This window comes from Falseniella ignava CCUG 37419 (genome assembly GCF_000301055.1).
Lineage (GTDB): Bacteria > Bacillota > Bacilli > Lactobacillales > Aerococcaceae > Falseniella > Falseniella ignava.
The window spans coordinates 616,464-663,238 of sequence record NZ_JH932300.1 but is presented as its reverse complement, the minus strand read 5'-3'; the positions used below and the strand labels follow the sequence as shown (position 1 = coordinate 663,238).

Genomic DNA, 46,775 nt, shown 5'->3' with positions numbered 1-46,775 from the left:
GGAAGAAGTAACTTCGGAAGAAACGACTCAAGAGAGTGAAACAACTACTGAAGAAACTACGGAAGAAGTAACTTCGGAAGAAACGACTCAAGAGACCGAAACAACTACCGAAGAAGTAACTTCGGAAGAAACGACTCCAGAGAGTGAAACAACGACCGAAGAAGTAACTTCGGAAGAAACGACTCAAAATTCAGAAATAACAGAGGAAGTCGATGAGAAAGAACAGGATGATCACACTGTGGACGTATCGCCAAGAAATATTGATGAATTAATTGGATTGATTAAGGAATTAACTTATAAGTTAGCTCATTTAGATCAGTATCGTTATCCAAACGCATTGTCGATTGAATCGATTCACCAACAAATCGAAGTAGCTAAACGGGCACTTAATGAAAAAACGAATGAGGAATCTATTAACAATCTGATTGAAAAACTTAAGGCATACAATCGTGAATTTACGCTTAAATCAGGTGCAGCTATTCCATCTGCACAAAAGAGCAGTGTAGAAAGTGATAAATCACAATCAAATAATCTACCACCGCAATATGGTCATTCAACAATTTCAATATCAGATTTAGCAATGTACAATTTATGGTATTTATTAATACTGACTATAGAGTTAGTCACTGATTATTTAATCCCATAATATTTTGCTTAAACATCCGATGCAAATCGGATGTTTTTTTATATTAATCAAAAATCGTACCTATTGAAAAATTTAATAAGAATATATTTTTCAATAAATCCTAATTAATACTTAAAATAATATCAAAATTAAGTGCCATTCTTATCTTAATTAGTATTACTGATTTTAATTTATCGTTTAAATTAAATTAATTTTACTAAAAGACCTTACACATCAGAATACTAACTAGATATTGTGAAATATAAAAAAGTTTGATAACCCCTATATATTGTGTATAATTGTATGTGCACACACAACATATTGATTTTGTGTTATCAGTACTGTGTGAATCATATAGGAGGTCTATCATGGAATTAATTCATCAACCACATACAGCTCAAAAAATTACAAAACGCGATGGACGTCGCGTTAAATTCTACCCGCATTTTATTTATCAATCCATTATAAAAGCGATGGGAGCAAATATTAATAAAGAAGTCGCTAATATCATTGCTCAAAATGCTTTAAATCAAGTCAATGAGTTAAAAACGACTAAGGCAATTCACCAATTTGTCATTGATTCACTCAAGCACTACAAGCAATATCAAGCTGCCTTAAATTATGAAAACTATCATACAAAACAATTTAAAGACCGAGAAGATCAACTAGATATTAAGAAAAAAATTACTCAACTCACTTCAGGTAATCGAAAAATGTTAAATGAAAATGCCAATAAAGATAGCCGTGTTTTTAATACGATGCGCGATTTAACGGCTGGAACGAGCGCTAAAGCAATTGGACTCAATCTTCTACCTGAAGAAGTTGCGAATGCACATTTAAAAGGGGATATCCATTTTCACGATTTAGATTATTCACCTTACAGTCCCATGACAAATTGTTGTTTAATCGATGTTAAATATATGATGGATCATGGCTTCCAGATCGGAAATGCAGAAGTGGATTCTCCAAAATCAATTAATACCGCTGCCGCCCAAATTGCACAAATTATTGCAAACGTTGCTTCAAGTCAATTTGGTGGTTGTACCATTGACCGAATTGATGAAATTCTGGCACCGTATGCAGAACTGAATTTCAAAAAGCACCTTAAAACTGCTCAGGAATGGTTCCCAGAATCTGATATTATCGAAGAATACGCAAAATCACGTACGCAAAAAGATATTTATGATGCGATGCAAAGCTTGGAATACGAAATTAACACATTATATACCTCAAATGGCCAAACGCCTTTTACGACCGTTGGTTTTGGTTTGGGAACAAATTGGTATGAGCGTGAAATTCAAAAAGCGATTTTAAATATTCGAATTCAAGGACTTGGTAAGGAAAAACGAACTGCAATTTTCCCTAAATTGGTCTTTACATTGAGAAGAGGGACGAATCTTCAACCCAATGATGTTAACTATGATATTAAACAACTTGCAATCGAATGTGCTACCAAACGGATGTATCCTGACGTATTAATGTATGACAAAATTGTCGAACTAACCGGGTCGTTTAAAGCACCGATGGGATGCCGTTCATTTTTACAAGGTTGGTACAATGAAGCCGGGGAAGAGGTCAATGCTGGTCGAATGAACCTTGGGGTCGTCACCTTAAATGTTCCGCGTATTGCGTTGGAATCCAATCAATCTCCAAAAATATTTTGGCAACTGATGGACGAGCGTCTCCAGGTGATTAAAAAAGCACTATTATATCGCATTGAACGTACGAAAGAAGCCGTTCCACCCAATGCGCCGATCTTATATCAACATGGAGCTTTTGGACATCATTTGTCTGAAAATGACGAAGTAGATACTGTCTTTAAAAATCGTAGGGCTACAATCTCAATCGGTTATATTGGACTTTATGAAGCTACAGCGTACTATTTTGGACGAAACTGGGAAAATAATCCGACAGCCAAAGCATTTTCTTTAGAAATTGTCAAAAAACTAAAAGAAGCTGCTGATGAATGGGCAGATGAATATGGTTATCACTTTAGTGTCTATTCAACTCCGGCAGAATCTTTAACAGATCGCTTCTGTCATTTGGATCAAGAAAAATTTGGCTTAATTGAAGATATTACGGATAAAGATTACTACACCAATTCATTCCACTATGATGTTCGTAAATCTCCAACCCCATTTGAAAAAATTGAGTTTGAAAAAGATTATCCAAAATATTGTTCAGGTGGGTTTATTCATTATTGTGAATACCCGAATATGGTACAAAATCCTAAAGCCCTTGAAACCGTCTGGGACTTTGCATATGACCGGATTGGCTATTTAGGAACGAATACACCGATTGATCATTGTTACGAATGTGATTTTGATGGCGACTTCGAGCCGACAGAACGTGGCTTTAAATGTCCACAATGTGGCAATACTAATCCCGATACCTGTGATGTTGTGAAACGAACTTGTGGTTATTTAGGAAATCCTAATATCCGTCCAATGATTCATGGACGCCACGAGGAGATTGCTTCACGTAAAAAACACATGGGCGCTTCAAAGTAAAGAGGGGTATTATGCAAAAACAGCAACCTTTGTTTAAAAATCCAGCTCCGAAAGAGTGGAAAGCCAGTGAGTTATCGCGAAATAAAATTGCGGATTATAAAGCTTTTAATTTTGTCGACGGAGAGGGTGTTCGCAACTCCATTTATGTCAGCGGCTGTCCATTCAACTGTCGAGGGTGTTATAACCGAATTGTCCAAAATTTTAATTATGGTGTACCCTATACTGAAGAACTCGAACAACAAATTATCGATGACTTAAAACATGATTATGTTCAGGGGTTAACGCTTTTAGGTGGCGAACCATTTCTCAATACAACGGTATTAATTCCGTTGGTAAGGCGCGTCCGTGAAATTTACGGTAATACGAAAGATATTTGGTCATGGAGTGGTTATTATTATGAAGAATTGCTCCAAGATACTGAAGATAAGATTGAGTTATTGCACTTAATTGACGTCCTAGTTGATGGACGTTTTGACATTACAAAGAAAGATTTAACGCTGCAATTTAGAGGCAGTAGTAATCAGCGGATCATAGATGTGCCTCAATCGCTTGAAACAGGCAGCATGGTACTTTGGAAATCAGGTCAATACAGATGAGATGATAATAGTAAGGCAGCAATCAAACGATTTGCTGCCTTTTTTAAGTATTCTGAGAAGCATACAAATAATGATAAATTTTTTGTATTAGATGATCTATTTCATTTAACGGGATCGATGAATAATTTATAAATAATATCTGATCATTTTCAATGTTAGAATTCATTGTAAAATGACTTAATAAATTCAATTTAATGTGAGCTGATTGGATTTTTGATAGGAAACAAGTCGAATCAAACACAACAGATGGCTTCAAAAGAAGATGTAATCCTGCTTGCCCCCCTATAATGATGGCATTAGGATCGACATTTTTTATCGATTCGATTAACTGATTCCGTTTCTTTCGATAAAATCTTCGTGAACGATTCAAGTGTTGGATTAGATCACCTTGTTGTATAAATTCAGCTAAAACAAATTGACTTAACGTATTAACATCCATTGTATGATATACTTTAAAATTTTGATATAACAGTGCAAGAGAATCAGGTAAAACCATATAACTAATTCGTAAGCTTGGAGCGATATTACGAGAGAAACTGCCTAAATAAATGACTCTTTCATGTCGATCTAAATGTTTAAGACTTGCGATTGGCTGACCACTATACTTAAACTCACTGTCATAATCATCTTCGATAATATAGCGATTATTTGATTGAATCGCCCAATTGAGTAGCTCTAATCTGCGATCGACAGGCATAATAATACCAGTTGGGTACTGATGATTCGGTGTGACAAATGTAAGTCGTGACTTAGATTTTTGAAGTTGATCGATAATCAACCCAGAATCGTCAAGTCCAATGGGGCAAACGGTCAAAGAATGATGCTGAATCACTGGCATAATCCCCTGAAATCCCGGATTTTCCATTGCAATCCTATCCCCAGGGGATAAATTAAGTATTTCAAAGAGACGCGTCATTAAATAATTAGTACTCGGACCAATAATAATTTGATCAGGATGACAGGGCACGCCACGTGATTGACTTAAATAGGCTTGAATTCCATTTCTTAAACTAGGTAAACCACGATAATCTGTCATTGACAAGATAGGAAGATTGTCTGGCGATAAAACTTGTTGATAAAGCCGCCCAATTTTTTGATATGGAAATAATGCTGGATCCGGAACTGATTTTGTTAAATCATATTTATGTTTCGATATTATTTCTGATTCTGAAATTGGAATGTCACAATCAATTAGAGGGTATTGATTAGTAATATTGGCTACAAAATAACCTTTTCGTTCAATCGAATAGATGTATCCCTCATCTAATAATTGATTATAGGCACCCAGTACAGTATTTTGACTAATCCCATTTTGCATTGCTAATTGACGCTTACTAACCAACTTATCGTTATATTTCAATTCCCCTCGATGTATTTTATCTTTGATATCTTGATAAACTTGTAAATAAAGGGGGGTGTCAATCATTTGATTTAAATTTAGTTCCAATGAAACCTCCTACAACCATCTGGTACCATCCAAATACTATTTTTTGATACTATTAATAGTATCAGTTGTTCGGTAAAATATGAAGTACATTTCGATTGGAAATGAATAGAAAATATTAGGTGATGAATGATGAAGACAGAAATGATTATGGTAGTGAATGATTGGCCTGGATTAGGTAAAGCTGCTGCTTCAATTAATGTACCCATTTTGAATGCCGCACAATACGAAGTGGCACTTTTACCTACATTATTATTATCTACGCATACAGGATTTGAAGGATTTGTTATCAAATCACTGGGGGATTCCTTTATGGAATTTGCGAAGCATTGGCAAACACAACCAGTCAAATATCCAGCGATATTAACTGGCTATTTTGAAAATGCCGCTCAAATCGAACAATTTGTCACTTATCTCGAAATAATCCGATTAGACCAAGCTCAAGATGCCATCGTTGTAACCGATCCGATTATGGCAGAAGGGGGACAACTTTACCCAGGATTTACAGAAGACATTATTACTGGAATGCGCCATTTATTAAGTCAGTCTGATATCATTCTTCCGAATATTACGGAGGCCTATCTATTAGCTGATTTACCTTATCAACCGAGACCGACCCATGATGAATTATGCCAACTTACTGAAAAGTTGCATCAACTCGGTCCAGATAATGTTATTATCACAGGCGTTCACCATAATGAACAAATTGGTTTCTTTTTAAGTCAAAAAGACCATGAACCTGTCTACATTATGCACCAATATTATGAAACAGAATATTGCGGCACCGGAGATACCGCTATTAGCTTGCTAACGGTGTTTCACTTAGCCGGTGATTCTTTGGAGAATTCACTCAAAAAATCAAGTATCTTACTTGAAGAAGCCATGAATGTATCATATCAGCAAGGACGATCAAGAAATATGGGAATTAACTTCGAGAAAATTCTTCCTAAAATCGCTACAATGATGACAAAGAATATTTAAATCAAAACAGCACTCAGAAAAATTCGAGTGCTGTTTTTTTATGCTTGAGTACGGTGTAGTCTTTCTCGACGAAGAAAATATAGCGAAATTATTAAAGTAATCAATTCTGAAATGGTTAGGCAAAGCCAAATAATACTTGACCCGAATAGATTTGGGAAGGTAAAGACAACCAACGCAACCACAATGTAGCCACGCATCAATGAAATAATCAATTCATCTCGAGGACGTTGAACTGCCGTTAAATAACCACCAATACCAATATTAAAACCTAAAATTAAAAACGAACTGCTAAACAGGCGCATGGCTCTAACCGCTAACTCAATAAAATCTGCTTCCATATGATTTAAAAAGATGGATAAAACTACATTCGGGAAGAGTTGAATCAATAATACCATCATAGAGCTACTTACAAGAATCGTATACAAAACGTATTTTCTGAGTCGTTTGACATGTGTCATGTTCTTAGCGCCAAAATTATAACTCAATAAAGGCTGACTACTTTGAACAATCGATAGCATCGTATTTACGATTAAATTCATCAAGTATACAATCACAGAGAAAACAGCAAGTCCGTTAACGCCATAATGATTTGCGATGACTTGATTAAAAACCAAAATAGTAAATCCAGTAGACATTTCTGTGAGCGCTGCAGGGAAGCCAAAGCGAATCATATCACGTAGATCAATCCGACGCATCTTAAATTTAGCAAATTTTAAATTTGCACGATCAGACAGAAAATGAAGGGTATACCCAATACACGGAAGAACTTGCGATATCCCGGTCGCAATTGCGGCGCCACGCACACCCAAGTGGAAAATATAAATGAATACGTAGTCTAAAATAATATTGGTTAGAGCCGATACAACCATAAATATAATCGCTAAATGCGGATGGCGATCTGCTTTCACCATAATTTCAAACATATAGGTCATACAGAAGAACGGACTAAACAAAATAATGGTCCCTAAATAAGCTAGCACATATTCATGGATTTCAGGTTCAGATCCAAGCAGCAGAGCGAGTGAATTTAAGTTAAGATAAGCAACCAAGGAGATGACAACGGATACTCCTAGAGCAAGTGATAGTCCCATGGTAAAGTACTGATTCCCTCGTTGAATCCTTCCTCTACCTAGAGAATAAGTAATTAAATTAGAAGTTCCAATTGCTAAGAGTATCGCGCTCGCAAAAGAGAGCGTTACAAAAGGCATTGAGACATTTACTGCTGATAAAGCGAGGGGGCCAACACCTTGACCTACAAAAATACCATCAACCATCGTATAAGTTGAGTATAAAATCATTGAGCCAATCGTTGGCACTAAGTATTTTAGATATGTTTTAAATAATTTCTTTGTTTCCAATGAATAAAAGCCTCCAAAAATGATATAATACCACTATAAAGGTTGGAGTCGGTCCAAGGTCAAGGAGAATTATGAACCTACACTATACAATCGGTGAAATTGCTAAATTATATAATATTACGACCGATACATTGCGTCATTATGAGAAGGAAGGACTATTAATCCCTGAGCGGGCATTAAATGGTTATCGTATCTATACGTTATTTGATATTTGGAAACTCAATGTGATTACAACAATGAAACGTTTAGATATCTCTTTAAAAGAAATCAAACAATTTCTAGAAGAGCGATCGGTTGAAAAAGAAAAAGCCATTTTGAATCAAGAATTGCAATTTATTGAGGAGCAGATTAACTCCTTGGAAAAGCAGCGACATTACATCAATCATCGAATCTTCGCTTTAGAAGATGCCCAAACAAATGATTTAATTAATCAAGTCCGATTCATCGATTATTCCGAGCGGAAAATTATTCATCTAGAAGAAAAGATTGAAACGGATAACGAAGTCGATTTAGCCTTTCATCAATTAATGCAACAATCAAAAGAAACGATTCAAATATATAACCGCGATTTCGCTGTCTTACTTCCAATTGAGAAAATTCATCAGAGAAAATACAATGAATATAGTGATGCCATACTCATTGTAGGGGAGGGCCAGCCATACGACCGAACCCTTCCTTCTGGAACTTATGCAACATTGCGTTACCAAGGTTCATATCAAAATGCTGAAAAAGCTTATAATCAGCTACTGTCGCGAATAAAGTCGCTCGGATATTACCCAGGGCCATATGCAATTGAACGATACTTAATCGATATTAATCAAACGTCAAATATTGATGAATATGTGACAGAACTGCAGGTGATCGTTGAATAAAAAAGTATAATTTTAGTTATCGTATTATCTTTATCAGTCTAGGAATCAATATTGATTAAAAAATTATTATCTGATTTGACTTTTTTTATTATTATTAATTATGGGAGGAAATAATTATGAAATATTGTCCAAATTGTGGTACTGAAGTTAAAGAAGAGGATTTATTTTGTCCAACGTGTGGTACTAAACTAGAGAAAAACTCACACAGCACGTCGCTCACTAAATTCAAAATTGGAAATCGGACATTAAATCTACCTAAATATACTATTCCAGTAGGAATCTTATTATTATTCGTCTTAATATATTTCAGCTTTTTCAGAAGTAGTCCACTGAGTGGCTACTGGGTGAATGAACGTCCAGAAGACCAATTTTATTTATTTAATGGTCAAGAAGTCAAAAAAACACATGCTGATTATTCTGAATACTTAAACGTTGCATCCAACAACCAAGCAGAGTTTGTTTTTGAATACGATTTTGTATCCGATCATAAAATAAATTTCAAACTGATAAAGCAAGGTAATCACTATCAAATTGACCCTAAATCCGTCACATTTGATTTAAATTTTGAGGATTATGTTGAAGACAACTGGCTATATCTGTCAAAAGACGAGATTACAGATATTCTTAAAGGGAATATTCCAAATTCATTTTATGAGGAAGACCAAGCTTTAATTAAAGCTATCACACCTTATATTGAACGCTCAAACGGAAGTTATCGACTCAAAATGACCGTATCACAAGCAATGGGTGTTTTTCACGAGTTACCAACTGCCTCACAGGAACTCTTAGAATATTATTATGATTTTTCACTCGATGAGCTAGATAAAGAAATCAATGATTTCCTAAATGGATTTATTTTCAAATTGGAGAATAAGCAATTTCTTTTAATCGAACACACTAAACCATCCGCATTGAGTTTTGTCGATTTAGATGATGATTTTTATCTAAAGCTTTATCGAATTGACTAATAAACGAAAGGTGAAATGAATGACGATAACTTCATTATTTAACGCCAAACAATTAAGTTATACTGCACCCGATGGCTACCAAATTATAGAATCTGCTAATTTCGATATTCAGCAGGGGGAATCAGTCTTAATCACCGGTCCCTCTGGGAGTGGTAAATCCACTTTATTAAAATTATTAGCCTTAATGATTTCTCCTACGTCAGGTACACTAACCTATCAAGGTAAAAACATTGAATCTTATAATCCAATCGAATATCGTAAAGAAGTTTCATATTTCTTCCAAAACCCACTGCTTTTTGATCAAACCGTCGAAGAAAACTTATCTTTCCCATATGAGATTCGGCATCAAACCTTTGACAAAGCCCATGCAATCGATTGGCTTCGAAAAGTCCATCTTGATGCATCCTACTTAACAAAACATATTGAAGAACTATCAGGGGGAGAACGCCAGCGAATTGCTTTTATTCGCAATTTATTAATTCTACCTCAGGTGTTATTACTCGATGAAGTCACATCTTCATTGGATAAATCAAATCGTGAAATTATTGCAAATGTCATTAAAGATTTAAAATCTGAATGCGAAATTACCGTACTGATGGTATCACACTTAGATGAAGATTTAACTCATTTTGACCAAGTACTTCAAGTAGAAGATAAGAAAGTAGGGCGGAGCGATGAATTCAAATAATTTATCCATTTACTCATTACTTTTAACATCATTGCTCTTGTTAGTTCCAGTCGTAATATCTTATAAGGAGCACTTAGATGTTGAAAAAGAAGTCTTAGTAGCAGGAATTCGAGCTGCGATACAGCTATTTATTATCGGATATGTTTTACAATTTATTTTTAATGTTAATAATCACTTATTAACAACTTTAATGATTATTTTTATGATTTTTAATGCCTCAATGAATGCGAAACGTCGTTCAAAAGGAATTAATAATGCTTTTTTCATCTCCTTTGTCTCTATCGGCGCAGGGGCAATCATTACACTGGGAATCCTCATTCTCACCGGCGCAATCCAATGGACACCACGAGAAGTGATTCCAATTATGGGCATGTTATCTTCCAATGCTATGACTGGAATGAGCTTAACCTTTAACTCATTGCACAGCAAATTCACTGATCAACGACAAAAAGTACTCGAGAAATTGGCACTTGGAGCTACAATCCATCAAGCTTCAAAAACCGTCGTTAGAGAGAGCATTAAGACAGGGCTAATACCGAATATCGACTCAACCAAAATGGTAGGTCTTGTATCGTTACCGGGAATGATGACTGGGATGATTATGGCAGGCGCAGAACCAACGCAAGCCATTCGTTACCAATTGGTTGTAATGTTTATGATCTTATCTTCAATCAGTTGCTCGACCATTATCGGAGCTTACTTAGCCTATCCTAAATTCTTCAACCACCGCGCACAGTTGCTAGTAGAGGAGAAGCGTGGAAGTTAAAAAAATATATTATTTTTAAATAATTTTTTGTCCTTCTGATCTTATTTTATATTTTTAGAAAATATGTCTTAAAATTATTTACTGAATATAATTGTGTTATAATGTTTTTCCCAGTAACAACCATGATTTCTGTATGACATAAATTATGGTATAAATCAAGCAATGAATAAAGGAATTTATATTTTTGTGTTGATATATATTTAATTATTTTTGATAATCAACAATCTGATAAAGTCCATATAATTGTGTAAAAGTTAAAAGGCCATGTAACAGCCCTTTTACGGTACAATGTTTTTAACCACTAAAAACATACCCAGGAGGACGTTACATGACCCAAGTACATTTTACACTGAACAACGAAGAGGTTCAAAGTATTATTGAACATTCCGTTAAAGATGATGTGTCTAAAAATATTTTGACCACTGTTTTCAACCAATTGATGGAAAATCAACGAACAGAATATATTCAAGCCGATGACTATGAACGTTCAGAAAGTCGTCAGAGTCAAAGAAATGGCTATTATGAGCGAGACTTTACAACTCGTGTGGGCACACTCGAATTAAAAGTGCCTAGAACACGTGATGGTGAATTTTCACCGACGGTGTTTGAGCGTTATCAGCGAAATGAAAAGGCACTGCTCGCTTCAATGCTTGAGATGTATGTTTCAGGCGTTTCGACACGTAAAGTTTCAAAGATTGTTGAAAAGCTCTGTGGAAAATCGGTATCGAAATCTTTTGTTTCTAGCCTGACTGAACAGTTAGACCCGATGGTCAACGAATGGCAGAACCGTTCGCTCTCAGGTACGAATTATCCTTATCTGATGACTGATGTTCTCTACATAAAAGTCCGTGAGGACCATCGAGTGCTTTCTAAAAGCTGCCATATTGCGATCGGGATAACAGAAGGGGGTGATCGTGAAATCATTGGCTTCATGATCCAAAATGAAGAAAGTGATGACACATGGTCCATCTTCTTTGACTACTTAAAAGAACGCGGTCTACAGGGGACAGAACTCATCATTTCTGATGCCCATAATGGCCTAGTGTCTGCGATTCGTAAGTCCTTTACCAACGCAAGTTGGCAGAGATGTCAGGTCCATTTTTTAAGAAATATCTTCAGTTCCATTCCAAAAAAGAATTCAAAACCGTTTAGAGAAGCAGTAAAAGCGATCTTTAAGTTTACGGATATTGAACTCGCTCGAACAGCTAAGAATGCCTTAGTCGGTGAATATATTGACCAGTCCAAATATACAAAAGCATGCGAAACATTGGATAATGGCTTCGAAGATGCCTTTCAATACACGGTCATCGGAAATGGCCACAATCGGCTAAAAAGCACCAACCTTCTTGAACGACTGAACCAGGAAGTCCGCAGAAGAGAAAAGATTATTCGTATCTTTCCCAACCGAGCGTCCGCCAATCGATTAATTGGAGCTGTCCTTATGGACCTTCATGATGAATGGCTCAGTTCTACAAGAAAATATATTAAGTTTGATCAATGAGTGACCGGTAAAACATTGTATAGTATTTTACACAGGATTGTGGACTTGACTAACAATTCAGTGCAAAATATCTTTAAAGTTGTTATAGTATAAAAATTCAAATCGAATTTTTTCTAAATATAAACTCTGAAGAATATGCTATTAAACTTACGAATAGATAAGATAAGGTGGTATAGGTGATATGAAAGCAACCCGCAAACTTCGCATTGAACAAGCTGCAGATGCAATTATAAATTTTATAAAAGTAAATGAATTAGCTATAGGAGAGCGTTTGCCAAATGAAAATGAGCTTGCAGAGTATGCTAAAGTTAGCCGCAGTACATTGAGAGAAGCTGTTCGTATGTTGGTTTCAATCAATGTCCTTGAGGTTAGACATGGTTCTGGCACCTATGTTGGACCAGGCCCAAATGAAACTGAAGATATTTTAAATTTTGGAAAAATTAAAAAGCCGTTAAAGCTTGTTCAAGATTTATTTGAAATAAGATATTTAGTGGAGCCCACCATGACTGCAAAAGCAGCAAGATATATTACAAAAGAACAAGTTCACGAATTAGAGGATTTAGCGAAAAAAATTGAGAACTCTATAGTAAATGAGACTTTGGATCATTTAGATTATGATATACAATTTCACCAAGTGATCGCCAAAGCTTCTCAAAGTATAGCTTTCTATAATTTATTCCCTATAATATATGAATCTATTGTTCAGTATAATAAAAAATATTCATCTGCAACCATAAAGGAAGAGACCATTATATCGCATCGTGAAATATTAGATGCTCTAAAAAAAGGTGATGAGATTGCTGCATTCGATGCTGCTTTAATTCATATTATAAATAACCGACGCACAATTTTAGATTAAATTTAAGCTCTTGAAATACATAGGATGACTTATGTGTTAAATCACTTTTTTTATTTTTCTATGTAATTATAACAATAAAACACGTATTTCCTTGACATAAATTCTAAATAAAGCTAGAATAAACCCAAAGTCATCAGATGACTTTGGGTTTATTTAAATTCTACTACATATTATATTTAGGAGGAGCGGTTATGAGCGAGTTATTAAGTACTTTGCAAAAAAATTATATTTTTGCTGTAGTCCGTGGTAAAAATGAGGTTGATGCAGAAAAGATTTGTATCGCTGCTGTTAAAGGTGGTATCAAAAACCTAGAAGTAACCTATACGACACCAAATGCTACATTAGTAATTTCGAATTTAGTAGAAAAATATAGTGATAATGATGAAGTCATTGTGGGTGCAGGTACAGTTATGAATCTATCAATGGCGAAAGAAGCCTATGAGGCTGGGGCAAGATTTTTGGTTAGTCCTCATTTTGATCCAATAATTGCAGAGTTTGCGCACGAAAAAAATGTCTACTACATGCCAGGCTGTGCTACTGCAACCGAGATTGTAAACGCTATGAAAGCAAGATGTAAAATTATTAAAATTTTTCCAGGCGGAATACTTGGACCAAATTTCATTAGCGATATCCACGGTCCAATTCCTGATGCAAATTTAATGCCGTCTGGTGGAGTATCAATTGACAACATTGAAAAATGGATGTCAAAAGGAGCGATAGCTGTAGGTATCGGAAGTGCATTAACTAAAAATCTAGATGAAATGGGTTACGAAAGTATTACTGAGACAGCGAAAATTTTTAGTGATAAAGTTAAAAATTTTAATGCATAGGGGGAATATAGATGTCTTTCATGAATGATTCTTTTTTACTTGAAAGTCCATCAGCAAAAAAGTTATATCAATTAATAGAGGATTTACCAATTTTTGATTTTCACTGCCATCTGGATGCTAAAGTTATTTATGAAGATAAACCATTTAATAATATTGTGGATTTATGGTTAGATGGTGACCATTATAAATGGCGTTTGATGCGAGCAAATGGAATACCAGAAAGTAAAATTACAGGGAACGCTGATAATGAAATAAAATTTGAAGCATGGGCAAGAACTATTGGTACAGCTTTTGGAAATCCGTTGTTTCATTTTAGTCATTTAGAATTAAAAAATATTTTTGGTGTTGTAGAACATTTGAATGAGAATAATTGGAAAGAAATATATGATCATTTAAATGATTATATCAATGAAAAAAAACTTAGTCCACGACAGTTGATTAAGGAGTCCAATGTAGATTTCATTGGAACAACCGATTCACCATTAGATAGTTTAGAGTGGCATAAAAAACTGAATGAAGATAAGACATTTAATACAACAGTAGCACCAACTTTCAGACCAGACTCTGCTTTTGTTCATCATTCAGATTTTAATCATTTTGTGAATGCTTTAAGTGAACTCGAAGAGATTGAAATTAAATCTTATCATGATTTTGTTAATGGATTAGAAAAACGTGTTAAATATTTTGCAGACTGTGGTTGTAAGGCATCTGATATAAGTTTAGATTCAATAAGTTTTTGTCCCACAAACAAAGATGTTCTTGATTTAATATTACGCAAAAAACTTCAAAATAAAAAACTTACTACATTAGAAATATCACAATGGCAGACAGAAATTCTTAAATCATTATGTGGACTATACAAAAAATATGGTTTTGTTGCTCAAATTCACTTTGGAGCACAAAGAAATAATAGTTCAATTTACTATGAACAAGTTGGAGTCGATAGTGGATTTGATTCAATCGGTGATCAAACTGATCTTGCTCATGGATTGAACTGTTTTATTAACTACCTCCAAAAAGAAGATAAACTTCCGAAAATGATTTGGTATAACTTAAATCCTAACTACAACACAATTGTTGCTAACACACTAACTAACTTCCAAGCGAATGAGAAAAAACAACGGAGTATATTACAATTTGGTTCTGCATGGTGGTTTTCTGATCACAAACGTGGAATTCTTGATCAAATGAAAACTTTAGGAGAGCAAGGAATGTTAGCCAATTTTGTAGGAATGCTAACAGACTCTAGAAGCTTTTTATCCTATTCTCGCCATGATTACTTTAGAAGAATATTATCTTCACTTTTAGGAAAGTGGATGGATAATGGTGAAATCCCTAATGATCTTGAATTTGTAGGAGAAGTAGCTAAGAATATTGCTTATTACAATGCTAAACGTTTTTTTGAAGAATAGTATATTTTTAATACAAGGGGAATTGATTAATGGAAATGACATTTAGATGGTATGGCGAAGATGATCCTGTAACGCTTAAAAATATTCGTCAAATACCTACCGTTCGAGGTATTATTTCAGCTGTGTATGACATTCCAGTAGGAGAGGTATGGCCTGTCGAAAATATTCAGAGAATAAAAGATATGGTAGAGCAGCACGGTTTACGTTTATCAGGAATCGAATCGGTACCTGTTCATGAAGATATAAAAATGGGTAAAGATAGTCGTGACAAATTAATTGAAAACTATAAGCAAACATTACGAAATATTGCTGAATGCGGTATTGACATGGTTTGTTACAACTTTATGCCTGTATTCGATTGGACACGAACTGACCTCGCCTATGAACTCTATGACGGGTCAAACGCTTTAATTTTTGATGAATGTGTTGCTAGAAGGATGGATCCGTTAAATGGGGATCTTTCACTACCAGGCTGGGATTCTAGTTATACTAAAGAAGAAACAGCCGATATAATAAAGAACTATTCTGAGATTGATAATGAAAAGCTGTGGAAGAATTTAGAATATTTTATTAAAAAAATTATTCCTGTTGCCGAAGAAGTTGGAATCAAAATGGCAATCCATCCAGATGATCCTCCATATTCAATTTTTGGATTACCTAGAATTATTACTGGAAAAGAAGCAATAGCTAGATTCTTAGATATATATGATAGCCCAAACAACGGGCTCGCATTATGTGTTGGATCATATGCATCTAATCCTACAAATGATGTGAATGATATTTTACGCTATGCACTCGAACGTAATCGCGTCAATTTTATGCATACTCGTAATATCTTGCTTAAAGAAGGGAAATCGTTTGAGGAATCAGCACATCCTACCGAATATGGTTCAATAGATATGTATAAAGTAATTAAGGCATTGAGTGACTATGATTGGAATGGGCCAATTCGTCCGGATCATGGGCGAATGATTTGGGGAGAAACCGGGCGCCCTGGTTACGGATTATATGATAGAGCTTTAGGAGCAACATATTTATCAGGTTTATGGGAAGCTATACGTAATATGGAAAATAAAGATTTACTACAAAAAAAATTCGGAAAGGAGACATAATATGCCTTTTAACATTGATTTTACGGATAAAGTAATAGTTGTTACAGGAGCTGGTGGCGTAATCTGTGCTAAAATATCACAAGAATTTGCTAAAAAAGGTGCAAAAGTAGCATTGTTAGACATAAATGAAGAAGCTGCACAAAATAATGCAAATCAAATAAATGAAGATGGTGGAATAGCGATTGCTTACAAAGCTAATGTCCTTGATAAAGAAAATCTTGAAGAAGTTAGAAAATGTGTCTTACGCGATTTAGGAAAAGTTGATATTTTAATAAATGGTGCTGGGGGAAATAATCCGAAGGCTACCACTGAGAATGAGTTCCATGAAACATATTTAACTGAAAATTCGACATCAATTTTTGGTTTAGAAAAAAATAGTATTGAATTTGTTTTTAATTTAAATTTTTTAGGAACATTATTGCCAATCCAAGTATTTGCCAAAGATATGATTGGACGTAAAGGAACTAATATTATTAATATTTCAAGTATGAATGCTTATACACCGCTAACAAAAATTCCAGCCTATTCTGGAGCTAAAGCAGCAGTAAGTAATCTTACCCAGTGGTTAGCTGTCCATTTTTCTCACGTTGGTATCCGGTGTAATGCCATTGCACCAGGATTTTTAGTAACTAATCAAAATAGAAATCTTCTTTTTAATGGAGAAATACCAACAGAACGTGCTAAAAAAATTCTTAGAAATACACCTATGGGACGTTTTGGTGAAGCAGATGAACTAGTAGGTGCTACATTTTTTCTTGCTAGCGAAAATTTAGCAAGTTTTGTTAACGGAGTGATAATTCCAATTGATGGCGGTTTCAACGCGTATTCGGGTGTTTAATTTATTAAAAAAACATAATAGATATATAGAAAGAGGTATTTATAATGGGAAATTTTATTTTTTGTATTGATTCGGATGGGGCAGTTATGGATACTATGACTTATAAACACGAAGATTTCTTCGGACCTTTAGCAGCTGAAGTTTTTGAGGTAAAAGATCCTAAAGTTTTTCAAGAAAACTGGGAACAAATTAATCTCTATACTAAAACGCGTGGAGTTAATCGTTTTGTAGGACTTGTCAAAGCACTAGATTCTGTTGGATATAATAATATTGATGACTTAAAAGAATGGGTGGATTCTACAGAATCACTCTCCAATGATTCACTCAAAGAAAAATTAAAAGTAAATAATTCAGAAAATTTACGTAAAGCATTAAAATGGTCAGAATTAATTAATTCTAGTTTACGAGATAATAAACATGACGATGAATACTTTGAGGGTGCTGATCATGCTTTAAAATTATTAAAAGAGAAAGGAACAGTTTATGTGGTAAGCTCTGCTAACGAATCAGCTGTTAAAGATGAGTGGACTCGTCATAATTTAATCCAATATGTAGACGATTTATATTGTCAAAATCGTGGAAAAAAAGAGGATGTCATTGCGGAATTTATTCGCAACGGACAACCTAGTAATCGCATATTGATGGTTGGAGATTCCCCTGGTGATTTAACAGCAGCTACTTCTAATGGTGCTTTATTTTATCCCATCTTAGTAGGGCAAGAAAAAGAATCTTGGAATCACTTAGTTGATAGTGAATTAGCAAATATTTTAGATGGAACTTACCTTAAAGATAACCAGAAAAAGTTAATAGATAAATTTTGGTCTAACCTAGAATAATTAAATTTAATAAAGTGAGCTACTCAATAATTTACAAAATTAATTCGAAATGAGGATGAAAATGTTCGAAAAAGTTAGTCTTGATCTCGTTGAACATCTCGGCGGGAAACAAAATATTAAAACAGTTAATCAAAATGAAAATGTATTTGTTTTTAATGTAAAAGATCCTGCATTAGTAAGAACGTCAGATTTATTACATGTTTCTGGTGTTTCAAACATCAATTATAACAGTTTAGGTATCCATGTAAGTTTTACCGATTCTGCTTCTGAAGTATATGATTCCCTTATAGAATACTTAGATTCAAATGACGATGGAGAACAGAAAAAAGAAAAACTAAAAGAAGAGAGTTTATTTAATAGAGGAATTAAAGCAATTACAGCAAGTCTTTCTCCAGTTGTTCCAGTTATGGCAGGTGCTGGCTTAGGAAAAGTTATTGTTCTTGTTTTAGAATTAGCAGGAATTCTAACTAAAACTCATCCAGTACATATTTTTCTATCTTTCATATTTGATACAGCATATTTCTTCTTACCTGCATATACTGGGTTCTCAGCAGCAAAAGTATTTGGAGCTAACCAGTATCTGGGTGGATTCATGGGATTAATGACTGTCCATCCTACATGGATGAATATTATTGCTGACGGTATTCCTTTTACATTCCTTGGTTTAAATGTACCTTTGATTAACTATAAAACTACATTGATTCCAGCTTTGGTAACAGTCTGGTTAATGAGTTATATTGAAAAGTTCTTCCGAAAAATAGTTCCAGATATGATGAAAGTATTCGGAGTACCACTTATGACAATGTTAGTAACCGCACCTTTGACATTTTTAGTATTTGGACCATTAGGAGATTGGATTAGTCAGCTTGTTGCAGACGGATCTGTCTTTCTATATGATACAGTAGGTTTTATTGCAATACCACTACTTGCTGCAGCATATCCCTGGTTAGTATCAATTGGAGTCCATAAGGCGCTCAGTCCTATAAGTATTACATTAGTTGCAGAGCAAGGATTCGACCCTATTATTAGAGTAGTAGCACTTTGTGCAAACATGTCACAAGCAGCAGCTGGTTTATTTGTTGGATTCCGTGCGAAAGATAAAGAGTTAAAGTCACTAGCTTACTCAACAAGTTTAACAGCATTTTTAGGTGGAACAACTGGTCCGGTAATGTATGGTGTTAACTTGCCTCTTAAAAAGCCGATGATTGCAAGTATGGTAGGGGCATTTGCAGGTGGTGTTTTTGCGTCACTTGCTAAGATGAAGGCATTTATATATGTGACACCAGCACTATTATCACTACCAATGTGGATATCCGAGAATGAAAACTACTTATTACAAGCAGTGATCACTATTATAATCACAACTACTGTTACTTTTATAGTTCAAGCTCTACTTGGTTTTGACGAAACTGATTATAATGCTAAAAATTAAATATAATTTATAATTTAATATAAAACAATTATAAATATTAATCCTATTAGATTTATTTTATCTTCTTGAGTTGTAAAGTTAAATGCAACACTTTCTGTTACATGATTCGATGAACTTAAAATCTCTTTACTTCTTCCCCTAGGAGAAGAAAAAATTTAAATACGACATTGTTGAAAATACTCTTCTGATGAACGTAGCCCTATCACTTCTCTAATCCTTTTATTGATTGCCTGAGTGGCTTGATCGATATCCATTTCTGAAAAAAGATGGATGGATTTTCCTTTAGGGATGAATTCCCTCAACAGTTTATTGAAGTTTTCGTTTGAGCCCCGTTCCCAGGATGCGTAGGCATGACAAAAATATACGTCTGTATTGAGTTCAGACATTAAGGAGAATTCAGAACCATTATCAAAAGTTATTGAAGCAAATAGGTTAGGGTTATCTGCTAGAATCTCTTCAAAGGCATTTTTAACCGTTTGACTTTTATAGTCGCTGATTTTCTTAGTAATGGCATAGCGTGTTTTTCTCTCTACCAAGGTAATGATTGCCGGTTCATTTTTCGTTTTCTTCCCTTTAACCAGATCAGCTTCCCAGTGTCCAAATGTTTCTCTTGATAAGACGTCCTCTGGACGATCGGTGATACTGGTACCTAGGATTCTTTTGTTTTTACCCTTAGGGTTACTATGCTGGTTTTTTCTTGGTTTCAGACGATACATGACAGGTAAGTCATGTGGTTTGATAGACAAAAGACCTTGACGTATATATGAATAGACGGTTTTAAACGTTGGTATATTCTCTACAGGATGCTTTTTTCTATAAAGAGCTATAAATGTCTTTATGTTGTAGAGCCGCTGTTTACCTTTAAACAATCCTTTAGTGAAGGCATCCTCCAGCGCAGAGAAGAAAGCGCTCGAGAAAGAAACAATCTTTTTGCGGACACACTTTAAACGTCTATTTTCATAAACAGATTGACCGGAATCTGAGTAGTACACAGTGACTTTCTTATTATAGCCATTAATCTGCTTGATCTGTTCTACAGTGCCCCGATTAATTTCTCTATGGATTGTGGAGCGGTTACGTCCAAGGCGTCTGCCTATCTCTGCTTTACTAATATCTTCATTTAACCATTTTTCTATTAGCTGTCTTTCTTTAAAGTCTAAATGAGTAAATGATCGGTTCTGATTTGTGTTATAATTATTTGTGGACATGAAGATTCTCCTTTGCTTATTTTGTGGTGATTTAAGTATAACGAATCTTCATGTCTTTTTGTATTTCAGAAATTACTGAGTGTTGCAATTCATTTTACAACACACCTTTATTTTATCTTATTTAAATAATAATCTGATGGGATTTTTTAGTTTTAAACAGAAAATAAATCATCTGAAATATGAATACAGAATTATAATTTTACAGATTATAAATAATTAGAAGGGGATTATTTTTAATTTTGATATATCTTTATACATTTTAATAGGTTTTAAACGAGTCATACATTTTACATTAAACTGCCTATAACACAGACACTTAATAAAATGATACCTTACTGTAAAATAACTGTTGGTAAGCTAAAAGCAAACAATAACCCTCTACTATACAGTTAGTAGGCAAAAAAACACAGAAAGTTAGAGGATTATTCATGAATGTTGTAACACAAATTATACAAGAAATTAGTAAAATGATAGCAGATTTATATAATTAAGCGATTCAAGCGAAAATAAGATTTTCAATGTGTATCAAAACCATTGGAGACACGATGCGTAAACTCTCCAATGCGTTATTACAAAGATATGTAATTCGATAAATTAGACGCCCGTCAGTATGGTTGGATTCGTGTAAGCGCTAACATAAAAATGTACATTTTTGACAAAATAAAGATGTACAAATAGAAGCTTCACAGACAGGAGGAGATAACGGATAATCATTCATGCGGAGTCGGCAAGACTCATTTGGCCGCGGCAATTGGATTAGAAGCTACTAGGAATCGCTATAGCACCTATTTCATTAAATGTAGCGAGCTCTTAGAGAAGCTCAGGAAGGCTCAGTCAGAGAACCGATTAGAGAGCAAATTACATTACTATAATCGGGCTAGCTTACTCATTATCGACGAACTGGACTACTTTCCCTTAAATCCTGGAGAGGAGGGTCTCTTGTTCCAGGTCATTGATCAGCGCTATGAGACTAAGAGCACCATACTCACCACGAATATTCCCTTTGGTAATTGGGATGAGCTGTTTCAAGATGCTTTAATTGCACATGCGATTGTTGATCGCGTCCTTCATCACTCAAAAGTGGTTCAAATTAATGGCGATTCTTATCGGTTAAAGGATTATTGAAGCAAGGAAGAGGAAGAAAGCGTATAGTCAATATGAGATGTAGTTGTGCATATTTATATTCACACTTTTGTACAATTTTGTGTTGATATTTACAATTCGTAAAGTAGCTATCTTACACTATTCCAATAGCACACGGAATCGGCAGATTTTTTCGAACAATCGCTGATTATTGAAATCCAATAGAGTGAAACCCGTCTTCATAACGAAAGCGAGAGGCGATGAAGTGAATACCGACGGAGGCGCGGTGTCAAAGACGTCGGTTAAAATATGGAATCCATGAAACTGGGTTCAGGGAAACATAAAAATATGGTAGAGGAAAACCAACAATAATTTGACACTATCGAAACATAATATATCCTTGGCTAACTTAATGTTTTGTGCTATAGTTGAGTTATTATAATGCTATACATATATGTATCACATAAGTTTTTTAAAAAGGGGAGGTATATTCATGAAAAAATTATTTTTAACCATCGTTTCTATCGTGTTGCTGTCACCTTTACAAAATATTTTTGCTGAGGAAAATTACAAAGTATATACAACTTCAGACGAAAATGCGGTTATTGAACAAATTTTAATTTCGGAAGATTCATTGATCCTATCTTTTGCTGGAGGTGCTATATACGAAAAATTTATTGAGATCATACCTTACTTACAAATAGAAGACGAAGCGGCAATTAAAAATGCAAATCCAACTATGCCAAGTCAAAATCAACCGAATGAGTCTTTAGTTTCAAAAGCTAAGGAACTCGAAGAACAAGGTCTTGCTGATAGAGTAATTTATGGAGAATTGTCTAAAATTTATGACCAAGTTCAATATGTCGTTAAAATAGATGGATCGTTTATTATAGAATTTAATGGAATCGATATCTATAATAAAGATAACGTTCTAAGAGTTAGATATAACAAAGTCGTTGTCATTGAGGGACAAATTGAAGATGATAAATTAATATTCGATAATATAGAATATACACTTGGATCCGAGTAATTCCTTTTAAATAAGCTAGCTTACCTATTTTGATAGAGTAGGCTAGTTTTTATTTTTTGAAGAATTGCAATAATTATTGCGACAAAAAGTCATTCTAACTGAACGAGTTCGTGCATGAGTACTTCAAGAGGTTCCCATATTAAATTTACCTCTGGTCTCCTGAGGTTTGCGTCGTTTACCCTTTTGTCTCAGGCAATTTAACGAGACCTCAATGACACCTTGATAAATCCAGTTATAGATTGTTTTAAATGATAATCTATTTTAATAGCAGTGTCCTACAATTTGTTCGGGAGACCAAGTTAATTCTGACTTTGTTTGAATATCTTGAGTGAGCTCAAGCGTATGTTTAAGGCGACGACCTTTAAGAGATTTATGTTCAGTAGCGTTATCTTAAGCCAATTGAGCATCGTAACTTGCTGACTTAACACGCTTGTGCTCTCGATAAATCGTTAAACGATGATGCCCGATGGCTTCAGCAATTTGACTCACTGTATAGCCTTCATGATAAAGTACTTCTATTTTTGAACAGTTTTCTATGGTAAGATTTTGTAGCTCATAACAGGTCCTCCGTGTGTATTTTTGTGGTTACTAACATTTTATACGAACCTGTTATGAGTTTTCTTGTTTGTCTCAATTAATCTAGCGAATATATAAATTCTAAACATCATTTATTCTAGCAGGGTATGGTATAATGTGTATAATGAATGTTACACTTATATTTTTTTACTGATAAAAAAGGTTCTTAAAAAAGGGAGATTGAATGACCGATTATAATTTACCCACGTATGATGAATTAATGGATCAGTCGGACGAAATTCAAAAATTAAAGAATTAGTACCTAACTTTCCATCTGAAATAAAAGGAGAAAAAGAATTAGTCAATTTTTCTTTAAAGGATGAGCAACTGATTGATTTACCGAGCCGATAAAAATTGTTTTGTGACTTAGTATCTTATTCTTAGAATTTAGGTAAACAGCAACTAAATGTTCTTGCTTTTTTTCACCTAATAATTGAATCCCAAATTCTCCCGCATCTTGTGTTGAAAGAATTTTTTTACCTTCAAAATTTTCAATCACATATGAAGCATAGCTTTCTTTTATAATTTCTAATTTTTCTCTATCCCTTGCTGTAAGAATATCATTTGTTTGAATAAATTCATCTGATAGTAACAAAGAAATTGATACTTCTCCTAACTTTTCCCTAGCGTTTTTACTCAATAAACTTTTGATTGTTTTCATATTTACCACTCCTAAATTTTATTTTGCCTATCCCTTTGGGGGTGGGCTTACTTTGAAGGGGGCGCAAACGCCCTGAAATCGACAAGGGCGATTAGATCTTAGCGACGAAGGAGCTTAGAGATAATCGTGTATTTACCCTTGCGATAGAAGGGTGGCTTGTGCAACCGAAAAAAGCACTTCCTCACATGAGGAAGTGCTGATAAGAAACTTTTGAGTTACAAAAGTTTCCGATTGATATAGGAGTATTAATATTAAAAATGAGTACCCAACTTTTAAAAACTGAAATGAATATACCAGTGATTGGAAATTTAAATTGGACTTATTAATAAATCAAGTATGATTAAATTAATACGTAATGCTTTATTTTTTAGCGTAATTGTTCAATAGGGTATACTCTAATGAACAATTTTAAAATATTCATTTAATAGTCTCTTAAAGTGTTCAATAGGGTTGTTCATAATACATTTTTAATTTAGAATAGAGGTGGGAATTTGAAAGTAGGTAGGGTACGCTCGTGTTAGTTCAAATGAACAAAATTTAGAGCGACAAATTTCTTAATTAGAGAAAACTGCTCAAAGATTTTCTATGATAAACAGAGTGGAGCTAATACCAATAGAAAAGCATTACTGAATTTGATTGATTATATTCGTGATGGAGATATTGTAGTTGTCACGGAGCTAGATCGTTTAGGAAGAAATTATACAGACTTATCGGAGTTTATCACATAAAGTTTAGGGAAAAACAATCGCTTTTCCCCTTTATTTAGGAAGGAGGAAGCTATGAACAACAATTCTAAAAAAACTGAATCTATTTTAATATCTTTTGCTTTAATAGCTATTGCTGGTATAAGTTATGCCTTATCTGGTTTTTTAACCATTATAAGTTCTAATAATCAAAATTTTAATCTTCTATCTACTTTCTGGCTAACTGTGTGTATGCTCATTTTTTTTGTTATTATACCTTTTTTTATCGCTAAAAAAATTTATGGCATAGATTATAGATATTTAAAGATTAACCTTAAAAATTATACAATTTATATCTTAATAGGGTTTATATTTTTTAAATATATATTGAAGATTGATAGTATAAATATTTTTAGAAATTTAATTGTGGCTAGTAGTGAAGAATTTTTATTTAGGTTCATAATATTTGAAATACTTTTAAGAGGATTTGATAAGAAATACGCAATAGTAATAGGATCCATATTATTTGCTTTAATATTACATTTAAATGTAGATGTACTTATAAATATAATAAGCAAGTTTCCTATGTCTATTGTTCTATATATTTTATATGATAAGTTTGGATATGAAAATGCTTTTGCACTTCACTGGCTAAACAATTCTTTAGTAGATTTTTTTTATATGTAAAAAGGAGATTTTTATGAAAAACACTACAAAAAATACTTACTTAAAATCAATTATAATCAATGCGTTGATTTTTTTGATTCTAGCTTTATTTATAGACAAAATGAGTATGGGTATAGTTCTTTTAGTTTTAATATTACCTATAATTGTCAATTCTATATTAATAAAAAAGGAATATAAGCTTACTAACGAGGTTAACAATCACCACTATTTATTACCTATAACAAGCTTTATAATTTATATAATCTTTGGTCTTATTGTTAAGAGTAATGGAAAATGGGATGCCTTTAGATTAGGAAATGGTAGAGAAGTAGGGGAGACCTCTATCGAAATTGCAAATAGTCCAATAGACTTATCACAACTGATATTTACCTTAATAATGTATGTGACTATTAGTTATTTAATAACAAAAATTATTACTTCAAAGTCAGAAAATGGTAGTGTCAAAAAAATTGTGTAAACTCGATTGTAAAATTGTATTTTATATGTCTTAGTTCATTGGATAATTTTAGTACAGTATTTAGTGTTTAATTGATTACTTATGAAACGTGTGTTTCATTCTTCTTTAGTGTCATTTGACTCCGTTTAACGGATTGTTTCTGTGCTAAGAGCGCCTCTAATTCAAACGTTACTTGTCCAAATCCCTTATGTATTCGTTGGCTAAATCGTGTGTTATATTCTGAAACATAACAGTAAACGGTTTTCTCTAATGAATAATCATGTGGAAATTGTTCTCTCGTTTTTGTACGTCGCTTCAGTTGTTTATTGATACTTTCGGAAAGATTGTTGGTATACAATGAAGGCCAAATCACTTTTGGAAAATGCATAAAAGAGAAGAGATTCTGTTTGTTTCTCATCTGTTTTACCAGTTTTGGATATTTAGATTCCCATTGTTGACAGAATTCACCCAGTAGCTGTGTCGCTTCCTTGATATTGGAAGCTTTGGGGATCTGTTTTAAAGCCGCTAGAACTTCTGAACGATCACTTACTCTCACTTTTGAACCCATTTGTCTCAAAAGATGGGTCCAACAACTTTGGTGTAAGGCTTGAGGGAATTCATGGGTAACGGCTTCTGCTAAACCGGTTAATTCATCTGAAACAAAGAGTAGGACCTGTTGGAGACCGCGACGTTTCAAATCTTGAAGCATTTCACGATAATGGAGCGCTGACTCTGTAGGATATACTTGAAAATCGAGTATTTTCTTATAGCCTTTCGAATCAATGCCCACGATGGTATGCACAGCTTCTTTAGAAACCGTCCCTCGTCTCACTGGGATAAAGGTTGCATCGCAATAAAGACACACATAATCAGCCTGAATCACTTCCTGACGATAAGCATACAATTCGTCTTTAAAACTGTCTGATAGATTCGAGATGGTAGCTGCTGAATAATAATGCCCATACATTTTTTCGATGAGATCCGATATTTCACGAGTCGTAATCCCTTTTTGATACATCAAAATAATCATTTGTTCGAGATGCGAATGAGACTCTTTCAGGGCTTTAACCGTTTGAATTTCTAATTCACCCAAGCGATCTCGGGGTATCTTGAGTTCGAGGGTGCCATATTCCGTCTTTAAACGCCGAGAGTAATAACCATTCCTTGAATTTCCAGAATTGTATCCTCTAATATCCCATTTTTCATAATCTAAGAAGACGGTTCTTTCGGATTCTAGCAAAAGATTGACTGCATCCTCCAAGGCTTGTCTAAAAATTTCATGAATAGACTCACCTTTAGCTAGTGCTGTCATTAATTTTGTGTTAAAGTTTTCCATATGGGACCTCCTGTAAGTGATTGTTTTGTCGTAACTACAATCTTACAAGATAAAGGTCCCTTTTTCTATGGACTTTGGAGGTTACACAAGAAATTTTACACTATGCAGAAAATGACAAGAATAAAAAAGAGGAATAGAGATGTTACTAGAAGTAAGTCATTTGAGTAAAAAGTATAAGACTAAGGTAAGATAAGAAATTCAATGTTACTAGAAAAGGTTGAAGCAGGGAGATTAACACCGATTCATGTGTATGCAAAAAATACGAAAAGACCTCATTCAATATATTACACAGAGGATATTGTAAAGTATTTAGAAAAAATTAAAAAATTACGAATAGCAAGGGAAGAGTACTATAAATAAATTTTTAATGTAAAGAAATAGGATTGGTAAAGTTTTTCTTTACCAATCCTATTTTATTCATTGATAACGATTATTAGTATAACTTAATTATCTTTCTCCATTTCAATGCGTTTAAAAGTTACATTATTATGTGCATCTTCTAAGTCGCCATCTTCGTTAAGTTTTAGTAAAATTGAACTGTTCGGTTTAAGTTTAATTTTAAATTGATTGGTAGATTTTGAAATGAAATGATCCGCCTTAGCTTCGATACGAACTAAATAATCAGTATTAAAATTAAATTCATCTTTATTATCAGAAGTATACTCGATTAATTCAATTATAACTTCTTGGTCATTTTCTTTCTCATCTAGTTCAGTTAAAGAAGATAAATGAGGATTATATATTAAATCATAAACCGCTTCAAGTAATAAATGATAAGTATCTTTTTGATCAATTGCATCAAAAGGATTGTACTTATCAGAGTATAAAGTTACTAATCCTTCTTCTATTTCAACATACTTTAATTGCGAATCATCTTCTATTTGATAAACCCCGATAAAATCATCATACTTAATTTCATTTGCAGAAGCAGAATTAATAAATATTGAAAAAACTGGAATTAATAAAAACATTTGAACTATCATGTAAAGAAAAATATTCTTATATTTTTTATTCATTTAAATTTTCACCTCGATTAAATAGTAATTCAAAATTTTTTACTTTAAATTGTCCAGGTCTAGGACCATTAATAGGATATAAATAACCAGAGTATTTATAAAGGGCTATTTTAGCATCATGAAACTGTGTTGTACGTGCTAATTTACCGGTATATGTTGCACCAGCTTCTGTTCTTTCCATAGTATAATAAGGACCATAATTCGTGTCTGAATAAAATTCAAAATATATTCTTCTAGGTGGCAAGCTATTTAATTCAACAGCACTAGCTACCGAATTTTGATTAATAGATATAGTTGTATTAGTTAGAGTGAACACAGATAACATCGCGAAAATAATTTTTAATTTTTTCATATTTATCCTCTTTCTTTGATCTCTTTATCTCTTGCAGGAATAGGGTATTGACTTCCAACATATCCTTTATAGGTAGCTTTATATGCGTTAGGTCCCGATTCCCAAGATTGAAGATATAAAATACCTTGAGAAGAACCATTATTATAATAATACGTATTCGGAATCGGCTTGAATTTTTTTGAATTTATATTCATGTTATAAATTGAATAAGGATAATAAACAGTATGATAAATAACTTTAGACTGTAAATCGATTGAATCAGAAGAACCAAATTGATTTGTGAAATTATCGGCATTAACTTTCTGATCGCTTACTGGAGTACAGGACAATACAAAACATAGTGAAAGCAAGTAATAAAAATGTTTTTTATTTTTCATATTTCTATATCCTTTCTTTTCCTGACTACTTTACAGATATAACAATATTGTGCGACAATAAACCTCCTTTCAGTTTTATTAAAATGATTATAACACGATGATAAAAAGGTTACAATATTTAATTTCGATTTTGTAATATAATGCAGTAAATATGTTCAGGTATGACGTTAATATGCATAAATGTTCGTTATATTTTAAAATAAACCTTACTTTTCAAAGAAGCACAACTATACTTTAAATTTAAAAGGGGTGCACAGATAGACTTTTTTCAAGTGAAACTTTCATTATTAGTATAATCAACTATAACTATGAAGGATCAAGAAGAATCGACAGGATATTGTTTTCTAATGTTCACACATACTTTTATTTGACGAACAACCCTAATCCATTTATGTTTTCCTGATAATTTCAAGATATGATTAGAAATAATACATTAAAGTTTAACCAAAATGTAATATAGAGTTGACTAAATTAATTTCTTTTGATATATTACGGTTAGTATGGCGCTATACATATCTGTATCACTTAAGATTTTTTAATAATAGGGGGGAAATGAATGAAAATGATAAAAAAAGCTTTTATTGTTCTTAGTATTTTTATATTACAAGAAACAATTTTCATGTCGAATGTTTCCGCACAAGAGTTTACTAATAATCCTGTTACTGAAAGTTTAAGTACTATTAGAAGAATGTGGATAGACCAACATAAGGTACTATTGTCACCTGATACTATTAAACCACCATACAAATTTTATTATAGAGATGGACCCTGGCATGGATATTTACAGCTGATTGATTATAAAAATATGGCAGGTGTACCTCTTGCTGTTTATAGTGGTTATGTGTATCCAGTTGATGGACCTATCCCAATGCAAAAAGTTATAATAAAAACGGAGGCTGAATAAAAATGAAAAAAATCTTTCTTGTTTTAAGCTTTCTTTTAGTTTTTAATTTTACTAAACCAACTACAACTTCAGCCTCCAGCCAGTTAGATAATGAGAATGAATTAATGGGTTACTATACCAAAAGGGTTAGTCAATGGGTACTTATAGGCGATGGTGAATATCCACCATTGTTTTCCAAGACATTTTATTACAATGATGGTGTATACTCCGGAACTCTTTCGTTTTCCTATATGGAGAGAAGGCTCGGTCCTAGTGCTAGAAAAAGATATTTGTGGTATGCACTGTATTCCGGTACAGTAACTGGTAATATTGCACCTATTCAGAGCAGAGAAATTTTAGTGGAGGTAGATTAATGAAAAAATTATTTTTAACCATCGTTTCTATCGTGTTGCTGTTACCTTCACATAATATATTTGCTGAAGAAAATTACAAAGTATATACAACTTCAGACGAAAATGCGGTTATTGAACAAATTTTAATTTCGGAAGATTCATTAATCCTATCTTTTGCTGGAGGTGCTATATACGAAAAATTTATTGAAATCATACCATACTTACAAATAGAAGACGAAGCGGCAATTAAAAATGCAAATCCAACTATGCCAAGTCAAAATCAACCGAATGAGTCTTTAGTTTCAAAAGCTAAGGAACTCGAAGAACAAGGTCTTGCTGATAGAGTAATTTATGGAGAATTGTCTAAAATTTATGACCAAGTTCAATATGTCGTTAAAATAAATGGATCGTTTATTATAGAATTTAATGGAATTGATATCTATAATAAAGATAACGTTCTAAGAGTTAGATATAACAAAGTTGTTGTCATTGACGCACAAATTGAAGATGATAAGTTAATCTTAGATAATATAGAATACACACTTAAATCTGAATCTGAGTAAACCCTTTTAAATAAAAGCAAGCCAACCTATTTTGATAGGGTTGGCTTGCTTTTATTTTTAATGTAATTTAATCATTGACTGGGGATATAACGTATGGTAGCTTTGTGGTAAGCTACTTGAAAATAAGTTCACAAGTGGATTCTCAAGAATGCGAATGATAAAGTGTCATAGGGTGTTAGTCAAACTTTTATCTTTCATATTAATTAGTTTACATAATATATATTATCGAACAATTATTTTAAAAGGAGTCTTTCTATGTTATTAGATGATATTATGCAACAATTAGCCAAAAATGGTCTTGCTATCTTTTCAACGGCTGATCAAGATGGTAATCCACATGCAAGACCCATTCATATTGGTTTAGCGAATGAAGATGGTATTTACTTTATGACAAGTCCGGATACTCATTTTTACCAACAACTGATGACAATCCCAAAAGTTGCTATTACAAGTTATCGTGAAGAAGATTATTTTATTGAAGTGATCCGAATTGAAGGTGATGTGCGACCAGTTGATCGTGCAATGCTAGATGTTTTGCTACCAAATCATCCTTATATTGATCAAGTTTATCCTAATCACACTGATCATTCATCAATGCAAGTCTTTCAATGTTACCAAGGTGTTGGTTTTTACCATAGTTTAACACAGGGACATCGATATACCTTTGATTTCAAGTCTAATCATTGAAAAGAAGGTCAACTCGAATAAAGAGTTGACCTTATTATTTCATAAATTATTTGATCCAAGTCCCTGTTTTACCTGCTAATGCGTCAAAAGCTTGTTCAAGAGAAGTAATTAAGGCAGATCCACCCTCTTTTGCTTTCACAAAGCCTAAAGCAGCTTCAATCTTTGGTTTCATTGAGCCTTCAGCGAATTCTTTATCCGCTAAATATTGTTCTACTTGCTCAATTGAGAGTTCAGATAACCATTCTTGATCCGGTTGCCCAAATTTAATCGCTACTTTCTCAACAGCAGTTAAAATAATTAAGGTATCAGCATCCACTAATTCAGCTAATTTAGCGGATGTAAAGTCTTTATCAATTACTGCGGCAACCCCTTCTAATGCCCCATTTTCACTAATGACTGGAACACCGCCACCACCAGCAGCAATCACGATCATACCATTGTTATAAAGCAGTTCCACGGCTTCTTTTTCAATAATATCTACTGGTTTTGGTGATGGAACAACGCGACGATAGCCTCTTCCTGCATCTTCTTTGAAAAAGAAGCCTTTTTCAATCATTTCATCGGCAACTTCTTTACTATAGAATGAACCAATTGGTTTTGTAGGATTTTCAAAGGCAGGGTCATCTTTATTAACTAAAACTTGAGTCACAACCGATGCGACGGTTTGGTCCATTTTACGGGCTAATAACTCATTTTGAATCGCATTTTGTAAGTGATATCCAATATAACCTTGACTCATCGCCCCACATTCTGGGAATGGCATTTCTGCTGTTTGTGCTTCTGATTTTGAAGCAATATCCATGGCTAGGTTAATCATTCCAACTTGCGGACCGTTACCGTGTGAAACAATAACTTTGTTACCTTGCTCAACTAAGTCTACAATCGATTTCGCGGTAATTTTTACTGCTTCTTTTTGCTCCTCTGGTGTATTCCCTAATGCATTTCCACCTAAAGCTAATACAATTTTTTTCAAGTTTGTCCCCCTATTTATGAATTAATTATTCAACGCACGATCCACATTTCGAATAAAGTCTTGAACGTTTGTAACCATCGATACGGCTGTTACAGTCCCACGGTCTGAAAGTTTATTGACTGCAAATTCTTGAATATCAATCGTATACATATAGACTGGACGCACCATTCCATCAAACACATTATAGGATGGTGTCATATTTCCTGTTGCTATCGTAAATAAAATCGCAGACATCATAATAATCGTAGATGTTTTACGAGCATGCATACGCATAATATTTTGCGCTTCATAGACATCGTTAATCGTCTCAGGTAAGCCTAAACGGTCACGGATTGTTCCTGCAATGACCACCGGCACGTCCATTTCTACGCATGCTTTGATAAACCCATCTTTAACTAAGCCAGATTCAACTAACGCTTTTGTTGAACCGTATTTTCTAGCTAGGTTGATGGTTTCAAATAAATTTCGCGTCGTATTTTGTTCTTTTTCAAAGTGCTCTTGACCCCAAGACGTATTAAATATCCCTTTCTCTAAGTCAAATGCAGCTGTCTCCGTTCCACAGAAGATTGCTTGAACATAACCGTTTCGCACAAGTCGCTCCAATGCTAGACGTGAATCACGGTCTAGCGCAAGGGCGGCCCCAACAATGAGTGTCACATAACCGTTGTTCGCTTTCTCATGTTTGAGTACTTCATACAAAGTATCATAGTCAATGGAGAATGCGGTCTCACGCGAGCGTCCAGATCGGAAAGCAAAAGTATCCGTATTTTCTTCTTCGGCTAAAAAGCCTTGTGTCCAAACATAAATACCTTCAGAAGCATCTTCCGTTCGGCCAATAACGACTTTGTCACCTTTTTTCAAATTACGGAATTCGACAATATTCACACTTTCTTCACCAGGTGTGTCATTCACTACACAAACTGTATCCATACGAGATTCATTAGCTAATACCCATTTTCCATTAATTTTAAAGTATTCTGGGTAAACCGAAAGTGCATGATAATTCCTTGGACTCAATCCATCATGGGTCACCTCTTCGACAGTGACATTGGGTGCATTTTTAAGGAATTCTTGCTCAAAATCAGGATGATGATATTTTGGCATTTCAAAGTGCATTATTGATTCGCTCCTTTCTGAACATGGCTTTGTTGTTCCACTTCAACGTGCTCCATTTCAGGAATCGCCATTTCTTCAAATAACGTTGGATTTGCTGGCGTTATTAATGCTTTTTCACAGTTAACAACAAAGTCTTGAACATTCGTTACCATTGGAATAAAGGCCATTTGTTCTCTTGCAGCCCCGACTTTATTAACGACGTTCTCAGTTACGTCAACCGAGTACATATAAACTGGCGTAATCTTACCATCCTTACGGATACGATAACTTGAGGCCATATTCGCAACCGATAAACTATGGAGCATTGTCGCAATACAAATAACTAATGTTGCTTTATCAAGCTCTTTCTTCGTTTCTGAGAGCGCAAGGTCTGTTTCAGCAATGACTTCAGGTAGTGGCCCGTCATCTCGGATAGAACCTGACAAGACAAACGGTACATCCATATCGGACAACGTCTTAATAATGCCATCTTTAACATTACCAGAAGCAATAAATTCTTTAATGGAACCTGCAGTTCTTACTTCATTGAGTAAGTCTAAATGATTATAGTGCCCCATCGGTACGTTCTCTTGCGTATATATATTTTGACCTAAAGCCGTCTGCAGGAAGCCCCCTTCTAGGTCATGGGTACACATCGCATTCCCACCCATTAAACAATCAATATAGCCATTTTCAGCAAGTCGATTAAGTGATTTACGGGTATCATAGTCGAATACTACGGAAGGTCCTAAAACCCAAACAATATAGCCATCTTCCGAATCTCGTTCATGCTGCATCAATTCAAAGAGTAAATCATAATCTTTTGAAAAAGATGTTTCAACCGCTTTACCTGGAGTTGAAAAGATCGATTCAGGGAAGCCATCTCGATAGACTAATATTCCATCCTCTACGCGCCCTTCTTTACTCAATACAACTTGATCCCCTACTTTTAAATCGCGAATTTCAGTTATAGTTACTTGTTGGTCTTTAACAACGGCCACACAATTGAGTGAGTTATGTTCAGGAATCACCCATTCTTCATTCAGTTTATAAAATGTAGGCATATGTGATGTTAAATAAAAATTATCTGGAGCGACCCCTTCTATTTCTACTTCTGCCAGTTGAACATTTGATGCCTCTTTAAATTTGGTTTGTGTAAAATCTGGATAAACAAATTCCGGTACTTGGTATCCCATATTATTCCTCCAATCATTTATTTTGATGTAAAGTAACATTGAATTGATTCGCTTCATCCAAAGAGAGCGATAATGTTGTAAAACTTTGAATCTCTTGGACGAAATTAATTTCAGAAATCAATAAATAGATTTCTTGCTCAATCATCCGCTGAATGGCTGTGGGTTCTCGTTGCTCCATCCGTATCATTTGCATAAATTGATCCAAGAACTTCGAATCATAACTTAACTCAATTTGACGTTCTTGAAGTTCGGATTCAAGTTTTGCTAAGCACAACTTGATATATTTTCGAGTCGTATTCTCATTTAACGGTGGCAAATGGAAGTACCCGTCTACGTGGCGAATGAAATCTACTTCTAGTATACCATGTTCTATGGCCTCATGTGAGGTCACTGTGAGTAATATTAAAGCGTGTTTCATACTAATCGTTCGACCTTTATTATCGGTAATCATACCACTTTGAATCATTTGTAAAATAAGGTTTTGAACTTGTCTGTGTGCTCGATCGATATGATCAAACACAATCACTGAATATGGTTTCGTCCGAAGTGACTCGGTCAAAACTCCCCCAAATTCATAACCAACATAGCCCGGTGGTGCTCCAATTAACTTAGTAATCGAAGACGCATCGGTAAATTCGCTTAGATCAAATCGAATTAATGATTTAGCACCATCATATAGGCTATCCGCTAATAATTCTCCAAGATACGATTTTCCAGATCCACTTGGCCCCGTAATCAGAAAGCTTCCAACGGGTTTAGAACGAGATAATATCCCACCTTCTGAAATAATATATTGATTCATAATTTGGTCGATAACATCTTCTCCACCTACAAAGGATTGTTTAAGAAGAGATCGAATTCCCTGTAGTTGCTCTAATTTATTCGTTGTTAGCTTAGATTTTGGCATGCCAGATAATTTCGAAATCACGTCTTTAACTTCATTCTCCGTCACTTTTGTCGTTAGTGGATAATACGGAGCTTGTTGTTTTAATGTTTTTAACTTTAATTCAAGTTGGTCCTTTTGTTGAATTAACCTCGCCAAATCCTCAAACGCATGCGCTTCTTGCAACCCTTCAATTTCAATCATCAAAGCGAACCGCTCACTTTCATAACGGACAACCTCCGCTTGGCGGTCCTTTTCTCGTTGATAACGTTCTATTTGCTCTGACCATTCACTTTCTAATGAAAGAATTTGTTCGGATTTTTCTTGCAGTCGATGTTGAGATAAGCGGTCCGATTCTGAGGCTAAGGCAATTTTTTCCATTTCCAGTTGAATAATCGAACGATGAAGTTGGTCTAAGGCTTCGGGTTGCTGATCGCGTGCCATTTTTACAATAGCGCAAGCTTCATCAATCACATCAATCGCCACATCGGGCAATTTACGTTCCGATAAGAAGCGTTGCGATAATCTAGCAGCTTCTGTAAGCGCCAAATCCGAAATTTCAACTTGATGATAAGCCTCGTATTTGAACTTAATCCCTCGCAAAATTGCCATCGTCGTCTCTAAACTCGGTTCTTCAACTAATATTTTTTGAAAACGTCGGTCCAATGCCCGGTCAACCTCGATAAACTGGCGATATTCTTCAATGGTGGTCGCGCCAATCGTTAGTATCTCGCCTCGAGCTAGCATTGGTTTCAACATATTGGCTGTATCCATGGTTCCTGAACTCGAACCACTGCCAATTATATTATGAATTTCATCAATAAATAGAATAATTTGACCCTCTGAGTCACGAATTAACTCCAAAATCTTTTTTAATCGTTCTTCAAAATCCCCTCGGTATTTTGCCCCTGCTACGAGTGCAGTCATATCCAACGAAAAGACAACTTTATCTTTTAACGCATCGGGAACATCCCCTTTAGCAATACGCTGAACAAGTCCTTCTACAATGGCTGTCTTCCCTACTCCAGCTTCTCCGATTAAGACCGGATTATTTTTAATACGTCTCGATAGAATCCGAATCATATCTCGAGTTTCTTCTTCTCGTCCGATAACTGGATCTAATAACCCTTCCATCGCTTCTTGAGTTAAAACTCTCCCATATTTTTTCAAAGTTTGTAAGGTTTCTTGGTTTAAGCCACTTAATAAATTCTCATTGAATTGTTGACCCTTCAACTGATAATACGTTGTATAAGTAAGACCGTATTGTTGAACTAATTTTGCTGTGGGCATATCCTCTTCACGTAGAAGTGCTAATAATAGATGCTCAACTTTAATTTGATCTTCATATTGATTTCTAGCAACCTCTTCACTGATTAATAAGGCACGTTGGTATGACCTTGACGTGTATAGAGAAGTCAATCCCTTCGCCGATCTTAATTTTTGAATCGCTAAATCCGTCGCATCTTCAAGAGATTGAACATCGATTTTTAATATTTTTAAGTCATCACGGATAAGTCCCTCAGGAAGTCTTAAAAGTGCACAAAATAAATGCAAATCTGTCACTTCAGCATTACTGTATTTAATGGCCAACTGATTGGCTGTTTTAATGACATTCAGCGCAGCTTGCGAATATTTTGCTAAATCCATCTCTATCCTCCTATAAGTAGCCAAATTAAGTGAGATGCGACACCAGCACCAATCCCTCCAATAGTATGACAGAAGATCGCATTCCCAGTCATTTCCTTCGTATCTAAAGCATCCATCATCGCAATATGAGTCGATAAATAACCGGACCAACACATACAAATGGATGTAAAGACTGCGATATCATTTCCATTGACAATTCCTTTATTAGCCATATCAGTGACCATCCCAATCGCTGCCCCTGCAGAACCTAATGCTGTAATTGGCACCGCAATCGCATCAGGACTTGAAAAGCCGAATAATGGATTAATAATAAATGAAATTTTCTCACCTAAAAGTGGCAATAATGCAATCCCTTCATTCGCAGCTCCGGTATAAACACCACCTTCTCCGGGACCATTCGTAAGAAGTAAAACGATCGAACAAATTAAACAAACTCCCGGAATAATCGCAAGTCCCATATCAACACCCACTTTACCACCATCTAGGAAGGCCGTAATAAAGCGAGCTCCAGCAGAACCTTCACGAATTTTACGATAGCCTATTGGAATCTCGTCCGCTCTTTTGGTCTCAACCATTTCAGTGGTTCCATAATAGGCCTTCGTTCGCATAATCATCAGTCGAACGGAAATAATAGATCCGATAATCGCGCCAACAAAGCCTACTAACGCTCCTTTTAATGCTCCATCGATTGGCAATGCCATCATCGAAGTAACCGTAATTAATCCCATCCCAAATGATGTTCCTAAGTTCGTCAAAGCGGGCATTTGATATTTTTTAAAGTATTTTCTAAAATTATCGTCGAAAGCTAACGTTAAAATTGCCGGATTATCAGACATAAAACAGTTCAGCATCCCTAATGAACTCGCTCCCGGCAAATCATAAATAGGCTTCATAAAGAAGGATACAGCTTTATTTACAAGAGCAATTACACCAAATTCAGAAAATATCGCTGAAATTCCTCCTGCAATAACGGCTACAGCCATTAAATATAAACAAACATTTATCAATAAATCATAGGCGGTTAACATCATGGTTTTAAACATATTAGTACCACCCATAATGCGTCCCATATAAATAAATAATGAAAAGAATAGCACTAAAAATATCAAAGGTTCAATGCTAATTTCTTTCTTCAAATTGTGATTACGTAAATTATTCTCCATTGGTCTCCTCCAATTGGTGATAACGTAACGTCGCTTTGTCTAATTCCAAATTATGAGAACTGAAAGCAAACTAATCATAAAAATCCGGGATTTCTCCCGGATTGATTGATTTGTTAACCCGCGGAAACAGATTGCATCTTGGGGCACCCTGTTTTTGGTGCTAAAACAATGTCGTCTCTCAGCCTCTAAAATCATTGATGACTTTATTAGCAAAGTGTTGCGTACATCACCGCTTTAATGGTATGCATACGATTTTCAGCTTGATCAAAGACGTAAGATTGTTTTGATTCAAAGACTTCATCCGTTACTTCAATTGATTCTAAGCCAAATTTTTCAAAAATTTCTTGACCGACAGTTGTTTCTTTGTCATGGAAAGCAGGTAGGCAATGTAAGAAGATGGCTTCCTTATCAGCTAATTTCATGACATCTTTCGTCACTTGGTAAGGTTTAAGTAATTTGATGCGGCGTTCCCATTCTTCCTCTGGCTCACCCATTGATACCCAGACGTCCGTATAAATCACATTCGCATCTTTCGCTGCTTCTTCAACATCTTCAATTAATTCGATAGTAGAGAAGTTTTCAGCCGCAATTTCTTTAGCAGTTTCCACTAAAGATTCTTCAGGGAATAACTCTTTTGGCGCACAAGCAACAAAGTTAATACCTAATTTTGCACAAACGACCATTAAAGAGTTTGCCATATTATTTCTTGCATCACCAAAGTAAACAAACTTCAAGCCTTTAGAATAACCAAAGTGTTCTTCAATCGTTAACACATCTGCTAACATTTGAGTTGGATGCCATTGGTCAGTTAAACCGTTCCATACTGGAACCCCAGCGTATTTTGCTAAAGCTTCAACGTGCTCTTGCTTAAATCCACGGAATTCAATTCCATCGTACATCCGACCAAGCACACGTGCTGTATCAGCCACAGATTCTTTATGACCCATTTGAGAGCCGGTTGGATCTAAGTATGTCACGCCCATTCCTAAGTCATAGCCTGCGACCTCAAAAGCACAACGAGTCCGAGTTGAAGTTTTTTCAAAAATAATCGCGATGTTTTTCCCTTCTAAATAGCGATGCGGAACACCTGCACGTTTCATCGATTTAAAATCTTTTGATAATTCCAACAAATAACGAATATCATCCGATGAAAAATCTAGTAATTTAAGAAACGATTTACCTCTAAAGTTTTTTGCCATTGTATCACTCCTATCGAATAATCGTAAAAATGGTAACGTTTTTACAGTTCTATTGTAACACGCTTTCATTCATTAAGGTAGACTATAATTAAATGAAAAAACGCTAAAATATTAAAAAAGACTAATCTTTACTCAAAGATTAGTCTTTTGGATCAAATAATATTTAAAAATTTAGTTACTTGACTCTTTTTTACGTTTGATTGACCATAAACCAACCGCTAAGAATAGTAATCCAATTCCGAAACTAAAGCCAATAGCTTCACCTGTCTCTGGTAATTGATTTACACTTGCGACACGCGTTTCTGCCACATAAGTTTGATGTTCAACCTCTTTAGAAAGCTCCTCTTGAGCTGGGACTTCTTCGGATTCAGTCTCAGGTTCTGTAGGATTTACTGGCTTCTCTTCTTCAGGTTCAGCAGGAACTGTTGGCGTCTCTTCTTCGGGTTCAGCAGGTGTTACTGGAACTTCTTCTTCGGGTTCAGTTGGCTCTTCAGCTGCTTGAACTTGTTGCATGATGCGTGTATTCGGGAACGCTTCTGCATATTTTTCTAATTGTTCCGCAGTCATCTTCTTAAGATATTCCATCACCACTTCATCCATTGATGGACCTTCTTCACGTAATCCACCTAACATATCATAGCCATCGCCACCTGCCGCTAAGAAATCATTCGTAGCGAGATTATACATTTTATCTTCTAATACTTTCTCAAATGTTTTCGTTACAGGGTTCAAAATCTTAAGATCCCATACGCGTTTTCCTGCTTCTTTCATCGCATCGAAATAAACTTGAACCGAATGAGATACTTGTAAAAATCCACCATTCGAACCTAATCGAGGAAGATCATTTGAATCTTTAACAATTTCGCCTGCTTTATTCTTTTCAACATCAGTACGAAGAGAATGTTCAAACATCGCATATAATTGTTTACCTGTCACTTGAATTTGAGACATTGTATTACCAAATGGTAAAACTGAAATAATATTACCACGTGTAATCGGACCTTCTTCAACGCTTACACGTACGCCTCCACCATTGATTACTGCTAAATCAGTTGGATTTGTGAAGCCTGTTTGTCCATATTCATATAATAAGTCAGAAATAATATTACCGAGATTTGTTTCACGACGACGAACATCATCACGCTCACCAACAAATTTCACCGGGTTATTTTCAACAATCACTTCAGCATTGACACGGTCATACTCTTCGCGAGCAGCTTCAATGATTTCTTTTGCTTTTGAATTTACTTCTAAATCTTTCAATTCTTCTGCAGAAACATAATAAGCTTCAGCTTGATAGTCAGCGTCTTTACCTTTTAAAGCAATGTTACCAATATTAGCTAAGTGTGATCCTGTTTGACTGTACAACACATTGCCGAAGCGCATCGCTTTTTTCGTATGTGAGTGACCATCAATTACCATAATTTGTGCATCTCCATGATGCTCTGCTAGTACTTTAGCCAGAGAATCTCCACGCCATTGCGGATTTGTTTCATCATCAATTCCTAAATGTACCAGATAAATAAAAGTATCTACCATTTTTTCTGCGAGTTCACTAAATTGCTCTAATCCTTCTGCGATAGGATTTCTAAATTCAACACCTTCTACATTTTTAGGATGTGTTTTAGTCGCTGTTTCAGGTGTTGTTAAACCAATAATTCCATATTTGCGATTGTTCTTTTCAATCACAGTATGAGGTTGAAATACACGTTTTCCATCTTTATAGACATTGGCAGAAAGAATTGGGAAATTCAATAGTTCTTGATAAGCTAACGCATTTTCATAACCAAAATCGAACTCGTGATTCCCTACTACCATTGCGTCATAACCGACTTCATTCATAAGCTCTGCCATGGTTTTTCCATTATCAGAGTTTGAAATCGGTAATCCTTGGAAAGCATCTCCACCATCCAGGACTAAATCTGGCTTCGTTTCTTCAACATAAGTTTTTAATTTACCAATCCCAATTTCACGATCTGTACTTTCGATTCGTCCGTGCATATCGTTAGTATGAACAATAGTAACATCTGGATCTTGAATTCCTCGCTCCTCTACTACTTTTTCATCAGCTTCATCTGATGAACTTTCAGCAGGCGTCAGATCTTCTCCTTCCATTTCAGGAATTGCAACCTCTTCAGAAGCAACAACGGGTTCCGTTTGAGCATTTTCAGCTTGAACGGACAATGGCGTTGTAAATAGCATCAATGATGCAAATACCGCCCAAAAATAATGATAAAACTTATGATTTCTCACAGATTGTCTCCTTTCAATCTTTGAATATATTATCCACATAATTTCCCAAAATATGTGGTAACTTTAATATTGCATAATAAAAAGTAGAAGTCAATCAAACATCTGATGAATGTTAAAATTATTTAAGGAATGATCGTGTTATCTAGATACATACTAAAAAGATGGAATTTTACAAATTTAAAAAACCAGCACCGAATGTAGTGCTGGTTTAAAAATTAAACTATTTATTTACAATTTCAAAGTATTTGTCAGAAGATTTAACTCCTGCTTTACCCATCATCGTTGTAAATACACATCCTAGAACTAAGCCTAAGAATAAGTAAAGTGAGTATTTAGAAACTTCGTTTGAAACATCTTCACTTACTTCAACTGCTTGGCTTACAATCTCGTCAGCTTGTTCAGAAACTTCTTCAGCTTTTTCGCTTGCTTGAGTAGATAATTCTTGTAGACGAGTATCTGCATCTGCTAAAGCAGTTTGAACTTTTTCTGCAGATTCATTGTAAGATTCAATTAAATTATCAACAGCTTTCTCAACTTCTTGTTTAGATAAGTCTGTGTTTTCTGAGATTACTTTTTCTAGATCATCACGGTCAACATCTGCTGCAATGTCTGTAATACGGTCTTCAATTGATTGACCTACTTCACTTACTACAGCTTGTGCATCTTCTCCGTCAATGACGATACGACGTCCTGCGTCTTTAATCTCATCGATTGTTAAATCAATTTGACTTTGTAAGAAATTAGGTTGGAATTGAGGAACATCTGAATTTTCTAAAGCTTTTAGAACTTCTTCTTCAACATCAGCTGTATCTTCAATATTGATTTCAGCAGCAATTGAATCAAATGCTTCTTGAGTTAAATTACCCACTGCTGAACCTGCTGTTGAAGCAACAGAACCAATTGCATCACCTGCAGTAGTTGCTACGGTTGATACAGCATTACCTGCTGCACCAAGTGTGCCGCCTACAACGTTACCAACAAGTCCGAAAACTCCTGATAATGCTGAGAATGCTAACCAAGTTGATAAGAATAAACTCACTGCCCAAGTTAAGAAACCGTGAACCAATCCACCACGACCAGCAGCTACACCGGCAACATATCCAGCTCCACCTAATGAAACAATAAGTGAAACAACAAACCAGATTACCATGCTAACCGTTAAACCAGCAAATGGCTCATTCGCTGTAAAGTTAGGAACACCAAATCCAATGGCTGATCCAATTAATGAAAGTAAAATACTTAAAGCGATAAATGTAATGGCCCCTGCAATAACAGCTGACCAAGAAATGTTGGCCCCTGCTTTATCTTCTTTAACTACTCCACCGTAAGTGGTGGTTGATGTATACTCAACAGATTCTCCGTCGCGTACTGCTGCTTCTGTGTATACTTTGTCTACATTATTATGATTATGTTCTGTCATAATAACACCCTTTCTATCTTTACGATAAATTATAGTGTTTCTATTAATGATATTTTTATCATTCACTACATTAATAGTATACTACATAAATAAAGTAATTGCTAATAAAAGCACTTATGATTTACAAAAAGTTGCGATAATATCAACGTTTATTTGGGAACCGTTTGCAAAAAAATAAAAAATAGAGCAAAAGAAAATACAAATTATCTTTTGCTCCTATACATAAATCGTTTACACAAAATGACTATTTACAAATCTTATCACTTCATCAGCCAGCTGTTGCTTTGTCCGACCAATCGTTAAAACGTGCAAACCCTCTTCATACCAGATTAGTTCAGGTTTTCTTTTATGGAAATAATCCAATAAATCTCGGCTCTGTTGAGGGTCAATCATTGTATCCTGGCCACCTTGAGCAATTAAGACTGGCTTATCAAGTTCTGCAAATTGTTTGAGTAGCGCATATGAGATTTCTCCTAATGGCTCTAAAACGACCTTACTAACTTCTTGTTTCATCCCTTGAGTAGCCTGTCCAATCTCTTGCGGTGTCCAACCTAATTTTTTCTTTTCTTGAACAAAACGTTTAACAAAACTCTCCGCAACTTTATTTGAACTTTCAGGAATAAGGGGAGCACAAAACGCACCACCACCAAGAACATCTTCTGAATTTGCAATAAGATGCATTGCAATCAACCCGCCTAGCGAAACGCCAAAGGCAATAATTTTTTTGTACCCTAATGATTTTAAATGTTCGACTGCTTGGTAACCATCTTCAATCCAAACATCTGGGTTAGCAATTGTTTCTTCAATGGCGCCGCCATGATGTGTTAATACTGGCCCATAGACACTGAATCCCGCTTTGGACAATAATCTCGCAAAAGTTCGGAAATCAATCGGAGATGAAGTGTATGAATGTAATAATAATATCGCAACTTCACCTGTTTGATAAAAAAATGATCGGTCTGTTGTACTCATAAATATCGATTATTTTTTAACAACGTGAATTGGCTTATCTGCTGCAATTTCAGCCGTTTCCATTATAATTTCACCTAAAGTTGGATGTGGGTGAACAGTCATCGCGATATCTTCAACCGTTAATTCTTTCTCAATTGCCAGAGACAACTCGTTGATTAAGTCTGATGCATTCGCTCCTACAATCTCACAACCAATTACTTTACCTGTCGCTTTATCAGAAATTAAGTTTACATAACCGGCTGTTTCTGCCATCGCGATTGCACGGCCATTTCCAGCATATTGGAATGAAGATTGAATCGCATCTAATTTTTGTGCCTTTACTTCATCCGACGTTACACCCGTTACCGCAATTTCAGGTTCAGAATATACGACAGATGGCATACATTTGTATGCAATAGTAGAATCCATGCCTGCAATTGCTTCAGCAGCAATTTTAGCTTCATAACTTGCTTTATGTGCAAGTTGTGGACCTGCAATAATATCCCCAATTGCATAAATATGTGGCTTGTTCGTACGTGCTTGTTCGTCAACTTTAACAAGACCGTATTCATCTAATTCTACGCCTGCTTTTTCAATACCAATATCGTCAGTATTAACCACACGACCGATACTTAGCATTACATAGTCTGCTTTGTACTCTTCTGTTTTTCCTTTAACTTCCGCAGTAACTGTCACACCATCTGCTTCTTCTTGGCTTCCATTAACCATCGCATTTGTAACAATTTCAACGCCTTTTTCTTTTAGTTTACGTTGAACAACATTCGTTAACTTACGGTTCGTTCCCGGTAAAATGTTCTTTTGTCCTTCAAGAACCGTTACTTTTGTGCCAAAGTTTGCATAAACCGTTGCTAACTCGATACCGATAACGCCCCCTCCAATAACAATTAAGCTATCTGGACGTTCTGGGAAGCTTAATACTTCTGTTGAAGAAACAATGCGGTCAGAGAATCGTACCGGTGGAATATCACGTGGACGAGATCCTGTCGCAATAATACAGTCTTCAAACTTCAGCGTTTTTTGACCTTCTTCACTTTCAATACTTAACGTATGTTCGTCTTCAAAGCGTGCTGTACCGCGAACAATTTCAATGTTATTTCCATTTAGAAGGTATTCAACACCATCCGTTAATTGTTCAACCGCATTAGCACGGAATGCTTGAACTTTATCCCAGTCAAACGTAATTTCCGGAACATTCAATCCAAATTGTTCATATTCTTTCACATCGTTGTATTTATGAGCGGCTGTAATCATCGCTTTCGATGGGATACATCCCACGTTTAAGCAGACGCCCCCAATATATTCTTTCTCAATAATTGCGACTTTCTTACCAAGTTGAGCCGCACGAATAGCAGCAACATATCCACCAGGACCTGAACCAATTACAACTACTTCTGTTTCAATTGTCATTTACAATTGCCCTCCTTAAATATGCTTACCCTTCATCAAGTGAAGAGCAAAGAAAAATGTTACATCTATTTTATCATATTTGTGAATCAAATCCCAATACCCATCGATATTTTATTAGATTTCACATAGGTTGTTCGGGGGGATTGATACAATTGGATTGGTCCTATAGTCAAATAAAAAGACTCCGTTTAAAAACGGAGCCTCATTGTGTTTTCTCTAATAATCTTCATTAAAATCGATTAATGTAAACACAATTATTGCATTCATAATAAGTAATAAACCTACCAAAACATAACCACTCATTACTTCACCTGTAGGTGGTAATTGCTTCCTTGGATTTTCAGGAGCTGATGGTTTTTCTGGTTCACCTGGTTCTTCCGGTATTTCGGGAGGTGTTGGAGGTTCCTCCGGTTCACCTGGTTCTTCCGGAATATCGGGAGGTGTTGTTGGTTTTTCCTTATTCTCAATGGTAAAACCATCTATCATTGTTCCTGTATACGTGACGTCAAATTGACGTTCACCAAATTGAATCAGTCCGTTAGCTTCGCCGACCTCTTTCACGGTGTACACATACTCTGTAGAATTAGCTGGGTTAATCAATGCTAAGTCACGGAATGTGCCTTGCCAATCATTTGAAGCAGATAAGGTTAATGTCTGTCCGGTTGCTTCACCATTGCGATATAGCTCGACTTCAATTTGTGGAACAAGAAGTTCATTTCCTTGAAGCTCCCAAGCCTTTGTCACGTGAAGGTCACGCGTCTTCGGTTCTTGAGTTTTTTCTTTATTGGTGATAGATGTGACACCACCCATTAGCCCACCGTAGATGACGTCAAATTGACGTTCACCAAATTGGATGAGTCCATTAGCTTCTCCAACTTCTTTCACGGTGTACACATACTCCGTAGAATCAGCCGGGTTAATGAGTGCTAGGTCATGGAATGTGCCTTGCCACTCATTTGAAGCAGATAAGGTTAGTGTCTGTCCGGTTGCTTCACCGTTACGATAGAG

44 protein-coding genes and 1 pseudogene are annotated in these 46,775 nt (G+C 35.1%); 25 read left to right on the top strand and 20 right to left on the bottom strand.

Annotated features, from left to right (window positions below; genetic code table 11):
• From HMPREF9707_RS09070 to nrdG, 3 genes are all read left to right on the top strand, one after another.
• Positions 1–646: hypothetical protein (locus HMPREF9707_RS09070; RefSeq protein WP_006701279.1), on the top strand; the 646-nt coding region annotated here is incomplete at its 5' end.
• Positions 647–993: 347 nt separating this feature from the next.
• Positions 994–3,135 (top strand): anaerobic ribonucleoside-triphosphate reductase, encoded by a 2,142-nt coding sequence (nrdD, locus tag HMPREF9707_RS03180; RefSeq protein WP_006701278.1) that lies wholly within the window; start codon positions 994–996, stop codon positions 3,133–3,135.
• A gap of 11 nt (positions 3,136–3,146) precedes the next feature.
• The gene (nrdG, locus tag HMPREF9707_RS03175; RefSeq protein WP_006701277.1) at positions 3,147–3,731 is read left to right on the top strand and encodes an anaerobic ribonucleoside-triphosphate reductase activating protein; all 585 of its coding nucleotides are present in this window, start codon (positions 3,147–3,149) and stop codon (positions 3,729–3,731) included.
• A 43-nt stretch (positions 3,732–3,774) separates the two neighbouring features.
• Here the strand turns inward: nrdG and pdxR are convergent, their stop codons facing one another.
• Positions 3,775–5,178 (bottom strand): MocR-like pyridoxine biosynthesis transcription factor PdxR, encoded by a 1,404-nt coding sequence (pdxR, locus tag HMPREF9707_RS03170; protein WP_006701276.1) that lies wholly within the window; start codon positions 5,176–5,178, stop codon positions 3,775–3,777.
• Between the two features lie 126 nt (positions 5,179–5,304).
• On the opposite strand from pdxR, the gene HMPREF9707_RS03165 reads away from it, so the two are divergent.
• Positions 5,305–6,156: a pyridoxamine kinase gene (locus HMPREF9707_RS03165; protein WP_006701275.1), complete on the top strand. Its 852-nt coding sequence runs from the start codon at positions 5,305–5,307 to the stop codon at positions 6,154–6,156.
• Between the two features lie 38 nt (positions 6,157–6,194).
• On the opposite strand, the gene HMPREF9707_RS03160 is transcribed toward HMPREF9707_RS03165, so the two are convergent.
• Positions 6,195–7,514, bottom strand: a complete 1,320-nt coding sequence (locus HMPREF9707_RS03160) for an MATE family efflux transporter (protein WP_006701274.1) — start codon at positions 7,512–7,514, stop codon at positions 6,195–6,197.
• Positions 7,515–7,585: 71 nt separating this feature from the next.
• On the opposite strand from HMPREF9707_RS03160, the gene HMPREF9707_RS03155 reads away from it, so the two are divergent.
• The 12 genes and pseudogenes from HMPREF9707_RS03155 to HMPREF9707_RS03100 form a co-directional block, all read left to right on the top strand.
• Positions 7,586–8,386 (top strand): MerR family transcriptional regulator, encoded by an 801-nt coding sequence (locus tag HMPREF9707_RS03155; protein ID WP_006701273.1) that lies wholly within the window; start codon positions 7,586–7,588, stop codon positions 8,384–8,386.
• A 116-nt stretch (positions 8,387–8,502) separates the two neighbouring features.
• A complete protein-coding gene (locus tag HMPREF9707_RS03150) occupies positions 8,503–9,354 on the top strand; it encodes a zinc-ribbon domain-containing protein (RefSeq protein ID WP_006701272.1) in 852 nt (283 codons plus the stop codon).
• Between the two features lie 19 nt (positions 9,355–9,373).
• Positions 9,374–10,042: an ABC transporter ATP-binding protein gene (locus HMPREF9707_RS03145; RefSeq protein ID WP_006701271.1), complete on the top strand. Its 669-nt coding sequence runs from the start codon at positions 9,374–9,376 to the stop codon at positions 10,040–10,042.
• Positions 10,029–10,808: an ABC transporter permease gene (locus HMPREF9707_RS03140; RefSeq protein ID WP_006701270.1), complete on the top strand. Its 780-nt coding sequence runs from the start codon at positions 10,029–10,031 to the stop codon at positions 10,806–10,808. Before HMPREF9707_RS03145 ends, HMPREF9707_RS03140 begins: the two co-directional genes overlap by 14 nt.
• Before the next feature lie 328 nt (positions 10,809–11,136).
• Positions 11,137–12,309, top strand: coding sequence for an IS256 family transposase (locus HMPREF9707_RS03135; RefSeq protein ID WP_006701269.1), 1,173 nt, complete (start codon positions 11,137–11,139; stop codon positions 12,307–12,309).
• Between the two features lie 181 nt (positions 12,310–12,490).
• Positions 12,491–13,168: a FadR/GntR family transcriptional regulator gene (locus HMPREF9707_RS03130; RefSeq protein WP_006701268.1), complete on the top strand. Its 678-nt coding sequence runs from the start codon at positions 12,491–12,493 to the stop codon at positions 13,166–13,168.
• A gap of 191 nt (positions 13,169–13,359) precedes the next feature.
• Positions 13,360–13,998 (top strand): bifunctional 4-hydroxy-2-oxoglutarate aldolase/2-dehydro-3-deoxy-phosphogluconate aldolase, encoded by a 639-nt coding sequence (locus tag HMPREF9707_RS03125; RefSeq protein ID WP_006701267.1) that lies wholly within the window; start codon positions 13,360–13,362, stop codon positions 13,996–13,998.
• 11 nt (positions 13,999–14,009) lie between these two features.
• Positions 14,010–15,410, top strand: coding sequence for a glucuronate isomerase (gene uxaC, locus HMPREF9707_RS03120; RefSeq protein WP_006701266.1), 1,401 nt, complete (start codon positions 14,010–14,012; stop codon positions 15,408–15,410).
• A 29-nt stretch (positions 15,411–15,439) separates the two neighbouring features.
• Positions 15,440–16,522, top strand: a complete 1,083-nt coding sequence (uxuA, locus tag HMPREF9707_RS03115; RefSeq protein WP_006701265.1) for a mannonate dehydratase — start codon at positions 15,440–15,442, stop codon at positions 16,520–16,522.
• A gap of 1 nt (position 16,523) precedes the next feature.
• Complete coding sequence (locus HMPREF9707_RS03110) at positions 16,524–17,360, top strand: SDR family oxidoreductase (protein ID WP_006701264.1); 837 nt, start codon at positions 16,524–16,526, stop codon at positions 17,358–17,360.
• A 44-nt stretch (positions 17,361–17,404) separates the two neighbouring features.
• Complete coding sequence (locus HMPREF9707_RS03105) at positions 17,405–18,196, top strand: HAD family hydrolase (RefSeq protein WP_006701263.1); 792 nt, start codon at positions 17,405–17,407, stop codon at positions 18,194–18,196.
• 49 nt (positions 18,197–18,245) lie between these two features.
• Positions 18,246–19,604: pseudogene (locus HMPREF9707_RS03100) on the top strand (PTS transporter subunit EIIC); the annotation flags it as partial.
• A 179-nt stretch (positions 19,605–19,783) separates the two neighbouring features.
• On the opposite strand, the gene HMPREF9707_RS03095 reads toward HMPREF9707_RS03100, so the two are convergent.
• The gene (locus HMPREF9707_RS03095; protein ID WP_006701261.1) at positions 19,784–20,836 is read right to left on the bottom strand and encodes an IS30 family transposase; all 1,053 of its coding nucleotides are present in this window, start codon (positions 20,834–20,836) and stop codon (positions 19,784–19,786) included.
• A 699-nt stretch (positions 20,837–21,535) separates the two neighbouring features.
• Here HMPREF9707_RS03095 and HMPREF9707_RS08685 point away from each other — a divergent pair.
• Together HMPREF9707_RS08685 and HMPREF9707_RS03085 are read left to right on the top strand one after the other, a co-directional pair.
• On the top strand, positions 21,536–21,961 hold the full coding sequence (locus HMPREF9707_RS08685; RefSeq protein WP_083857146.1) for an ATP-binding protein: 426 nt from the start codon (positions 21,536–21,538) through the stop codon (positions 21,959–21,961).
• 451 nt (positions 21,962–22,412) lie between these two features.
• A complete protein-coding gene (locus tag HMPREF9707_RS03085; protein WP_006701259.1) occupies positions 22,413–22,949 on the top strand; it encodes a hypothetical protein in 537 nt (178 codons plus the stop codon).
• A 390-nt stretch (positions 22,950–23,339) separates the two neighbouring features.
• Here the strand turns inward: HMPREF9707_RS03085 and HMPREF9707_RS08680 are convergent, their stop codons facing one another.
• Together HMPREF9707_RS08680 and HMPREF9707_RS08450 are read right to left on the bottom strand one after the other, a co-directional pair.
• A complete protein-coding gene (locus tag HMPREF9707_RS08680; protein WP_083857145.1) occupies positions 23,340–23,486 on the bottom strand; it encodes a helix-turn-helix domain-containing protein in 147 nt (48 codons plus the stop codon).
• A 340-nt stretch (positions 23,487–23,826) separates the two neighbouring features.
• A complete protein-coding gene (locus HMPREF9707_RS08450) occupies positions 23,827–24,186 on the bottom strand; it encodes a JAB domain-containing protein (RefSeq protein WP_006701258.1) in 360 nt (119 codons plus the stop codon).
• 557 nt (positions 24,187–24,743) lie between these two features.
• Here HMPREF9707_RS08450 and HMPREF9707_RS08675 point away from each other — a divergent pair.
• From HMPREF9707_RS08675 to HMPREF9707_RS03070, 3 genes are read left to right on the top strand one after another with little or no spacing between them, the layout of a single operon-like run.
• Positions 24,744–24,914 (top strand): recombinase family protein, encoded by a 171-nt coding sequence (locus HMPREF9707_RS08675; protein ID WP_415751408.1) that lies wholly within the window; start codon positions 24,744–24,746, stop codon positions 24,912–24,914.
• A 51-nt stretch (positions 24,915–24,965) separates the two neighbouring features.
• A complete protein-coding gene (locus tag HMPREF9707_RS03075) occupies positions 24,966–25,556 on the top strand; it encodes a CPBP family intramembrane glutamic endopeptidase (protein ID WP_006701257.1) in 591 nt (196 codons plus the stop codon).
• Positions 25,557–25,569: 13 nt separating this feature from the next.
• Positions 25,570–26,013 (top strand): Msa family membrane protein, encoded by a 444-nt coding sequence (locus HMPREF9707_RS03070; RefSeq protein WP_006701256.1) that lies wholly within the window; start codon positions 25,570–25,572, stop codon positions 26,011–26,013.
• Positions 26,014–26,092: 79 nt separating this feature from the next.
• Here the strand turns inward: HMPREF9707_RS03070 and HMPREF9707_RS03065 are convergent, their stop codons facing one another.
• From HMPREF9707_RS03065 to HMPREF9707_RS03050, 4 genes are all read right to left on the bottom strand, one after another.
• A complete protein-coding gene (locus HMPREF9707_RS03065; RefSeq protein ID WP_006701255.1) occupies positions 26,093–27,328 on the bottom strand; it encodes an IS256 family transposase in 1,236 nt (411 codons plus the stop codon).
• A 443-nt stretch (positions 27,329–27,771) separates the two neighbouring features.
• Positions 27,772–28,344, bottom strand: a complete 573-nt coding sequence (locus HMPREF9707_RS03060; protein WP_006701254.1) for a hypothetical protein — start codon at positions 28,342–28,344, stop codon at positions 27,772–27,774.
• Positions 28,337–28,696, bottom strand: coding sequence for a hypothetical protein (locus tag HMPREF9707_RS03055; RefSeq protein ID WP_006701253.1), 360 nt, complete (start codon positions 28,694–28,696; stop codon positions 28,337–28,339). Before HMPREF9707_RS03055 ends, HMPREF9707_RS03060 begins: the two co-directional genes overlap by 8 nt.
• A gap of 2 nt (positions 28,697–28,698) precedes the next feature.
• Positions 28,699–29,073: a hypothetical protein gene (locus tag HMPREF9707_RS03050; RefSeq protein WP_006701252.1), complete on the bottom strand. Its 375-nt coding sequence runs from the start codon at positions 29,071–29,073 to the stop codon at positions 28,699–28,701.
• Between the two features lie 556 nt (positions 29,074–29,629).
• Here HMPREF9707_RS03050 and HMPREF9707_RS03045 point away from each other — a divergent pair.
• The 4 genes from HMPREF9707_RS03045 (at position 29,630) to HMPREF9707_RS03030 (ending at position 31,559) form a co-directional block, all read left to right on the top strand.
• On the top strand, positions 29,630–29,977 hold the full coding sequence (locus HMPREF9707_RS03045; RefSeq protein ID WP_006701251.1) for a hypothetical protein: 348 nt from the start codon (positions 29,630–29,632) through the stop codon (positions 29,975–29,977).
• A 2-nt stretch (positions 29,978–29,979) separates the two neighbouring features.
• Positions 29,980–30,330, top strand: a complete 351-nt coding sequence (locus tag HMPREF9707_RS03040; RefSeq protein WP_006701250.1) for a hypothetical protein — start codon at positions 29,980–29,982, stop codon at positions 30,328–30,330.
• Positions 30,330–30,872: a hypothetical protein gene (locus HMPREF9707_RS03035; protein WP_006701249.1), complete on the top strand. Its 543-nt coding sequence runs from the start codon at positions 30,330–30,332 to the stop codon at positions 30,870–30,872. Before HMPREF9707_RS03040 ends, HMPREF9707_RS03035 begins: the two co-directional genes overlap by 1 nt.
• 255 nt (positions 30,873–31,127) lie before the next feature.
• Complete coding sequence (locus HMPREF9707_RS03030; RefSeq protein WP_006701248.1) at positions 31,128–31,559, top strand: pyridoxamine 5'-phosphate oxidase family protein; 432 nt, start codon at positions 31,128–31,130, stop codon at positions 31,557–31,559.
• A gap of 46 nt (positions 31,560–31,605) precedes the next feature.
• Here the strand turns inward: HMPREF9707_RS03030 and arcC are convergent, their stop codons facing one another.
• From arcC to HMPREF9707_RS09065, 11 genes are all read right to left on the bottom strand, one after another.
• On the bottom strand, positions 31,606–32,532 hold the full coding sequence (arcC, locus tag HMPREF9707_RS03025) for a carbamate kinase (RefSeq protein WP_006701247.1): 927 nt from the start codon (positions 32,530–32,532) through the stop codon (positions 31,606–31,608).
• 21 nt (positions 32,533–32,553) lie between these two features.
• Positions 32,554–33,648 carry a putative NPN-dependent ornithine cyclodeaminase gene (locus HMPREF9707_RS03020; RefSeq protein ID WP_006701246.1) on the bottom strand — a complete coding sequence of 365 codons (1,095 nt, stop codon included), beginning with the start codon at positions 33,646–33,648 and terminating at the stop codon, positions 32,554–32,556.
• On the bottom strand, positions 33,648–34,823 hold the full coding sequence (locus HMPREF9707_RS03015) for an ornithine cyclodeaminase family domain (RefSeq protein ID WP_006701245.1): 1,176 nt from the start codon (positions 34,821–34,823) through the stop codon (positions 33,648–33,650). Before HMPREF9707_RS03015 ends, HMPREF9707_RS03020 begins: the two co-directional genes overlap by 1 nt.
• Positions 34,824–34,836: 13 nt before the next feature.
• Positions 34,837–37,353 carry an ATP-dependent Clp protease ATP-binding subunit gene (locus HMPREF9707_RS03010; protein WP_006701244.1) on the bottom strand — a complete coding sequence of 839 codons (2,517 nt, stop codon included), beginning with the start codon at positions 37,351–37,353 and terminating at the stop codon, positions 34,837–34,839.
• A 2-nt stretch (positions 37,354–37,355) separates the two neighbouring features.
• Entirely contained in the window at positions 37,356–38,516 is a 1,161-nt protein-coding gene (locus tag HMPREF9707_RS03005; RefSeq protein WP_006701243.1) for a CD0519/CD1768 family membrane protein, read from the bottom strand.
• Between the two features lie 206 nt (positions 38,517–38,722).
• A complete protein-coding gene (gene argF, locus HMPREF9707_RS03000; RefSeq protein ID WP_006701242.1) occupies positions 38,723–39,715 on the bottom strand; it encodes an ornithine carbamoyltransferase in 993 nt (330 codons plus the stop codon).
• A gap of 171 nt (positions 39,716–39,886) precedes the next feature.
• Positions 39,887–41,968, bottom strand: coding sequence for a 5'-nucleotidase C-terminal domain-containing protein (locus tag HMPREF9707_RS02995; protein ID WP_006701241.1), 2,082 nt, complete (start codon positions 41,966–41,968; stop codon positions 39,887–39,889).
• A gap of 220 nt (positions 41,969–42,188) precedes the next feature.
• Positions 42,189–43,388: a TIGR04086 family membrane protein gene (locus HMPREF9707_RS02990; RefSeq protein WP_006701240.1), complete on the bottom strand. Its 1,200-nt coding sequence runs from the start codon at positions 43,386–43,388 to the stop codon at positions 42,189–42,191.
• Positions 43,389–43,619: 231 nt separating this feature from the next.
• Positions 43,620–44,360 (bottom strand): alpha/beta hydrolase, encoded by a 741-nt coding sequence (locus HMPREF9707_RS02985; RefSeq protein ID WP_006701239.1) that lies wholly within the window; start codon positions 44,358–44,360, stop codon positions 43,620–43,622.
• A gap of 9 nt (positions 44,361–44,369) precedes the next feature.
• Positions 44,370–45,767 (bottom strand): dihydrolipoyl dehydrogenase, encoded by a 1,398-nt coding sequence (gene lpdA / locus HMPREF9707_RS02980; protein WP_006701238.1) that lies wholly within the window; start codon positions 45,765–45,767, stop codon positions 44,370–44,372.
• A 216-nt stretch (positions 45,768–45,983) separates the two neighbouring features.
• Positions 45,984–46,775: Cna B-type domain-containing protein (locus HMPREF9707_RS09065; RefSeq protein WP_006701237.1), on the bottom strand; the 792-nt coding region annotated here is incomplete at its 5' end.

Coding starts and splice junctions, on each gene's coding strand:
- nrdD (WP_006701278.1), top strand. CDS start 994: ATGGAATTAATTCATCAACCACATACAGCTCAAAAAATTACAAAACGC.
- nrdG (WP_006701277.1), top strand. CDS start 3,147: ATGCAAAAACAGCAACCTTTGTTTAAAAATCCAGCTCCGAAAGAGTGG.
- HMPREF9707_RS03165 (WP_006701275.1), top strand. CDS start 5,305: ATGATGAAGACAGAAATGATTATGGTAGTGAATGATTGGCCTGGATTA.
- HMPREF9707_RS03155 (WP_006701273.1), top strand. CDS start 7,586: ATGAACCTACACTATACAATCGGTGAAATTGCTAAATTATATAATATT.
- HMPREF9707_RS03150 (WP_006701272.1), top strand. CDS start 8,503: ATGAAATATTGTCCAAATTGTGGTACTGAAGTTAAAGAAGAGGATTTA.
- HMPREF9707_RS03145 (WP_006701271.1), top strand. CDS start 9,374: ATGACGATAACTTCATTATTTAACGCCAAACAATTAAGTTATACTGCA.
- HMPREF9707_RS03140 (WP_006701270.1), top strand. CDS start 10,029: ATGAATTCAAATAATTTATCCATTTACTCATTACTTTTAACATCATTG.
- HMPREF9707_RS03135 (WP_006701269.1), top strand. CDS start 11,137: ATGACCCAAGTACATTTTACACTGAACAACGAAGAGGTTCAAAGTATT.
- HMPREF9707_RS03130 (WP_006701268.1), top strand. CDS start 12,491: ATGAAAGCAACCCGCAAACTTCGCATTGAACAAGCTGCAGATGCAATT.
- HMPREF9707_RS03125 (WP_006701267.1), top strand. CDS start 13,360: ATGAGCGAGTTATTAAGTACTTTGCAAAAAAATTATATTTTTGCTGTA.
- uxaC (WP_006701266.1), top strand. CDS start 14,010: ATGTCTTTCATGAATGATTCTTTTTTACTTGAAAGTCCATCAGCAAAA.
- uxuA (WP_006701265.1), top strand. CDS start 15,440: ATGGAAATGACATTTAGATGGTATGGCGAAGATGATCCTGTAACGCTT.
- HMPREF9707_RS03110 (WP_006701264.1), top strand. CDS start 16,524: ATGCCTTTTAACATTGATTTTACGGATAAAGTAATAGTTGTTACAGGA.
- HMPREF9707_RS03105 (WP_006701263.1), top strand. CDS start 17,405: ATGGGAAATTTTATTTTTTGTATTGATTCGGATGGGGCAGTTATGGAT.
- HMPREF9707_RS03095 (WP_006701261.1), bottom strand. CDS start 20,836: ATGTCCACAAATAATTATAACACAAATCAGAACCGATCATTTACTCAT.
- HMPREF9707_RS03085 (WP_006701259.1), top strand. CDS start 22,413: ATGAAAAAATTATTTTTAACCATCGTTTCTATCGTGTTGCTGTCACCT.
- HMPREF9707_RS08450 (WP_006701258.1), bottom strand. CDS start 24,186: ATGAAAACAATCAAAAGTTTATTGAGTAAAAACGCTAGGGAAAAGTTA.
- HMPREF9707_RS03075 (WP_006701257.1), top strand. CDS start 24,966: ATGAACAACAATTCTAAAAAAACTGAATCTATTTTAATATCTTTTGCT.
- HMPREF9707_RS03070 (WP_006701256.1), top strand. CDS start 25,570: ATGAAAAACACTACAAAAAATACTTACTTAAAATCAATTATAATCAAT.
- HMPREF9707_RS03065 (WP_006701255.1), bottom strand. CDS start 27,328: ATGGAAAACTTTAACACAAAATTAATGACAGCACTAGCTAAAGGTGAG.
- HMPREF9707_RS03060 (WP_006701254.1), bottom strand. CDS start 28,344: ATGAATAAAAAATATAAGAATATTTTTCTTTACATGATAGTTCAAATG.
- HMPREF9707_RS03055 (WP_006701253.1), bottom strand. CDS start 28,696: ATGAAAAAATTAAAAATTATTTTCGCGATGTTATCTGTGTTCACTCTA.
- HMPREF9707_RS03050 (WP_006701252.1), bottom strand. CDS start 29,073: ATGAAAAATAAAAAACATTTTTATTACTTGCTTTCACTATGTTTTGTA.
- HMPREF9707_RS03045 (WP_006701251.1), top strand. CDS start 29,630: ATGAAAATGATAAAAAAAGCTTTTATTGTTCTTAGTATTTTTATATTA.
- HMPREF9707_RS03040 (WP_006701250.1), top strand. CDS start 29,980: ATGAAAAAAATCTTTCTTGTTTTAAGCTTTCTTTTAGTTTTTAATTTT.
- HMPREF9707_RS03035 (WP_006701249.1), top strand. CDS start 30,330: ATGAAAAAATTATTTTTAACCATCGTTTCTATCGTGTTGCTGTTACCT.
- HMPREF9707_RS03030 (WP_006701248.1), top strand. CDS start 31,128: ATGTTATTAGATGATATTATGCAACAATTAGCCAAAAATGGTCTTGCT.
- HMPREF9707_RS03020 (WP_006701246.1), bottom strand. CDS start 33,648: ATGCACTTTGAAATGCCAAAATATCATCATCCTGATTTTGAGCAAGAA.
- HMPREF9707_RS03015 (WP_006701245.1), bottom strand. CDS start 34,823: ATGGGATACCAAGTACCGGAATTTGTTTATCCAGATTTTACACAAACC.
- HMPREF9707_RS03010 (WP_006701244.1), bottom strand. CDS start 37,353: ATGGATTTAGCAAAATATTCGCAAGCTGCGCTGAATGTCATTAAAACA.
- HMPREF9707_RS03005 (WP_006701243.1), bottom strand. CDS start 38,516: ATGGAGAATAATTTACGTAATCACAATTTGAAGAAAGAAATTAGCATT.
- argF (WP_006701242.1), bottom strand. CDS start 39,715: ATGGCAAAAAACTTTAGAGGTAAATCGTTTCTTAAATTACTAGATTTT.
- HMPREF9707_RS02990 (WP_006701240.1), bottom strand. CDS start 43,388: ATGACAGAACATAATCATAATAATGTAGACAAAGTATACACAGAAGCA.
- HMPREF9707_RS02985 (WP_006701239.1), bottom strand. CDS start 44,360: ATGAGTACAACAGACCGATCATTTTTTTATCAAACAGGTGAAGTTGCG.
- lpdA (WP_006701238.1), bottom strand. CDS start 45,767: ATGACAATTGAAACAGAAGTAGTTGTAATTGGTTCAGGTCCTGGTGGA.